The sequence below is a fragment of the Catalinimonas locisalis genome, from assembly GCF_038039535.1.
Classification (GTDB): domain Bacteria; phylum Bacteroidota; class Bacteroidia; order Cytophagales; family Cyclobacteriaceae; genus Catalinimonas.
Window position 1 is genome coordinate 173,014 of record NZ_JBBPHP010000005.1, and the last position, 57,671, is coordinate 230,684.

General features: G+C 37.6%; 51 protein-coding genes (2 of these 51 only partly in view). 14 read left to right on the forward strand and 37 right to left on the reverse strand.

All coding sequences use genetic code 11. From position 1 onward, the window contains the following. Together gmk and WJR50_RS09430 are read left to right on the forward strand one after the other, a co-directional pair. Nucleotides 1-213, forward strand: the 3' end of a protein-coding gene (gene gmk, locus WJR50_RS09425; protein WP_341293007.1) for a guanylate kinase. Its footprint begins 381 nt before the window's first position; only the last 213 of its 594 coding nucleotides appear in the window; its start codon lies off the left edge, out of view; its stop codon occupies nt 211-213. 148 nt (nt 214-361) lie between these two features. Further along, on the forward strand, nt 362-1,240 hold the full coding sequence (locus tag WJR50_RS09430; protein WP_341293008.1) for a YicC/YloC family endoribonuclease: 879 nt from the start codon (nt 362-364) through the stop codon (nt 1,238-1,240). A 7-nt stretch (nt 1,241-1,247) separates the two neighbouring features. Here the strand turns inward: WJR50_RS09430 and WJR50_RS09435 are convergent, their stop codons facing one another. Further along, nucleotides 1,248-2,027, reverse strand: a complete 780-nt coding sequence (locus tag WJR50_RS09435; RefSeq protein WP_341293009.1) for a phospholipase D-like domain-containing protein — start codon at nt 2,025-2,027, stop codon at nt 1,248-1,250. Between the two features lie 135 nt (nt 2,028-2,162). Here WJR50_RS09435 and WJR50_RS09440 point away from each other — a divergent pair, with 135 nt between their 5' ends. From WJR50_RS09440 to rodA, 6 genes are all read left to right on the forward strand, one after another. Further along, nucleotides 2,163-2,540: a DUF4296 domain-containing protein gene (locus WJR50_RS09440; protein WP_341293010.1), complete on the forward strand. Its 378-nt coding sequence runs from the start codon at nt 2,163-2,165 to the stop codon at nt 2,538-2,540. Between the two features lie 370 nt (nt 2,541-2,910). Further along, nucleotides 2,911-3,936 carry a rod shape-determining protein gene (locus WJR50_RS09445; protein ID WP_277487228.1) on the forward strand — a complete coding sequence of 342 codons (1,026 nt, stop codon included), beginning with the start codon at nt 2,911-2,913 and terminating at the stop codon, nt 3,934-3,936. Between the two features lie 8 nt (nt 3,937-3,944). Next, nucleotides 3,945-4,844 (forward strand): rod shape-determining protein MreC, encoded by a 900-nt coding sequence (mreC, locus tag WJR50_RS09450; protein WP_341293011.1) that lies wholly within the window; start codon nt 3,945-3,947, stop codon nt 4,842-4,844. After that, nucleotides 4,837-5,361 (forward strand): Rod shape-determining protein MreD, encoded by a 525-nt coding sequence (locus WJR50_RS09455; RefSeq protein ID WP_341293012.1) that lies wholly within the window; start codon nt 4,837-4,839, stop codon nt 5,359-5,361. The genes mreC and WJR50_RS09455 overlap by 8 nt, the downstream gene beginning before the upstream one ends. Then, a complete protein-coding gene (gene mrdA, locus WJR50_RS09460; RefSeq protein WP_341293013.1) occupies nt 5,358-7,166 on the forward strand; it encodes a penicillin-binding protein 2 in 1,809 nt (602 codons plus the stop codon). Before WJR50_RS09455 ends, mrdA begins: the two co-directional genes overlap by 4 nt. 1 nt (nt 7,167) lies before the next feature. After that, nucleotides 7,168-8,442, forward strand: coding sequence for a rod shape-determining protein RodA (rodA, locus tag WJR50_RS09465; RefSeq protein WP_341293014.1), 1,275 nt, complete (start codon nt 7,168-7,170; stop codon nt 8,440-8,442). Here the strand turns inward: rodA and WJR50_RS09470 are convergent. Then, on the reverse strand, nt 8,439-9,461 hold the full coding sequence (locus WJR50_RS09470; protein WP_341293015.1) for a DUF8457 domain-containing protein: 1,023 nt from the start codon (nt 9,459-9,461) through the stop codon (nt 8,439-8,441). The genes rodA and WJR50_RS09470 overlap by 4 nt on opposite strands. A gap of 118 nt (nt 9,462-9,579) precedes the next feature. Between WJR50_RS09470 and WJR50_RS09475 the strand changes: the two genes are divergently transcribed. From WJR50_RS09475 to recO, 3 genes are read left to right on the forward strand one after another with little or no spacing between them, the layout of a single operon-like run. After that, entirely contained in the window at nt 9,580-10,212 is a 633-nt protein-coding gene (locus WJR50_RS09475) for a thymidine kinase (RefSeq protein WP_341293016.1), read from the forward strand. Next, a complete protein-coding gene (porZ, locus tag WJR50_RS09480) occupies nt 10,212-12,470 on the forward strand; it encodes a type IX secretion system anionic LPS delivery protein PorZ (RefSeq protein ID WP_341293017.1) in 2,259 nt (752 codons plus the stop codon). Before WJR50_RS09475 ends, porZ begins: the two co-directional genes overlap by 1 nt. Nucleotide 12,471: 1 nt before the next feature. Then, a complete protein-coding gene (gene recO / locus WJR50_RS09485) occupies nt 12,472-13,167 on the forward strand; it encodes a DNA repair protein RecO (protein WP_341293018.1) in 696 nt (231 codons plus the stop codon). Nucleotides 13,168-13,226: 59 nt separating this feature from the next. Here recO and WJR50_RS09490 read toward each other — a convergent pair whose 3' ends face one another. Next, nucleotides 13,227-14,063: a phosphopeptide-binding protein gene (locus WJR50_RS09490; protein WP_341293019.1), complete on the reverse strand. Its 837-nt coding sequence runs from the start codon at nt 14,061-14,063 to the stop codon at nt 13,227-13,229. Nucleotides 14,064-14,155: 92 nt separating this feature from the next. Between WJR50_RS09490 and WJR50_RS09495 the strand changes: the two genes are divergently transcribed. Further along, nucleotides 14,156-15,127, forward strand: a complete 972-nt coding sequence (locus WJR50_RS09495; RefSeq protein WP_341293020.1) for an isopenicillin N synthase family dioxygenase — start codon at nt 14,156-14,158, stop codon at nt 15,125-15,127. A gap of 40 nt (nt 15,128-15,167) precedes the next feature. Next, nucleotides 15,168-16,343, forward strand: a complete 1,176-nt coding sequence (gene chrA, locus WJR50_RS09500; protein WP_341293021.1) for a chromate efflux transporter — start codon at nt 15,168-15,170, stop codon at nt 16,341-16,343. Nucleotides 16,344-16,405: 62 nt separating this feature from the next. Here the strand turns inward: chrA and WJR50_RS09505 are convergent, their stop codons facing one another. From WJR50_RS09505 to WJR50_RS09670, 34 genes are all read right to left on the reverse strand, one after another. Next, nucleotides 16,406-17,779 (reverse strand): sugar transferase, encoded by a 1,374-nt coding sequence (locus WJR50_RS09505; RefSeq protein ID WP_341293022.1) that lies wholly within the window; start codon nt 17,777-17,779, stop codon nt 16,406-16,408. Between the two features lie 384 nt (nt 17,780-18,163). Then, a complete protein-coding gene (locus WJR50_RS09510) occupies nt 18,164-19,732 on the reverse strand; it encodes a capsule assembly Wzi family protein (protein WP_341293023.1) in 1,569 nt (522 codons plus the stop codon). Further along, on the reverse strand, nt 19,713-20,861 hold the full coding sequence (locus WJR50_RS09515; protein WP_341293024.1) for a glycosyltransferase family 4 protein: 1,149 nt from the start codon (nt 20,859-20,861) through the stop codon (nt 19,713-19,715). The genes WJR50_RS09510 and WJR50_RS09515 overlap by 20 nt, the downstream gene beginning before the upstream one ends. Nucleotides 20,862-20,882: 21 nt before the next feature. Then, entirely contained in the window at nt 20,883-21,977 is a 1,095-nt protein-coding gene (locus WJR50_RS09520) for a glycosyltransferase family 4 protein (RefSeq protein WP_341293025.1), read from the reverse strand. 33 nt (nt 21,978-22,010) lie between these two features. Then, on the reverse strand, nt 22,011-22,808 hold the full coding sequence (locus WJR50_RS09525; protein ID WP_341293026.1) for a class I SAM-dependent methyltransferase: 798 nt from the start codon (nt 22,806-22,808) through the stop codon (nt 22,011-22,013). 104 nt (nt 22,809-22,912) lie between these two features. After that, nucleotides 22,913-24,112 (reverse strand): hypothetical protein, encoded by a 1,200-nt coding sequence (locus WJR50_RS09530; protein ID WP_341293027.1) that lies wholly within the window; start codon nt 24,110-24,112, stop codon nt 22,913-22,915. Between the two features lie 9 nt (nt 24,113-24,121). Further along, the gene (locus WJR50_RS09535) at nt 24,122-25,183 is read right to left on the reverse strand and encodes a glycoside hydrolase family 88/105 protein (RefSeq protein WP_341293028.1); all 1,062 of its coding nucleotides are present in this window, start codon (nt 25,181-25,183) and stop codon (nt 24,122-24,124) included. Between the two features lie 138 nt (nt 25,184-25,321). Continuing rightward, the gene (locus WJR50_RS09540) at nt 25,322-26,971 is read right to left on the reverse strand and encodes a glycosyl hydrolase family 28-related protein (RefSeq protein ID WP_341293029.1); all 1,650 of its coding nucleotides are present in this window, start codon (nt 26,969-26,971) and stop codon (nt 25,322-25,324) included. A gap of 2 nt (nt 26,972-26,973) precedes the next feature. Beyond that, nucleotides 26,974-28,152: a glycosyltransferase family 4 protein gene (locus WJR50_RS09545; RefSeq protein WP_341293030.1), complete on the reverse strand. Its 1,179-nt coding sequence runs from the start codon at nt 28,150-28,152 to the stop codon at nt 26,974-26,976. Between the two features lie 8 nt (nt 28,153-28,160). Beyond that, nucleotides 28,161-29,249, reverse strand: a complete 1,089-nt coding sequence (locus tag WJR50_RS09550) for a glycosyltransferase family 4 protein (RefSeq protein WP_341293031.1) — start codon at nt 29,247-29,249, stop codon at nt 28,161-28,163. Further along, nucleotides 29,246-30,925, reverse strand: coding sequence for a T9SS type A sorting domain-containing protein (locus WJR50_RS09555; RefSeq protein ID WP_341293032.1), 1,680 nt, complete (start codon nt 30,923-30,925; stop codon nt 29,246-29,248). The genes WJR50_RS09550 and WJR50_RS09555 overlap by 4 nt, the downstream gene beginning before the upstream one ends. Further along, the gene (locus tag WJR50_RS09560; protein WP_341293033.1) at nt 30,922-32,037 is read right to left on the reverse strand and encodes a glycosyltransferase; all 1,116 of its coding nucleotides are present in this window, start codon (nt 32,035-32,037) and stop codon (nt 30,922-30,924) included. The genes WJR50_RS09555 and WJR50_RS09560 overlap by 4 nt, the downstream gene beginning before the upstream one ends. Next, entirely contained in the window at nt 32,034-33,263 is a 1,230-nt protein-coding gene (locus WJR50_RS09565) for an asparagine synthase-related protein (protein ID WP_341293034.1), read from the reverse strand. Before WJR50_RS09565 ends, WJR50_RS09560 begins: the two co-directional genes overlap by 4 nt. A gap of 66 nt (nt 33,264-33,329) precedes the next feature. Then, the gene (locus WJR50_RS09570) at nt 33,330-34,265 is read right to left on the reverse strand and encodes a glycosyltransferase family 4 protein (protein ID WP_341293035.1); all 936 of its coding nucleotides are present in this window, start codon (nt 34,263-34,265) and stop codon (nt 33,330-33,332) included. 157 nt (nt 34,266-34,422) lie between these two features. Continuing rightward, nucleotides 34,423-35,376 (reverse strand): glycosyltransferase family 2 protein, encoded by a 954-nt coding sequence (locus tag WJR50_RS09575; protein WP_341293036.1) that lies wholly within the window; start codon nt 35,374-35,376, stop codon nt 34,423-34,425. A 17-nt stretch (nt 35,377-35,393) separates the two neighbouring features. Beyond that, on the reverse strand, nt 35,394-36,431 hold the full coding sequence (locus tag WJR50_RS09580; RefSeq protein WP_341293037.1) for a glycosyltransferase family protein: 1,038 nt from the start codon (nt 36,429-36,431) through the stop codon (nt 35,394-35,396). A 5-nt stretch (nt 36,432-36,436) separates the two neighbouring features. Further along, a complete protein-coding gene (locus WJR50_RS09585; protein WP_341293038.1) occupies nt 36,437-37,342 on the reverse strand; it encodes a glycosyltransferase family 2 protein in 906 nt (301 codons plus the stop codon). 8 nt (nt 37,343-37,350) lie between these two features. Further along, nucleotides 37,351-38,064 carry a hypothetical protein gene (locus tag WJR50_RS09590; RefSeq protein WP_341293039.1) on the reverse strand — a complete coding sequence of 238 codons (714 nt, stop codon included), beginning with the start codon at nt 38,062-38,064 and terminating at the stop codon, nt 37,351-37,353. Between the two features lie 9 nt (nt 38,065-38,073). Then, nucleotides 38,074-38,856 carry a glycosyltransferase domain-containing protein gene (locus WJR50_RS09595; protein ID WP_341293040.1) on the reverse strand — a complete coding sequence of 261 codons (783 nt, stop codon included), beginning with the start codon at nt 38,854-38,856 and terminating at the stop codon, nt 38,074-38,076. After that, nucleotides 38,840-39,964 carry a glycosyltransferase gene (locus tag WJR50_RS09600; RefSeq protein WP_341293041.1) on the reverse strand — a complete coding sequence of 375 codons (1,125 nt, stop codon included), beginning with the start codon at nt 39,962-39,964 and terminating at the stop codon, nt 38,840-38,842. The genes WJR50_RS09595 and WJR50_RS09600 overlap by 17 nt, the downstream gene beginning before the upstream one ends. A 44-nt stretch (nt 39,965-40,008) precedes the next feature. Beyond that, the gene (locus WJR50_RS09605) at nt 40,009-40,716 is read right to left on the reverse strand and encodes a class I SAM-dependent methyltransferase (RefSeq protein WP_341293042.1); all 708 of its coding nucleotides are present in this window, start codon (nt 40,714-40,716) and stop codon (nt 40,009-40,011) included. Between the two features lie 61 nt (nt 40,717-40,777). Continuing rightward, complete coding sequence (locus WJR50_RS09610) at nt 40,778-41,764, reverse strand: hypothetical protein (protein ID WP_341293043.1); 987 nt, start codon at nt 41,762-41,764, stop codon at nt 40,778-40,780. 48 nt (nt 41,765-41,812) lie between these two features. Next, nucleotides 41,813-43,027 (reverse strand): ABC transporter ATP-binding protein, encoded by a 1,215-nt coding sequence (locus WJR50_RS09615; RefSeq protein WP_341293044.1) that lies wholly within the window; start codon nt 43,025-43,027, stop codon nt 41,813-41,815. A gap of 23 nt (nt 43,028-43,050) precedes the next feature. Beyond that, the gene (locus WJR50_RS09620) at nt 43,051-43,746 is read right to left on the reverse strand and encodes an acylneuraminate cytidylyltransferase family protein (protein WP_341293045.1); all 696 of its coding nucleotides are present in this window, start codon (nt 43,744-43,746) and stop codon (nt 43,051-43,053) included. Next, on the reverse strand, nt 43,743-44,792 hold the full coding sequence (locus WJR50_RS09625; protein ID WP_341293046.1) for a nucleotidyltransferase family protein: 1,050 nt from the start codon (nt 44,790-44,792) through the stop codon (nt 43,743-43,745). Before WJR50_RS09625 ends, WJR50_RS09620 begins: the two co-directional genes overlap by 4 nt. Nucleotides 44,793-44,815: 23 nt before the next feature. Further along, nucleotides 44,816-45,979, reverse strand: coding sequence for a UDP-N-acetylglucosamine 2-epimerase (gene neuC, locus WJR50_RS09630; protein ID WP_341293047.1), 1,164 nt, complete (start codon nt 45,977-45,979; stop codon nt 44,816-44,818). A gap of 206 nt (nt 45,980-46,185) precedes the next feature. Continuing rightward, entirely contained in the window at nt 46,186-47,043 is an 858-nt protein-coding gene (locus tag WJR50_RS09635) for an ABC transporter permease (protein WP_341293048.1), read from the reverse strand. Nucleotides 47,044-47,146: 103 nt separating this feature from the next. Then, nucleotides 47,147-48,175, reverse strand: coding sequence for an N-acetylneuraminate synthase (neuB, locus tag WJR50_RS09640; protein ID WP_341293049.1), 1,029 nt, complete (start codon nt 48,173-48,175; stop codon nt 47,147-47,149). Between the two features lie 30 nt (nt 48,176-48,205). Continuing rightward, a complete protein-coding gene (locus tag WJR50_RS09645) occupies nt 48,206-49,351 on the reverse strand; it encodes a LegC family aminotransferase (RefSeq protein WP_341293050.1) in 1,146 nt (381 codons plus the stop codon). After that, nucleotides 49,344-50,330 carry an NAD-dependent 4,6-dehydratase LegB gene (locus tag WJR50_RS09650; RefSeq protein WP_341293051.1) on the reverse strand — a complete coding sequence of 329 codons (987 nt, stop codon included), beginning with the start codon at nt 50,328-50,330 and terminating at the stop codon, nt 49,344-49,346. Before WJR50_RS09650 ends, WJR50_RS09645 begins: the two co-directional genes overlap by 8 nt. Before the next feature lie 25 nt (nt 50,331-50,355). Further along, the gene (locus tag WJR50_RS09655) at nt 50,356-51,372 is read right to left on the reverse strand and encodes an NAD-dependent epimerase (RefSeq protein WP_341293052.1); all 1,017 of its coding nucleotides are present in this window, start codon (nt 51,370-51,372) and stop codon (nt 50,356-50,358) included. 7 nt (nt 51,373-51,379) lie between these two features. Further along, the gene (gene tviB / locus WJR50_RS09660) at nt 51,380-52,654 is read right to left on the reverse strand and encodes a Vi polysaccharide biosynthesis UDP-N-acetylglucosamine C-6 dehydrogenase TviB (RefSeq protein ID WP_341293053.1); all 1,275 of its coding nucleotides are present in this window, start codon (nt 52,652-52,654) and stop codon (nt 51,380-51,382) included. Next, nucleotides 52,654-53,898: a Wzz/FepE/Etk N-terminal domain-containing protein gene (locus tag WJR50_RS09665; protein ID WP_341293054.1), complete on the reverse strand. Its 1,245-nt coding sequence runs from the start codon at nt 53,896-53,898 to the stop codon at nt 52,654-52,656. Before WJR50_RS09665 ends, tviB begins: the two co-directional genes overlap by 1 nt. A gap of 41 nt (nt 53,899-53,939) precedes the next feature. Then, nucleotides 53,940-56,537, reverse strand: coding sequence for an SLBB domain-containing protein (locus WJR50_RS09670; RefSeq protein ID WP_341293055.1), 2,598 nt, complete (start codon nt 56,535-56,537; stop codon nt 53,940-53,942). A gap of 381 nt (nt 56,538-56,918) precedes the next feature. Between WJR50_RS09670 and polA the strand changes: the two genes are divergently transcribed. Next, nucleotides 56,919-57,671, forward strand: the 5' portion of a protein-coding gene (gene polA, locus WJR50_RS09675; protein ID WP_341293056.1) for a DNA polymerase I. It continues 2,028 nt past the right edge of the window; the window shows 753 of its 2,781 coding nt (coding positions 1-753); it begins with the start codon at nt 56,919-56,921; its stop codon lies off the right edge, out of view.

The window sequence follows — 57,671 nt, forward strand, 5'->3', positions numbered from 1 at the left end:
GTAGAAAAACTGAAAGAGAGACTTGCTTCCAGAAATACTGAATCTATGGAAAGCTTAGCGCAACGTATCTCCAAAGCAGAGGAAGAACTTCAGTATGAAAAATATTTTGATGTAACACTGGTCAACGATCAGTTGGAAGATACGCTGGAGCAGGCGCAGCATTACTATGAGGAATTTGTGCAGAAAGGTGAGTTGGCTTCTTCTTCTAAATAAGCTGCTGTTCATTCATCTTTGAATTTTTATATTATTTACTGCACGTATTTGGGTGGCATGGAGCTACTTCTAAACAAAATTTATTTGTGAGGCAGTTCGCCTCAAGGAGGTAGTTTCCATGATCGTTTTGTCATATTAATTTAGATTTATGATTAAGTCAATGACTGGCTACGGTAAGGCCTATCAGGAGTCTTCGCTCTTTGATATTACTGTTGAAGTAAAAACCCTCAACTCAAAATATCTGGATGTTAACCTCAAACTACCCAGGCTCTTTGGAGATCGTGAGATAGAAGTGAGGCAATTGGTCTCCGAAAAATTACAGCGGGGCAAGGTGTCCTTACTGGTAGATTTCAGAGGTAAAGGTCAGATGGGGGGCGATCCGGCGGTAAACCAGGAGTTACTTAAAGCTTACTACTACTTATACAAAGAGACTGCTAATGAGCTACAGGCCTCTGAGCATGACTTGTTTCGGCTGGCAGTGCAGTCACCGGATGTGCTGCAACCCCTGGTACAGGAAAATGCTGATGAAGAAGTGTGGAACGCGGTCAAGTCGGTGCTGAAAGAGGCTTTGATTCAATGTGACCAGTTTAGAAAGCAGGAAGGAGATGCATTGATGAAAGATTTTGCCCTTTGCTCAGCTAATATCAGAACGGCGCTGGAAGAAGTAAAAAAACAGGCTCCGGTTCGTGATCAGCGATTGAGGCAGAAATTACAAACGCAATTAGAAGAGTCTTTTGCCAAAGATATTGTAGACCAGAATCGTTTTGAACAGGAGCTCATTTATTATATAGAAAAACTGGATGTGAACGAAGAGATTGTGCGTCTGACCAACCATCTGAATTATTTTGAAGAAGTGCTCAGTAGCACTGACGTTCACGGTAAAAAGCTGGGGTTTATCTCTCAGGAGATGGGGCGGGAGATCAATACTATAGGCTCCAAAGCCAATGATTCTACCATACAGCATTCAGTAGTAGGCATGAAGGAAGAGTTGGAAAAGATTAAAGAGCAGGTATTGAATGTGCTTTAAAGAGGATTTACTTTAGCGATTCATCATAAATCATTTTTCCCCATTCTTCTACATTGACAAAATCCATATCTTCTGAAGTACTTTTGTACAGACGCATGACTTCGGAATGTAACTCCTGAATAGCTTCTCTGTCTTCTATGCGTATGATAGACTCATAATTGCTACTAAGTGACAAGCAGGTAAAATCAGCTGATCCCAGATAAGCAATTTTTTGATCTATGATGAATGCCTTGGCATGAATAAAGTGTTTGCTACTATTTTTGATGCTTCGGTTGCTAGGGTCAATAAATATCTTGAGAGGAAAGAGCGTTTTATAGGAATATCGGTAAACAGAGGTGTTGCGCAGCTCGGATGCTGCTGCAAAAAGCACAATCAAGGTAAGGATGGTTAGAAGAAGCATACAGACCTGGGCGTAAGTGTAATAGTAAAAATAGGTATATATGCAGCCCAGTACGAAAGCAATAAAAGCAATGTATAAAAAAGTAATCAGTCCTTTGAGCGACTCTTTTTTATGCTCCGCATCCGGATCTTTCCGCTTGTGTTGTTTAATAAGCTTTTCACGAAAGTCATAAGCCCGGAGGTTTCCGATCATATTGTGGCAAAGAGTAGTGATGAGTGTAATGCGTATATTTTGCTCATGAAGCTTAAGGAGCAAATGCATTTGTTCTTCATTAAGGAAAGGAGAGAGTACAGTAACTTCTTGTCGGGCAGAATGAATATCCTCCAGGAGTTGCTTACCTACAGAGGTACCCATATGGATAGTAGCATCTTTAATAGCAGCCTGCATAGCAAATTATAAGGTTTGTAGGAGGTATAACGCTGTAATCAGGCTTTCATGATACGAAAGGCTCTTTTTACATCATTTTTGTGTTAGCTTTGTGACCCCAAGGCTGGAGCCATCATATAAATAATGAACAGAAGTATGATAAAGAAATTACTGATGTGCTTAGGAGTATTGCTGATATTATCAGCTTGTCAGCAGGAAGAAATGATTCAAAAGCCAAACGGACTAGTGCCGGAAGAGAAGATGATTTCATTCCTGGTAGATATGCACATCGCAGAAGCTAAAATGGGTTACGTTCAGGTGAATGATAGAGATTCTTTGGAAATCATTTTTAGAAACTACGAGAAAGCTTTGTTTGAAAAACATCAGATAAACGATTCAGCTTATTACCGGAGCTACGAGTACTATCTGGCAGATATGGAAAAAATGCATGAAATATATAGTGCGGTAGTTGATAGCCTGAGTGTACTCAATAGCATAGAAAAGAATAAAGACCTGGGAATATCAGAAGAATAAGAGCAAGGGAACTTTGGATTTATAGTATGATTACCTACCTGCCTGAAAATCAGGATGTATTATTTTTCTAAGATCTTCTGAATGTGAGCAACTCTTACAGTACTAACAGAAACATAGGATTGCGGACAGTGTGAAACAACTTTAGCACGAAAGATGCTGCATAAAAAAAATCATTCTAATTTTGCTAAAAAGACATATAGTTTATATACCTAAGTGCTGACAAATTATGTTTGGTGCAGAATTGAAAAATATCTTACTTACTATAAGCCAATGCGAAATAAAGCTTTAAAAAAGCTTCTACTTAATACAAATTTGCATAATTTCAAATGCGTTTCATTAGTATAACTCAAACCACATTATTTACTAAGACATGGGATTGTTCGACTTTTTCTCCAGTGATATAGCTATTGACCTGGGCACAGCTAATACATTAATTATCAATAAGGAGAAGATAGTAGTAGATGAGCCTTCCATCATCGCCATTGATCGTACTACTAACAAAGTGCTGGCGATTGGAAGACAGGCAATGCAGATGCATGAAAAGACCCATGAGAACATCAAAACGATTCGTCCGCTGAAAGATGGTGTTATAGCCGACTTCCACGCTGCCGAACACATGATCCGGGGTATGATCAAAATGATTGACATGGGCAGTCGTTATATCCCCTCTTCTCATCGTATGATTATCTGCATACCTTCTGGCATCACCGAAGTAGAAAAAAGAGCCGTAAGAGACTCTGCGGAGCACGCCGGTGCCAAGGAAGTGTATATGATTCATGAGCCTATCGCTGCTGCTATTGGTATCGGAATAGACATTGACCAGCCTGTTGGCTCAATGGTAGTAGACATCGGAGGGGGTACTACCGAGATTGCTGTTATCGCCCTTTCAGGAATTGTTTGTGACCAGTCAATCAGAACTGCCGGAGATACTTTTAACAAAGATATTCTGGACTACATGCGTCGTCAGCATAACTTACTCATCGGGGAGCGCTCTGCTGAAAAAGTAAAAGTTGAGGTAGGATCGGCTTTAACGGAACTCGACGACGAGCCAGATGATTATGAAATCAGAGGGCGTGACCTGATGACAGGTATTCCTAAAGTGATAAAGGTTTCTTATTCTGAAATCGCTTTCGCATTAGACAAGTCTATCTCAAAAATTGAAGAAGCAGTGCTGAAAGCGCTGGAGATTTCTCCACCCGAACTTTCTGCCGATATCTATGACAATGGGATTCACCTGACCGGAGGCGGAGCATTGTTGAGAGGACTGGACAAGCGTCTGGCACTTAAAACCAAATTACCGGTACATGTGGCCGATGATCCGTTACGTGCGGTAGTAAGAGGTACTGGCGTTGCCCTGAAAAAATTTGATTCTTTTAAATCAGTATTGATGACCTAAAAAAGTAGATGCATAGTTTATTAACATTTCTGTACAATTACAGGTCCTCATTCTTATTTATTCTGTTAGAAGTCCTAAGCATTTTCTTTATTGTCAATAATAACGCTTACCATCAGGCGGCGGTTCTGAACTCATCTAACAGACTAGTAGCTTCGGTTATGACGACTACTAACTCTGTTTCAGAATATTTTTCGCTTAAAGAAGTTAACCAAAGACTGGCAGCAGAAAATGCTCGCCTGCATGAGTTAATGGTAAGTGGAGAACCAAGCAATGCAAACGATTTGCTGCTTAGAGATTCATTAGCCCTGGAAGCTCTGGCTGAAGATTCTGTATTTGTATTGCCCGAAGTCAGAAGTAAGAGCGATAGCGTTCGGATGAAGCAGTTTGCTTTTGTTCCCGCAAAAGTAGTGGATAATACCGTGCATCGGGCCAAAAACTATGTTACCATCAACAAAGGAAGGCTGGATGGCATAGAGCCGGATATGGGAGTGATTAGTCCTGACGGAGTAGTAGGTAAGGTAAAAGATGTATCTGACCACTTTGCAGTAATTACCTCGGTTTTACATACGGATATGTACGTGTCAGCTTTGGTAAAGCGCTCAACTACCTTAGGTTCTATTGTATGGGCGGGTACTAACCCTCGTCTGGTAAATCTGGATAATATTCCTATCCATATCAATATCATTAATGGTGATACCATTGTTACCTCAGGGTATAGCGGTATCTATCCGCCCAACACCATGATTGGAACAGTGGCAGAAGTAAGGCCTGAAGAAGATGCAGCATTTTATGATATAGACATTAACCTTTCCAATGATTTTTACAAGTTATCTTATGTATATGTGGTAAAGAACCTGCTACGCAATGAGCAGGATTCATTGGAAAATATAATAACAGCCGATGAATAGCCGCTATCTTATACCACAAGCCATTAATTTTGTAGTATATATTTTACTCCAGGTATTTATTGTCAGAAACCTTGTGCTTTTTGATGTAGCTTTTTGCTTCGTTTACATTGCTTTTTTGCTTTTGTTACCCATTGAGGCTGCTGCTGTTACCTGTATGCTGTTGGGTTTTGCCACAGGGTTGGTAGTTGACATATTTTACAACACTTTTGGAATTCATGCGGCTGCCTGTGTGTTTATCATGTATATAAGGCGCTACTGGATCAGTGCACTTACCCCTAGAGGAGGTTATGATATCGGTATGACACCCAGTCCCCGAGCGATGGGACTTAGGTGGTTTATCACTTACGCTATCCCTCTGATTTTCGTGCATCATGCCACCGTGTTTTTTGTTGAGATAGGTGGTTTCAGCTTATTTTATTATACGCTAATAAAAGCATTGGCCAGTACGGCGTTTACCTTTATTTTAGTTACGGTAATTCAGTACATTATACATACGCCCAGAAGAACTGTTCTATGAAGAATAGTAACCGAAAATACATTATCCGTGGAGCTGTAGTGCTCATAGCGGTAGTTTTCGTTATCAAGTTATTTTCAATACAGGTCCTTAGCACCGATTATCGGAATAAGGCGGAAAGTAATATTGTGGAAAAAGAGATCCGCTACCCTTTTCGCGGCTTGGTGTACGACCGAAATGGTAAACTAATTGTTTTCAATGCCCCTGTTTACGATCTTGAGGTGATTCCTAAAGAGGTTGATCTGACAGACACCTTGGCCTTTTGTGAGCTTTTTGATATTACAAAGGAAGACTTTGTGGAGAAATTGCAGAAAGCCAAGCAATATTCTTATGTAAAACCTTCTGTTTTTATTAAGCAAATCTCCAATAAAACTTTCGCAACCGTACAGGATTACCTAATCAACTATCCCGGTTTTCGTATTCAGGCCAGAACCAATCGCGCATATACACATCGTAGCCTGGCTAACGCTCTGGGTTACATTGGAGAAATTAGTAAATATCAATTAGAAAGAGACTCTGTTAATTATTACCGTCAGGGAGACTATATCGGCATCAGTGGCATTGAGTCTATGTACGAAGAGCAGTTACGAGGAAAACGGGGCGTCAAATACAAAATGGTAAACGTAAGAGGGGTTGAAAAAGGCTCATTCAAAGATGGTGCTTTAGATACCCTCTCTATTCCTGGTGAAAATCTTCAGAGTACAGTAGACATAGATTTACAGGAGTATGCTGAGACCCTTATGATGGGAAAAAGAGGCAGTGTAGTAGCGCTTGAGCCCAAAACGGGTGAAGTACTTACTTTTGTAACTGCCCCTTCATACGATCCTAATATGCTTTCCGGAAGGGAGTACAGCAAAAACTTCTCAACCCTATTAGGTGATACTGCCAAGCCCTTGTACAACCGCCCCTTGATGGGAGCTTTTATGCCAGGTTCAATCTTTAAAACTGTGCAGGCACTGGTAGGCCTACAAGAAGGTGTCATTACACCCCAAACCCGTTTCTATTGTGACAGAAGTATCATCGCGTGTCATGGCCCTCATTCTCATGAAGACCTTAAGGGCGCAATTGAAGTTTCCTGTAATCCTTACTTTTGGAATACTTATAAACGAATTCTGAATCAGGGGGTATCTGATAATACTTTTAAAGATACTGAAATTGGGCTGGAAAATTGGCGCAAACATGTGATGAGCTTTGGGATGGGCCAACCTCTTGGAATAGACTTACCTAACGAAAGAGGAGGCTATGTGCCAGCTCCTACCTTGTATGACAAGATTTATGGGGATGATCGCTGGAAGTTTTCTACAATTTACTCCAATGCCATTGGTCAGGGAGAGTTACAGATTGTGCCTCTTCAAATGGCAAATCTGGCAGCAATCATAGCAAATAGAGGTTATTACGTAACGCCTCACCTCATCAAATCTATTGGAGAAGATGGAAGACCATTAGAAAAGTACCAGGAGAAAAATTACACTACTGTAGACCCTCAGCATTTTGATGTGGTGGTAGAAGCTATGTATGATGTGGTAGAAAGAGGTACCGGATCATATCGTGCCAAGCTTAAGGATATTGAAGTGTGTGGTAAAACGGGAACTGTACAAAATAGCCAAGGAGAAGACCACTCAGTATTTATCGCCTTTGCTCCCAAAGACGATCCTCAGATAGCGATTGCAGTATATGTAGAAAACGCCGGGCAGGGAGCACGTGCTGCGGCAGGTATTTCCGGTCTGATGATTGAAAAATATCTTAAAGGCTGTACAGATAGATACCAGATGGAAGATTATATTTTGAAAGGAGACTTTATTTACTAAGGTGAGAGAAAACAACAATTTAGTAAACCGTATTGACTGGGGAGTAATTCTCCTGTATTTCTTACTGGTAGGCTTGGGATGGCTTAACATATTCGCCGTGGTATACGATGCCCAGAATCCTGACCTGAGTATATTTGATATGGACATAAACTCAGGAAGACAGCTGATATGGATAGCCACTGCAGCAGTCATCATCTTTGTGATTATGTTGACTGACTTTCGCTTCTATGATTCTTTCGCCTATTTCATTTATGGAGGGATGATCCTGATTCTAACCTTCGTATTGCTTTTTGGTACAGAAGTAGCAGGCTCTAAGTCCTGGTTTTCTATTGGAAGTTTTCGTTTACAACCTTCTGAATTTGCAAAATTCGCCACAGCATTGGCGGTAGCTAAGTTTATCAGTTCTGACAATAAAACTTTTAACAACTTAAGACCGCAACTTACCTTATTCGTTATTATTGGCTTGCCAGCTGTGTTGATTATGCTCCAGGGAGATACAGGCACAGCAATGGTATTCAGTGCATTTCTGGTGGCTTTCTACCGTGAAGGTTTTTCTCCTGTGTTATTAGGAATAGGCATCGCAGCAGCTATACTTTTTATATTGACGCTGTTTGTGCCTCAGCTATACCTGATGATTGCTGTGATTGTAACTGCCTTCTTATTGATAGGTGTCAATGCAAGAAAAACCAGGCGAATCATGGTAATTGCCGTGTCTGCAGTAGCGATTATGGGGGTAATCTTTAGTGTCGACTTTATTGTTTCAGATGTACTGAAACCTCACCAGCAGAACCGTATCAAAGCATTGATTAACCCGGAAGCTGATCCGTTAGGCTATGGCTGGAACGTGACTCAGTCCAAAATTGCAATAGGCTCCGGTGGTATGTGGGGCAAAGGTTTTCTGGAAGGTACACAAACTAAGTTTGACTTTGTACCTGAGCAGAGCACTGACTTTATCTTTTGTACCATTGGAGAGGAGCATGGTTGGTTCGGCAGCCTCCTCCTGATTGTATTGTTTTCTCTTTTACTCATCAAAGTAACAGCCATCGCTGAAAGGCAAAAGGCAACATTCGCCAGAGTCTATGGCTATAGCGTGGCAGGAATACTCTTTTTCCACTTTGCAGTAAACATTGGGATGACCATCGGTCTGTTTCCGGTGATTGGTATACCGCTGCCTTTCTTCAGTTATGGAGGTTCTTCCCTGTGGGCTTTTACCATTCTGCTATTTATTCTGGTAAAACTGGATGCTCACCGCATGCAGATCCTGACACGTTCTTAGAACCTTTTGGACAATAGTTCCATAAACTCCATTACTTCTTCAGAGTCCATTTTCCAGTGGTATTGAGAGGCTAGATCTCGTCTGACAAGTCCTACTGCTTCCGCATAGGTGTTTTGAGCATCTATTTTTTCCAATGCCTGTCGAAATGCCTCATTATCATTGTTAAAGAGCTCTCTTACAAACATGAACTTTTGGTTGACACTAAGGTGCCGTGAAAGGCTTTCAATTTTCCTTTGCTGATGCATATCAGCCAGCGTTGAGCGGTCAGGCTTATTCAGATAGTCGTTAAGGGTACGAGGGCCTTCTTCTTTTTTTTCTTCTCTGGTAGCTTCTTCCTGCGAAGGAATTGATTCATTGACCTGGGGAGAAGAATAAGAAGTAGTAGTATTAGAAAATAATGTCTCAGTTTGCAAAGGGACTTCCTGACTAAGCTGCTGAAGATAAGGCTCTGTATCTTCGGGGGGCTCCTGTAGCTGTTCAAATACCTGGTTGAATAGCTCAGAAATTCGCTCTGTACTGATCATATGGAGCGTCTCGTGACGGCATTTATCCAACAGGCTTCCTAAAAGTGAACGGTTAATTCTCACATACTTCAATATGTCTTCTAATTCTGATACTGTCCAGGATTGCTTTTGGTTATGGGTAAGTAAAAGATAGAAGTAATCGTAAGGAGCGAGAATAAGGTAAAGCGTATCTTTGGTAGCTTTTTCTAATAGTGGACGTAAATGATACTCATCAATCAGAATGTTTTGAGAAACAACATCCATAAAACCAGCCAGCGCAGATTTGACCTCCTCAGACTGATAGTTGAAATAAGGACTCTTGAGCTGCTCAATCTCACTTTTCCAGTGAAAAAAAAGCTCTTTAATAACAAATAAGTTAATTTGTTTGAGAGGGGTAAGGCCCAGAATATCCTGTCCATTAAGCTTTTCCTTATATTGAAAAGCCTGTCTTTGCATCTTGTCACTAAATGCGCTGCTATAATGGCTTACTGCTTCTTCTTTTAATTTGCTCTCCATAGGGATATTTATTTCTTTTGTACGAAAGCACTTTGAGTCTTTTGCTTGCTAAAGTAAATCATATTATTAAAGCGTAGCAAGGCAAAGCTTTCACTTCACCATTAATTCCTCAAGATTCATGTTTATAGAACCGCAGATGGGTGGTGCACACTACGATAACATACAGGCTGGATGGATAGAAGTAATCTGTGGATGCATGTTTTCTGGCAAGACAGAAGAACTGATCCGCAGGCTCAACAGAGCTATTATAGCCAAACAGCATGTTGAGATATTTAAACCTTCTTTAGATACCCGCTACCATACCGAAGAGGTGGTATCGCATAACCAAAATCGTATAGCGTCGACTGTGGTAGAAAAAGCAGAAGATATACTGGATAAAGCAGGTGAATGCAAAGTAGTAGGTATCGACGAAGCCCAGTTTTTTGATGATAGCATTATAGAAGTCTGTAACACCCTTGCCAATCAAGGAAAGCGGGTGATAGTGGCCGGGCTGGATATGGACTATGAAGGAAAGCCTTTTGGACCTATGCCTTACCTGATGGCTATTGCTGAATATGTGACCAAAGTACATGCGATCTGTGCCATATCAGGTGCTCCTGCCTCCTTTTCGTTTCGCCTTGGAGAGGAAAAAGAAACAATGATGCTGGGAGCCAAAGAACAATATGAAGCCCGAAGCCGCCTTCATTTTTATCAGGGAATGGAGGAGAAAAAGAAACAGAGCCAACAGCAGGATGCCAAGAAGGGAGGATAATGAAATGCAAATCACTCAGTAACCTCAAGGCAATAGGATGTATAATTTTCCTATTTTATTTTTCTCATTTGCTTTTTGCGCAATCAGCTATTCCAATTGGTACCTGGCGCACCCATTTTTCTTATCAGGAGGGTAGGTTAGTATGTTTGGCGGGAGAAAGAGTGTATTGTGCTACTCAGAACGGCCTTTTCTTTTACGATCAGGAAACTTCCTCCCTTAACGTACTATCTAAGTTGGATGGCTTAAGTGATGCAGGCGTTGCCGCTATGGATTATCAGGAGGCAGGAGACCTTTTGATTCTTGCCTATAAAAGTAGTCTGGTGGATGTACTCTCGTCTGAAAGAATAGTCAGCTTTAGCCTTTTACAAGAATCCGGAGATAATGAACAGATCAACGCAGTTTTGCTAAATGACAATCTAGCCTACCTGGCTACCAGCCTGGGGGTAAGAGTATTGGAAATTGCTAAGGAAGGAGAAATAGATATTAGAATTCGTGAATCTTATACTCGCCTAAGCAATGAGGGTGAGCCTCTTCCCATCTATGATGTTGCCATACTAAGGGACAGTATTTTTCTGGCAACAGAAGAGGGAATTATTGCCAATACACTGGATGCGAATGTGAACCGACAAGACTTCGCCAGTTGGAAAAGGTTTGGTTCTGAAGATAACTTACCCCAACAAGCTACTCGATATGTAGAGGAAAATGGAGAAAATGTATTGGCGGCAGTAGATCAGGAAGGTGTGTATGCATTAACAGATGAAAATTGGCAACTGACCGAACTCGTTGTAGATGGTTCTTTTTTAAGCCTGAATGCTACAGCAGAGCAATTAGTAGCGGTGGTAGATGGTCAGATCCATATTTTAGACAATGCACTTTCAAAATTAAACACCCCTAATCCTTCTGAGGCAATAATAGATAATGAAGGTGTTTTGTGGGTAGCTGATGCAACTCAGGGTTTAATCAAAATTGATCAGGCTGGGCAGGAACAACTTCTGCCTTCTGGCCCGCTGAGTGATGATATTTACAGTTTACATTATGCCAATGAAAGTATGTTTTTATTGCTGGATAGTACGGAGGCAGGCTTTGCTATTTTCAAGGAAGGAAAATGGAATAATTGTTCTCCTGAAAGACTAGCCGAGAGTTTAGCTCAACCCTCTCCTGCCCGATTAGCAGATGTGGATTATCTTCCTGCGGAGCAGGCTTACTATTTCGCTTCTCTGGGTAATGGCTTGATTCGTTGGGATGAGGACAATACCTTTTCTACAATTACTTCTTCCTCAGGAGATAATAGTCTTGCAAATAATGAAGTAAGCAGTGTACTGGCAGAAAACAGCCAGCTGTGGCTGAGCAATTATGAAGCTTTGCTTTCTCTCCATCTTTATAATGCTGAGGAAAATAACTGGCAAGCTTTTGCACCAAGTGGGCAGGCAAGTCAATTTCCGGTAGAAATAGTGCTTCCTCAAAATAATTTGGTTTGGTTTCTAAGCAATCGTGATAGTGCGCAGGCTCGTATAGGCTCGGAGCTTATAGCGTATGATGCAGGCGAAAACACTAGCTTGTCAATACGCTCGGTCATATCTACAGCTGACTTGCCCGGTGGCGAGTTTACAGATATGGTAGTAGATAGAGCAGGGCAGGTATGGCTGACCGGAAATGAAGGCGTAACTTATTTTCCTGCGCCCGGTGATATTTTTTCTTTCCCCAGCGCTATTAAGCCTGTATTTGAAAATCAGTTTTTGCTTTTTGGAGAGTACATTACGAGCATAGCCGTAGATGGAGGTAATCGCAAGTGGATAGGTACCCGAGATGGAGCCTGGCTTTTTAACGAAACAGGAGAAGAACTCATTCATCATTTTGCATCAGAAAGTAGCCCGCTCCCTTCAGACAATGTGCTGGATATTAGTGTGGATGATAAAAGTGGTGAAGTCTTCTTTTTAACAGATAAAGGCATAGTCTCCTATCGGGGAACTTCTACTCAGGGAGCAGAAACTCAGCAAACCGTAAAAATCTTCCCTAACCCTGTTCCGGCGACTTTTGATGGACAGGTAGGCATAGAAGGCCTGGTAACCGATGCAAATGTGAAGATCACCACGATTTCGGGTACGTTGGTGAGAGAACTGGAAGCGGAAGGAGGTACTGCGGTATGGGATATAAGAGACTACAACGGAAGCAGAGTAGGTACCGGAGTTTATCTGGTATTTAGTGCTTCAGCAGATGGTTCTCAAACATTTATCGCTAAAGTAGCTGTTATTAATTGAGATGCTACACAAGACGAAAGGCATAGTACTGAACTTTATCAAGTATAGGGAGACATCCATTGTAACCAGAATCTACACTGAGGCTTTTGGTTTACAATCTTATATTGTCAACAGTGTAAGAGGGGGAGGAAAAAAAAGTAAAGGAAAAATCTCCCTGTTTCAGCCGCTTACGCTGCTGGAGTTGGTCGTATACTATAAAAAATCTGCCGGGCTCAACCGCATATCTGAGCTCAAATGTTTTGAACCCTATCAGTCCATTCCTTACGACTTTAAGAAGTCAGGTATGGCACTTTTCATTACCGAAGTTTTGAACAAGTGTTTGAAAGAAGAAGAAGGAAACGAAGCTTTGTTTGAATTTTTATACAACGCACTGCTGGTATTTGATCATTTGCCGGAAGGCTATGAAAATTTCCACCTGCAATTTATGCTCAAGCTAAGCCGCTATCTGGGCTTTGCCCCTCGCTCCTCAGATGATGTGTTTGAACAGGTATATGAGCACATCGGGAAGCCACAGGTATCCGGGGAAGAAGAAATGGTGCTTAGCCAATTGATTGATGTTCCTTTTACCCAACATATAAAAAGTAGCAATACTACCAGACGTATTTTGTTAGATGACCTGATCAAGTTTTATCAACTGCATGTAGAAGGCTTCAGTGATCTGAAATCTACTGCTGTACTTAGGGAGCTTATGGAATAAAAAAAGCGGGAGATTATCCCGCTAATGTTATTTTACAATGTGGTTCTTTTTGATCAAGATTAAGAGGCAGGTTCTTCACCGGCTTCCAGGGTAAAAGTCCTTTCTTCACTATTGAAAGGGCTCTCTACCAGATTACCCTGGCTATCTACCAATTCAATTTTAACAGTATTCTCACCCATTGGTAAACCTTCAAGTACCATAGGCGCCCACTCGTCTACCATAAATTCCTGATCACCATTTACGGTAACCCTTACCTGATTTCCGTTAGTGCCAATTTCAGTATTAACTAAATAGAAGTCAAAAAGTACAGTCTCTGTATCAGCGCCCGAGTAGGTACCTTTAGGACGGCTGTAGAAAAGCATCGGAGCAGAAAGGTCCACTTCTTCGCCTTCTCCCTCACCTACGGTAAATTGAGAAACAGTAAAAGCCTCAGGTTGCTTTACACTTTCGTGATAAGATCTTGAAAGGAATGAAAGTGCTACATAATGGCCATTGTCCAACTCCATCTCATGCGTAGGCTCATAAATAGCATAATAAGGATTGTTATTTAAAATCAGGTGAATATGTTGTCCGTCGGCAGAATTAGCCAGCGGCTTTTGGTCAGCATCGGCAGTTTGTACGCCAAGCTCATAATTGGTTACATCATAGTTAAATGATACAGTATTGCCATTGATGGTTTCCCCTTCAGAAGGAGAGCTGATTTCCAAAATAGCATCAGGATAATCTACTGAAGCAGGTGCAGGAGATAATGTTACTTCTGACATACTCTCTTGCTGCATATCGCCTGAAGTATCGCTCATATCAGAGCCTTCTTCTTCCTGAGTACCGGTAGATCCGCATGAGGCAACGGCAAATAGAAAAAATAAAGAAATAAAAGATAAAAATAAGTTTTTCATAGCACAGTTTTTTTTAGTTTGATGAAGTGCAAAGTTATTACAAATTTTGCCTTATTGTCCAGTTAGAGAAGTTTTAATAAAAAAGTATAAAGATGGCAGATGCATCATTTGACAATATACCTTCCCTGAATTTAGACGACTTCAGAAGTGGTAACAAAGAAGAGAGAACAAAGTTTGTCGCTGAGCTTGGAAATGCATTTAATAATGTTGGTTTTGTAGCCATCAAAAATCATGGTCTTAGCGATGACCTGAGAAACAAGCTTTATCAGGCTATTCAGGAGTTCTTCAGCTTACCGGAAAATGTAAAGAAGCAGTATGATAAGCCGGAACTTCACGGGCAACGTGGATATACCAGCAAAGGTAAAGAACATGCAAAAGGACGTACTACGGGTGACTTGAAAGAATTTTATCAGATTGGTCAGATCGTGGAAGATGATGATCCGGTGAAAGCAATTTATCCTGATAACATATGGCCTTCCGAGCTACCAGCTATGGAAAAGTACGCTACTCAGGCTTTTAAAACCCTGGAAAACGCTGGCCAGGATATACTCAAAGCTGTGGCTTTGTATCTGGACCTGCCAGAAAACTATTTTGATGATAAAGTACACAATGGTAATAGTATTTTGAGAGCTATTCACTATTTTCCTATTGAAGATCCTGACTCCATCCCAGAAGATGCAGTGAGGGCTGCTGAACACGGTGATATCAACTTGATTACCTTGCTTATGGGGGCAAGTGCCGAGGGGCTGGAGATTCAGCGACGAGATGACAAATGGTTTCCAGTAACAGCACTGCCAGAACAGATTGTGGTAAATGTAGGAGATATGCTGGCCCGACTCACCAATGACAGACTTAAATCTACGATACACAGGGTAGTAAATCCACCTAAGGAAAAAATGAAGACTTCTCGTTATTCAATTCCTTTCTTTCTGCACCCGCGCTCAGAGATGGATCTTACCTGCCTTGAAAATTGTGTGAGTGCGGATCATCCTAAGCAGTATAAAGATATGACCGCAGGAGAGTTTTTGGATGAAAGACTGGCTGAAATAGGTCTGAAAAAGTAATGATGATAGTAATAATTTAATCTTGTAAAGGCTAATTCAAGTGGTCAGGCGTGTTCGTCATATTATTTTTCTGAAGGATGTATTCCTGCTTACGATCAGCGCCTTTGGAGGGCCGCAGGCCCACATGACTTTGCTTTTACGGATGATGGTTGAGAAGAGGCGTTATTTAAACGAAAAAGAACTGATTGAGCTTTATGCACTTTGCCAGATTCTACCAGGGCCAACTTCTACTCAAACCATTACTGCGATAGGCTATAGGATAGGAGGGGCAAAACTAGCTTTTCTTACCCTGATGGTTTGGGCTTTTCCAGCGGTAACTATTATGACCACATTGGCTATCGTAGTTTCACACTTTCAACGACAGGAGATTTCATTAGCGTTTACACGTTTTATCCAGCCTATGGCAGTTGGCTTTGTAGCATATGCTTCTTATACGATCAGCAAAAAGGTAGTAAGCACCAGAACAGGAATTATTATTATGCTTTTGGCAGCAGTAGTGTCCTTCTTTATCCGTAAGCCCTTTATTTATCCGCTGCTTTTATTCCTGGCTGGTTTTGCTACCTCCATCAAATGGAAAAAACATCCCAGGGAGCAAAAACAGAAATTATCTATTAAGTGGGGTAATCTCATACTGTGGATAAGTGTGTTAATAATTGCAGCAATTGTGGGAGGAGTTACACAGACTCTACCTATTCGTTTGTTTGAGAATTTTTATCGGAACGGAAGTCTGATCTTTGGAGGAGGGCAGGTATTGATTCCTTTGTTGTATACCGAATTTGTAGACTTTCTTGGATATCTCAGTTCAGAAGAATTTCTCTCAGGATACGCTATGGTGCAGGCAGTACCAGGACCTACCTTTTCATTCAGTGCGTATATAGGTGCATTAGCCATGAGAGAGTATGGTATGAGTGGGGAAATATTGGGTGGAATTGTGGCGTCAGCAGGGATATTTCTACCCGGGACCTTTCTTATCTTTTTTATGATCAGGTTTTGGGATGAGCTGAAAAAGTATCGTGTAATTAAAGCCTCTCTGGAAGGTGTGACTGCGGCAAGTTCGGGGATGGTAATAGCCGCTGCTTTCCTGTTAATGGAACCTATCTCCGCAGATTGGGTAAATACAGCGTTTATCTTGGGTACTTTTCTACTCTTAAAATTCACACCCATACCCGCTCCTTTAATCATCTTGGCAGGTTTAGGTGCAGGTTTCCTGCTATAAAGAATAACCCTTCTAAAGAAGGGTTATCAAAATATTATATATGTTGAAGTTTATTTACTTTTTTACTTTCCTTCAGCTTTGAAGATCACCATAATAGTCATTAATATAATCTTCAGGTCTAATGAGAAAGATACATTTTTAAGATATAAAAGGTCATATCGTAATCTTTTGACCATTTCATCAATATTCTCAGCATACCCAAACTTAATTTGACCAATTGATGTAATGCCAGGCTTTACATGTTGTAAATATTTGTATTGCGGTGCAACCTCTACAATTTGATCAATATAATATCTTCTCTCAGGCCTAGGACCTACAATAGACATATCTCCCTTCAATACATTAAAGAACTGAGGAATTTCATCCAGTCTTAACTTTCTCATCAGCCTTCCCCAAGGGGTGATTCTAGGGTCGTTGTCATAAGCTAGGCATGGACCTTTGCATTCTGCATTAGTATACATACTTCTAAACTTATAGATCAGAAAAGGCTTTCCGCCTTTACCAATTCTCTCTTGTGAAAAGAGTACAGGACCTTTTGAAGTGAACATAGTAAGCAATGCTACTAAAAGAAATACTGGCAGCCCTAACGTAATCACAGCTAAAGAAAATGTAATATCAAAGGCCCGTTTAAAAATAATAGCCTTTACATCTTCCGTAGAAGCATCGGTAATGTTAAGTACAGGAATGTTGTCATACCTTTCCAGGGTAACTCCCCTATAGGCATAAGCACGATAATCAGTAATTACTTTTGTTTTTCTTCTAAAACGTTCTCCGAAGTTGAGAATCTGCTGAACAGTTTCATGCTCCAGATAGGGAGTGCAACAGTAAATTTCATCAACTTCATTTTTAAGCACAAAGTCCCGCAATTTATCTATTCCTCCCAAAATTTGCTTTCCATCAGAAGCTTTATCATCAAAATACCCCAAAAATCTATATCCATATTCTCTATGCCGACTAAAGAAGCTTGTTAATTCTTCAGCGATTTCACCATACCCGGCTATTACAATTTTTCTGTTATTATATCCTTGTAATCTGTATTGTCTTAAAAAATAAGTAAACACCGCTTTCCAAAGCGAAACCATAAAAAACAGAAGCAGATATGATATGATTAAATGTTCTCTTGAATAGTAAAAAGCTTTGAAAGCCATGAAAAACACAGCTACTATTAGAGCATGTAATAATATTGAAGTATAATGCTTAACTAGTATGTTAGGTATGGTTGAAGAAACCCTGGAAATTCTATAGGGTTTGATTATCAGTATAGATAGTATCCAAGAAATATTAATGAAAAATAAAAGTCCTGAATAAGGAGAATTAAATAAGGTGCTAACTCCCTCAAATACAAAAAGATAAGAAGCTAAAAAGGATAAGTTGAGGAGCAATAAGTCTACTCCTACGTGTATCGTCCTTATATTTTTAGAGAAACGGTGGTTCATGTGCTATTCTCTTAACTTAATCAACTATCAAAGTTTCGTTTAAGCATATTAAACATTTATCATGCCAGGGTTACCTCCCTTGACACATAAGAAGATTAGATAGTTGTAACAGGATTATCTAAAGCTCCGCAAAGTTTAAGTTTATAAAAGGATATGCCAAGCCCTTATTATTGAATCTTTGTATGATGTAATAAACGGATTGAATCTGTTCAGATTCTTATAAATTTTTAGCGGGAGCAAAGCTAATTCATTAAAAATTCAGAAAAAAAGGTATGCCATTAAAAATATGAAATTAAAAGCAGTTTAGTTTAGATTTATACTTCAACTCTTCTTTATACAATTGCCTGATCAAAATGTCAAAAATCAAAGCTCCGTATATCTAATTTATGGCTTATCTAAGTTGATTAAGGTATCACCTGACCACTTAATACCCAACATAATGCCTATGTTTTTTGAGAGCTCTCCAGTATCCATAGCATAGATTATGCTCGCGTTGAGATTATTATTTAATTTAAAAAGGGCTTCCAAAAGCATGTAGTGTTGTCTTAATGGAGGGGCAAACTCATATGTTAGGTTTGGATTGGTTCTACTACCCCATTCCTGAATTCCACCATTCAGCCCACCGTAAGTACCGTAGTTTAAAGTAGTTGTCATGAGCAGTTTGTACTCAAGTTGTGGAATAACTCTACCTTTCAGTCCTATATGATGTGCTACAATTCTATTATTTACAATGTTGAAATCAAATTTGCCTTTGTCTGGATCTGAGAAGTTATCTATATAAGTTTGAGCCCTTTCATTAGTAAAAAATAGAGGCGTTCCTATGATATGTCCTTTATAAGTCCATCCTGTTCTATATAGATAATTATTGTAGTAATTATCTCGTCCCCCATATGAATAGCCAAAATTGTCAAAGTCATTAGAACGAGCATCTGTAAGTCCAGGCCCACTTTGATATAATGTATTTATATATTCATAATTGAGTTTAGAGATGTATATTGATTTGGTCTTATTTTTAATAGTAAGTCCCAATAGGCGATCTTTATTCTTCCAGATACGAATTCCAGACCAATCTTCATAAGGCACCTGATAGTAGACTTCTAAATCTAAAGAAGGAAGTGATAGACTTGTGCCAATGTCATAAATACCTAAATTATCTCCCAATGCATTTAGTTGTTCTCCTACAATGGTGTTATTACTAGTAGGTACACCTTCTGCACTTTTTGCAGCAATAACACGCAAGTAATCCTTAAAGCTAGCTGGAATTTTCCCTTCAGCAGGATGCTCTCCTCCCCAAACAACAAAATGAACAAGTCCTGTATAAATATTGAATTTATTTTTGCCACCAAAACGGAGATAAAAAGTTTTTTCATGAAGAAAAGGGGTGTCAATGAAGCGTTCATCGTCAAACCATCCATGTGCAAAAGTTCCTTTAAACTGTACGAATCCTTTAGTAAAGGGAACATTTGTATACTCAGGAACTTCAAGTAAAATTAATGGTAAAGGGGGAGCGTTCTGACTTATTGCCAATGAACCACTAGATAAGTCTTCTGCATGTGTACCAACTGTGCGTTCTTTTTTTCCTATTGTAAGTTTTAGGAAGTCGTATTGAAATCCTGTATAAGCCTGTTGAAGAAATACGGAGGAGGAGACAGGCTTTTGAAAACTTGTTTTTGAGAACATATCTATTCCTATAGATAAAGTCCCTTTCTGGAAAAAATGAAATTTGGAAAATGCGTTTGCTCTGAGTAGAGTAGAGAGGTTGTCTTGCAAATCAAAAACCCCAAATCTATTAGAAGCTATGTAATGCGGTAAATAGTCCTTTTGAGTCAAAGTCTGAAAAACACCAAGGCTATAAGTAACAGTATCTCTGTTCTGAGCCTGTTGAGCATAGCTTGCTGTAATCTGGAAATAAAAAGATAACAGTAAAAAACCTTTAAATAGGGTAAGCTTCATTTTGTTGATAATCTGCCAACTTGGATAAAACGAACTGTTTAACCTCTTGTTGAAATCGAAGTGCTGAAAAACTTTCAGCATGTTTTCTAATTACTAGGGGATCGTATTGTTTGTACTCTTCCTTAAACTTTTTGAGTGCTCTAATAATAGAATCTGCGCTTTGCTGGTAGAAAAATAGTCCCGTAATTCCTTCTCTTACAGTTTCCAGAGAGCCTCCTTTTCCAAAAGCAATTACGGGAGTCCCACAGGCTTGAGCTTCCACAGGAATAATACCAAAATCCTCATCAGCAGCAAAAACAAATGCTTTAGCTCTTTGCATATGAGAGATAAGTGTTTTCTGGTCCTGAAATCCCAGGAAAGATATATTTTCACAATTGAAAGCTTTCTCTCTTATTTTTTTACTATCAGGACCGTCTCCAATAACTATTAACTTTTCTTCAGGCATATTAGAAAATGCCTCTACAATAACATCTATTTTTTTGTAGGGTACAAAACGAGAAGCAGTGAGGAAAAAGTTTTCCTTTTTTGTATGAAGCTCGAAAGTCTCTACATGCACAGGTGGATAAATTACTTGAGCATCTCGTTTATATACCTTGTTAATTCTGGCAGCAATATAATTGGAGTTGGCAATAAAATGGTCTATTCTATTTATCGTACTAAGATCCCATTGTCTAAGATAATGTAAAAATAACTTTGCAAAGAAGCCTTTGACTCCTTTATGTAAACCGGATTCTCTTAAATACTGATGATATAAGTCCCATGCATATCGCATAGGTGAATGACAATAGCAGATATGGAGTTGATTACTGTTGGTAATTATTCCTTTAGATACTGCATGGCTATTAGAGATCACTATGTCATAAAAAGACACATTGAGTTGCTCAATAGCCAAAGGCATTAGGGGTAAATAGTTTCTATACTTGGTTTTCGCAAAAGGTAGTTTCTGTATAAAAGTAGTTTTGACAGGTTTGTTTTGTATAAAGTATTTTAACTCATCAGGCAAAAACTCAACTACGCTAAAAAGATCAGCATGAGGAAAGACATTTAGAATTTGTTCTAGCACCTTTTCTGAACCTGAATGGTCTACAAACCATTCGTGAACAATCGCAATTTTGGGTTTTTGCATCATAGTGTTTAACAGCGTAAAAAATTATAAGCTATCAAGGAGTTTGATATGCTTTCGGATGGATTGGTCCCAAGTGTATGAAGCAGCCTGCTGAAGGCCTTTATTTATCATTTTGTCTTTCTGGGCTTGAGGGTAGGTTAGTAGTTTGTAAATATCCATTCCCATCTGATTAATATCCATAGGGTCAGTATAATGAATGTCTGGGCCACAAATTTCTGGCATACTCGCATAGTTAGAAACCAGCACCGGACATCCACAAGCCATTGCTTCTAAGGGTGGAAGGCCAAACCCTTCATATAATGAAGGAAAAACAAACAAGCTAGCGAGATTGTAAATTGCAGGTAAGTCCTCATCAGCTATATAGCCCGTAAAATGTATACTTTGTTCTAAGCTTTTGTCATGTGATAAACGCTCAAATATATTATTATCGTTGGTAATGAAGCCCTCTTTTTTTCCCACGATGACCAATGAGTAATGAGGAAGTTGAGACTTTACTAACGCAAAAGCATTAATAAGGGAGATTAGGTTCTTATGAGGTTTGACGTTACCTACGAATAAAATAAAGTTATCCGGTAATATATATTTTTCTCTTACAGTCTGAAGTAAACTATTATCCCTAATAGAACTAAAATGATTATGATTGATACCGTTACTAATTACACTTATCTTATCGGGTGAACAATGAGTATATTTGACAATTTCCTTTTTTGAAAATTGGGATACAGTAATAATATGATGGCTTTTTTTCACGGCAGCTTGCATCATTATTTTTGCATAAAGCTTTTGCTTTAAAGATAATGATTGAAGATAAGCCAAATGATATACATCATGTATAGTAACCAACCTCTTTTTGGCCTTAATGGGTAATACAGGTACATTATAATGAGGGGACCAAAAGATATCACACTTAGGGATCAAAGAAGGAAGTTTAATAATTTCTTGTACAGAGTATATTGAAATATTACTAGCAATGCTTTTAGCTTGATAAGGAGAAACCTCTTGAGCATCACCAATTAGTATTAATGCATATTTTTTAGCCAGAGGTGGAAGTAGATTTTGCAAATAAGTCCCTATGCCAGAGGAGTAAAGCATGCGTACGTCTATACAGAGTTTCAACATACTCCTATTAATATTAAATTCAGCAAAATGATTTTAGACTTTCTTAGCAACGAACTCTATGTTAGTCGCTAAATATTTAAGGAAAGTGTAGCGACAAAGTGCTTGATCAACTTTTTCAAAAAAACGGTAATTTTCATAATGTACATTATTCTTTGGCAAGAGTTGACGATGCCAGATATCAAGTAATTGTAAGCCAGCATTATGAGTCATACGTTTAGCATCATGTTTACTATATAACCTATCATGATAATAATTACCCCTTAAATGAGCTATGCGCTGAGTCCAAGACAAATAATAAGGAAGAAAGAAGCAGAAAAAAAGTCCATTTGGCTTCAGTACTCTTTGAATCTCATTCAAAGATTCTTGATCATGAGGTACGTGTTCTAGTACTCCAAAACTTAAGATGACATCATAGGCTTGGTTCTCAAATGGCAGCTTATAGGGGTGATTAAGAGGGATTACGTTTATTTTACTTTTTTCAAGAATAGGAGTTTTCTGACGAAAACTAGAATCTACATTTGTTACTTTGTCTAAGGAAATATCACAACTATCAATCTGTGCATCTCTTTCGTAAGCTTTAAATGCTTCCTTAAGTAAAAATGTAATATGACCCTTTCCACAGCCCCAATCTAAGATTTTTATTTTTTTATCTCCAAACCAATAATGGGAAAATTGCATAACATAATCTACTAAGAAAGTATAAATCAATAAGGAAGAATGGTTGGTAAGAAAACGATGTGTTTTTTCCGTAGATGCTATACTTATTAGTTCTTGGCTAAGAGTATAAGGGTTTTGAAAACTCTCATTTCTAATCACTTTATAATCTTTCATACAAAAGCTTTATCTGCAAATATTCTGATTCAAAATAAAAGAGCAAATTTTTTCAAAAATTTGCTGCAAGTATTGAGCTTTGGTAAAGCAGTGGTAAACAAATATTATTGTTTTTTTGATGTGAACATAAACATAACGAATGTATGTATTATAGGAATTCCTATTGCAGCTATCAAAAGTGTATAAAATATTCCCTTATCAAATAAGTCAATTCTCCAGAGTTCAGCAAAGGCATAAAGAATTATCGGATAACCTGTATACAAATAATTCTCTTTATTTTTATATAACCAACCACTCATAAAGCCAAAAAACAAAGCCCAAGCGTTCACTTTCATAATTGCTCGAGTACCCTGAGAAGTTACCATTTCTGCAAAGGCAGAATTGGCAGTGAGGGTGGTGTCTACTTCCGTAAAACTTCTATAGCCCACTCCACTGAATGCATCGAGTACATTATTTCCTACTCCTAAAGAAACTTGAAAAGGAGCTGCTAGGTACGCAATCACATTAGCTAATACAGCAGATAAAGGATTGCTGTATCCCATTTCAGCATAAGAGCCATAGTTGCGCAGTAATGTAGCTACCGATAACATAATAAATCCAAAAAAAACTAGCCAATAAAAACGGTTTAATTTTACTTTTTTGAAAAGGCTATTATAACGATTTGCTAATGTCAAAAAGACCAGTATGCTACAAACCAATTGTAACCTTCTACCAAAAAAAGCGATGTAAAATATAAAAACTCCTATATTCAGGATATCAATTAATTGAATTTTTTTAAGAATTATTACCCGGTATAATGCCCATCCAAAAGCAATAATTATAACATATCTAAGTGAAAAGATACCTGCCGAGTAATCTTGATAGATAGCATAAGCTATTTTATTAGTTGTAAAAGTTATTATAGCATAAAAAAAACCGTAAAAACCAAGAACTTTAAAAGTAACATATATTGTGTAGAAAATACCTATTAGAGCAATAACAGAATACCATCTGTAAATATGCGCTTTATCCAGGCTAGCATACTGATCTGCTTCTTTAATTTTAGGGAATTTATTTCCTAATGAAAATCCTACCCAACAAATAAAAATTGCTAAGAAATACCAAGTAAAGATAAATAAAAGGCTTAGCAAATTCATACTTTCGGCTACTTTAAACCCTTTGTAGTAACCAAAAAAATCAGGAGTGAGCCAAGCCAATGCACTTACCGATACTGTAAAGAACACAATCCAATGAGGTTTGAGTAAAGTATTTAAAAAGCTTTGTGCTAAACCTTCCTGTGTCTTTTTAATGATCAAACTACTCATTATGTTCTATTACTCCCTTGAAGCTAATTTGATATATTCACTTGCTGCTAGTAAAAACGCTCCTGTGCCATATTCCTGATGACCATCCACATAAACTGGACCAGGCTGATCCCAAGGTTGCTGTACATAGCCTAAACGTCCCTCTTCATTGATTGATGCCAACAGGCCTTGCCAGGAGTTTTCAATAATGGGTAAATAAATGTTTTTATTTAGATAACCTTTATTGACTCCCCATGCAAACGCGTAAGTGAAAAAAGCAGTTCCGCTAGTTTCGGAGATAGGATACCTGGTGGAATCTAAAAGGTTACTTTTCCAGAGCCCATCATCTCCTTGTCGAAGAGCAATTGAATTAGCCAATCTTAAATATACATCAAGATACTTCTCGTAAGTTGGATGTGTTCTAGGGAGATGGTTAAGTAAGCGTACTATGCCCGCTATGACCCATCCATTCCCTCGAGACCAGAAAATTTTTTTATTATTGATATCAAGTGTATCAATGTATCTGTTATCTCGGTAAAACAATTGATCTTCTGTATCATATAACTCTTCGTAGGTATCCCACCATAGAGAATCCATATAAGTAAGATATTGGTCTTGGTGGGTAAGTTTGGCCAGATGAGAAAGCACAGGTGGAGCCATAAATAAACCATCACACCAATTCCAAACTCGGCGGCCCTTCCAACTATACGTCATCATATAGTCAAACACAGAAACTACATCCTCAATCATTGCAGGGTCCCGATATTCTTCATACAATTCCAGATATATTTGCCCTATCACATGGTCATCTCCATGGGTTCTGCGAGGGCCAAGTTTATAATTATTAGAAAGACACCAGTCAAGAACAATATTCTTGTACATTTCATCTTGAGTGGTATGATAAGTTGCCATAAGGCCGATGTAAAAAACAGCTCTCTCCCAAGTTTCAGAGGCATCATTTATTCTTTCTACAGGATTATTAAGTTGCCAGTCACTGACCTTTCGCATGATATCTACTACCTCTTGTACCTTTGCTGACTTTTCTACCTGTTCATCAGAACAGCCTACTACTAAGAAAAAAATGGAGATCAAGTAAATTGTAATATGTATTGATGGAGGGATATATTTATAAGGAGACATTTTAAGATAAAGAAATAATGCGGTTGAAAAGATATATACCGGATTTAGCTGCTAACTCTAAAATATTTTGCTTCATTTCAGACAGTTTAGCTAGGGGTTCAACATGAAGTATTTCCATTTCTGTTGCTTATTATTAGTAGTATAAGATAAATTTATAGAGATATTTTTGGGGCCTACTTCTCCTTTTTGCAGCACTACGTCATTTTGGTTACTTTCGTTTTTATAAGCTGCTGTGATGATAGAAATATCATCGCTTCTTGAAGATTGATCCCCCCCCCCAATTTCAATAGAAGTGAACTCTTTACGCTCTGATTCTATAAAAGCAGAAACAACTGACATATGCTGACAATTACTAATCAAAATTCCTCTAGACTTAGATAACTTACTGATGATAGTAGCAAACTGAGTTTGTTGTAAATTATTAAGTATTATACCATTATCTTTAGAACTCTTGTAACAATATAAATAGCCAGCGTCTACTCCTTTTGCATTTTCAATTTGGATGTTGCCGCCATAAACCGATAAACTATCAATACTAATATTACTATCAGGTACCTCAGTCAGACCTAATTTTTGTGCAAGTGCATTTAATCCATGGATAATTACACTTCCGTTGTGGCTAATAAAGTTAGTAAGTGAAAAGTTATTGAGGTTAATTATTCGGCTACGTTTGCCATAAGAAGTAATATTACTACAGCCAATCCCACTACATTTCTCAACAAGCAGGTTATCGTGTTTGCAATTTGTTACTTGTACATTATTAAGTAAGACATCAAAATTCCAGAATCTTGTTTCCTTGAAACTTACATTGAAGCTCATAAAGTGTATACCTACATGACAGGCTTCAGCAACCACATTATTAATCTTTATGTCCTTAGAAGCTTGGTATTCCCATCCAAATGTACCTCCTTTTTTACCAGCATCAATGATAATTCCCGCTTTTCGGCCTTCAGCTTTTACATTACTCACTGAAACTTTATAGGCACCTGCAATTCTGATACCATTCGCTCCACTGTTATCAGTGGAGTCTATATTGTTAATAGAACCTTCATAATTTGACCATTCTCCCAAATCAGCACGAGCATAAGGGCCATTTTTTTTTAAGTAAAGTGATGCGTTTGCTGATTTGTAGTAAGTCACTAATGCCACATTATCATCCCCTACATTTTTTCCTGTTATTCCATCAATTGTATAATACTGACAGGCATTTAAATGTACTCCGTCTGCTAGAGTATTTTGAAGAGTAATATTTTTTATCATAATATTAGAGCAGCCCATAAGAATTATACCGGTCTGAGGAGTATTTTCAAAACTGCAATTCTTAATAATGATATTCTTAAAGGTATAAATAGCGCTTGGTCCATTGCCGTTGTAAGGTCCATCAATCATGATACCATCCCCCATGCTTCGGGAATTGGGTAGGTACTTCCATTTAACATTTATTCCAGAGAGATGAAGGTTTTGACCAGGCCCTTTAAAGTAAAATGCATGTCCTGTACCTTCCCCTGCTTCGTCTAGATTATCCATGAGTAACATAGCATCTTGATCAAATATTACTTTGATATCAGAAAGCTTTTCTATTTCTACAAGAGTACCTTCCTGCTCCACTAAATATGTACCTTTCGGAAAGTAGAGAGTATTATTATTTTTTAGTGATTGGACAGCTCTTTTTATAGCCTCAGAATCATCAGTTTCAGCATTTCCTAACGCTCCAAATTCTTTGACATTGACTGTTTGCATGGTTAAGAAATTAAAGAACGATAAATACTTATATACCTTTCGTTTTCATCTTTAAAATTATCCTGGAAAAATACGGAAATGTTTTCCTGCATAATTTGCAGTTGCACCTCATTCATTTGTGAAAACTTTACTAAGCAATTAACTAATTGGTTGGGGAGTTGTGGATCAAATACTAGCCCGGTTTTATCATCAACCACCATTTCATGAGTACCTCCAGTGTTAGAAGCTATTACAGGTCTGCCAAAAGAGTATGATTCAACTAATACTCTGGGAAAAGGTTCATGCCATATTGAACTGATAATTACAACATCTACTTTTTCATAAAACTCTTTTGCATCATACTTACCCAAAAAGACAATATTCTCATGGCCTGCTGCAAGTTCCTTGCATTGTTTAACGTATTCTTCAGGACCTTCACCTGCTACAAACAACTTACTTTGTGTGGAAGAGGAGCTAATAAAAGCCTCAATAATCTGTTCTACTCCTTTAGTAGGGTGAAGCCTACCTATGTAACCAAAAGTAGTATACCCATTTTGATGTATAGGAAGATTTAGGATATCTAAGTTGGAAGAGGTATAAACAACTTCTTTTTGAGCATTTGGAAAGTATTGGTAGGAAGTATGTATATCAATCATAAATTGACTGACGCCAACTACGAAATCTACATACTTGCTCAGTTGCTTTTTAGGATAAGTAATCAGCTTACAATCTATACATTGTTGAGGGCAATTCTTTCCATTTCTGAACATGGTTGCTTTGGGGCATAACCATGTATAGCTATTCAACGTCACTACTACTGGTATGCCTAACTTTTTTGCTACTTTACAGGCATAAGGTGAAAAATCTTCAACATTGCGAATATGCAAAACATCCGGTTTTTCTTTATTTAGAATCTGAATCAAAGGAGGAGCAACGCTAGGATTATAAGCTTCAACTGCATGCCATACTAACTTTTGGTAGACAGGTTTATGCTCGGACTCAAATGACCAGTAAATATTTGGATGCTTTATTCTAAATACTTCTAATCCATTAATTTTCTCTTGCTTTTCTTGCTGAAATGCTGTTATTACAAATACGTCCAGATTATGACTCAGTAAGCCTTCAGCAAGACGTTTTATAGAGTACTCACCTCCTCCTTTGTAATAGGGGTGATATGAGGATGTGAGCAATGCAATTTTCATAATAATGCTTATGTGTTTTCAATAAGGAGTTCCCACTGATTCATAACTTTTGCTAATGCAAATCGCTCAGTGATTTTTAAAGCATGTTCTCCTAGCTTTTTTCTTAGTGTTGAGGATTCTATCAACAACTCCAGTGCATTTCGCAATGCTATCTCGTCATTTACCTTTACTAATATTCCGTTAACGTTATGCTCTATAATTTCTTCTGGGCCAAACTGGCATTGTGTAGCAACACAAGGTAAACCAATTGCCATTGCCTCACAAAGCGCATTGGGAAAGCCTTCAAAACGAGAAGAAAGCACAAAAACTGAAGCTTCCTTTAACATGTCGTATGGATTATACCTTCTTCCTACTAATTGTACTTGTTCTGATACTCCTTCTTGCCTGCATAATGATTCTAAATGATGGCGCTCATCTCCTTCTCCAATAATGACAAGAGACCATTCTTTATGTGCTTTTGCCAAAGGGGCGAAAGCTTTAATAAGAATATCATAACCTTTTTGCCATTTGAGCCTTCCCATGCTGATGATAGTATGGGTGGATTGTTCTTGACTTTTGTCCTGTAGCTTATGAGAAGGAGGGAGGACTGGGTTTGGAATAATTCGGATTTTATTTTGCAGGTGGTGCGGAAAAGTATGGGCAATTTGATTTGTTTGAAGTACAAGTTGGTCACTAAACCTGTATAAAAAATGGTTAATTTTTTTTAAAAGGGGGTTAGTCTCATTTAAATAAGGATTGTTACGCTCAGAAACAATTACTTTAGCTTGTATAAAAGGACGAACAGTCAATGCTAAAAGAATAGTGATATCTAAAAATGCGATCAATACATTCGGCTTAATTATGTTAATTTCTCTACGAATAGCATTCCATTGCTTGAAGAATAACACAGCCTTTTGAAAGCTGTTACCTTTTTCTAAAAGATTGAGTTGAATCAGATCTACGCCCTCTTCCAATGGATAAAAAGGTGTTTCTTGAGGGTGATTTAAAGTAATGATACTGACAGAATAACTCTTATTTGCCCAAAAATTAGCCATGTGACTCATTACATGCTCAGCCCCTCCTGCTACTAGACTTGGAACAAGAAAGCATATTTTCATTGATTAATGATAGCTTTAATACTTTTAGCTTCTTCTTTGGAGATAAGACTAACAATATACATTCCTGGTTCCAGACCTGTAGTATCCCAGCCAATTACATATTTACCCTCATATAAAAAACCCTCTACGAGCTCAGCTATCTCCCTTCCATCTTCATCAAAAACTTTTAGAGCTACTTTAGAGGGTTTATTAATGGTAAACTCCATAGTAGTAGTATCTGTATCCATAAGAGGGTTAGGATATAATTTGTCTATACCAAAAACTAAATTAGAGTAATAATTATTATATTCTGTAGACTCGGATAAGAGTGATATGCTTGAAATAGTATCTTCATTACTATTGGGATTGGTCTTGTTCAAGTACTCCTCAATATTTACATAGCCATCATTATCATTATCTAGAAAGCTGTCATCTTCTAGTGCGTTAAGATTAAAGCTCTCTTCCCAATGGTCGGGCATACCATCTTCGTCACTATCAATAAAGGGGATTCCTTCTCTGAGTGTAGGCCATTCTAATAAATGATTCTTAGAGTTTACTAAACTTCCCTTGCGGTTTTCCATATCATATATAACCTTCCGGTCTACTGCATCTCTGATAGGTAGTATTGCTCCTGCATTGTTTAAAACGAATGAGTAAGCTTCTATAGCTGAGTAGGTAGTGATGTTAGGATGAGGCACTTCTTCATTTAGCCTCATCTTACTATTAGGTATTCTATTATCTAAATTTCTCACGAGTACCCAATTGTTTAATGGTGGAGATTTTTGATTAATTCCAACATTTCCTTCTATGAATAATTTAGGAGTAGAAACAGTATCTCTAAGTAAGATATTTGATCTAGTATCTGTATAAGGTCCTTTGATAATATAATTATTAACAAGGTTAATATATTGTTTAGGAGTACCGCTCAGATCAATTGCTTTACCTCCAGGATTGTAAATAATGTTGTTTCTAAAGTCAACTTTTGACCTTCCGTTTATATGAGGATTACGGTCATTATTGTGTGCAAATAAATTATGATGGATTGACAAGTTTGTTGCTTTTCCTCCGATAAGCATTCCCATTCCGTGATCACCTTTGGGATGTATGCTTTTATGGAGGGCCTCACTAATGATGCAATTTTGGATAGTGATATTATGAGGTTCTCCCCACATACCAACATTTTCATCTACTGCCCAACTGATTGAACAGTGGTCGATAACCACATTATATGTTTCATCAGCGCTTCCTCCGATAGATATACCATCCACGCCACTCCATTGATTAGGTTCTCCAAAGTTTATATCACCAGGACGAAATCTTAAAAAACGTATGACAATATCATGAGACCTTATTTGCACGCTTTCTCCTCTTATACAAATTCCTTCACCTGGTGCAGATTGACCGGCAATGGTTAAAAATGGATTACTTATAATTAGCTTGGTTTCTAGATTGATAATACCAGATACTGTAAAGATGATTATTCTAGGTTCATTGAGTTCAATAGCTTCTCGTAAGCTACCGGGACCATGGTCATTTAAATTAGTTACTTTGACTACCCTTCCCTCTCGCCCACCAATGGTATTAGCTCCGAAGCCCTCAGCTCCCGGGAAGGCTGGTATTTGAGCATGTAAGCTGTGTATAGTAAAAATTAGAAGAATAAAGAATGTGAACTTGAAGTGGGGAGTAGATTCGATCATGATAAAACTTTTATTGCTCTTTGCTTCCAAGTGTAATGGGTCATAAAATCTTGCCATGCGCATTCTGCAAGTTTCGTCCTAAGTACTTCATTTTTTTCAAGAAAGTCTAAACTTTTAATCCAGGCTTGAGGCTTAGCGGGTGGGCACAGCCAAGCATTTTTTTCATGTTGTAATACTTCTCTTAGCACAGGTAAGTCTGAGGCAACGATTGTCTTTTTATGTGCCATATAATCAAACATTTTAAGTGGAGAAGTATAATGTCCGATATCTTTTTTTAATAATCCATGCGTATTTACCTTTTTCTGATTTGGCAAAAGGCAGATATCTAGTTGATGTAAATAGGCACTCAATCTATCTTGGGAAACAAAACCATGAAAATGCACATTTTGATGAGGTATTTTTGATTTCCAATAAACAATGTCTTGATCGTACCCTCCTATTATATGAAAATCCATGTTCGGTAACGCTGGAGCAATTGCATAAACAATTTCCATCCCCTTTCCTTGATAGAGATGCCCCACATACCCAACTTGTAATACTCCTTTACGCCCTGGCCAATTTTCTAAATCAGAGTGAGGAGGGGCTGGGTCAGCACCATCATGAGCTACAATTACTTTTGACTCATCTATTAAGTTTTTTTGTAAATATGCTTCTTTCAGTTTTTCTGAAATCACCACCAGGTATTTAAAGTGTTTACTTTGAATAAGCTTATTGAAATGCAAAATATCTCTTGATGCCTCATCCCATATCACATTATGAGCTTCAAAAGTACAATTGAAACCTAATTTAGAAGCAAAAAAAACACCACTTACATAACGGCTATATACAAGATCAGGCCGAATCTTAACTAATTCATATATTAGAAAGAGCCAAAATACTAGTATTTTGCCCTTTAGTTTTAAAAAGGGAAGTTTTATTACTTTAAATACAGGTTCAACTTGATAAAATTCAAAAATATCTGTTATATTTTTTTCATACTCTTCTTTATTATCAGGCACTAGTAAGTATACTTCATGGCCATTCTTGGAGAACGCTTGGCACATCTTCATTACGTGTAAGCTATTGGCAGTACGAGAAGGAATAAATGAAAAAGCAATATAAACGATCTTCATATTTTCTTTCCTGCTTTTAAATGTATCTCCAAAGAAGTAAGTACTAATAATGCATCTGCAATATCTTTTTCTTTATTTAGATGAGCATTAAGTAAGTCTTCGAGGTTGAGCCAAGGGATTAATTTTCTGTGTTGTAACTCTTTGATACATGTGATTATAAGTAACTTAAGATCAGTTTTCTCCCGAATAGCCCGATTAAAATCCAGATAGTTAATATTAAGGTTGGGAGGAGAAGCCCACAAATGGCGAATTAATGATTTTGCTTTATTACTAATTCTTTTTCTTAAAATACGGTTTTTGCTTGCTCTCAAAGGGAGCCCCAAATTATTTTTGGTTCTTAAAGAAAATAATTCAGGAAATTTATTAAGCAAAATATCAATGTACAAGCTTTGATTTTTCCTAAAATTAGAAGGTACACTCAAAAAGAAATTAACAAAATCTCTGTCTAAAAACGGAAGCTTATATTGATAACCTTTCATAAGCACGTGGGGAGCAATAAATTTGGTTTGACGGTTTAGAAAGTCTAAGGTCTCTTCTAAACTAATATCTTGTATCCCATAATAATCAATCAAGTCAAAAAAGTAACTTTCTGTATGCTCTCTTAAATCTACCGACTTTACATAAATGTTTTTTGCAATAAAACTTTCTTTCGCTTTTTCTAAACTGCTCGCAGGTAAAGTCGGCAAGTGGGAACCAGTAATAGGATCTCCCATAAACCCTGACCAGATTATATGATCTGGATACGTGCTGTCAATAATATGGATTGGAGGGTGATGAAAAAGTACAGTCTGTTTCTGAACTCTGCTAGAGATATCTAGAAGCTCATTTAAAGTATACTGATATTTTAGTAGATTAAAAGCATTATGCTTAGTACCCACATGCTCGGCTATTTCATTACCAATATCATAATCTAAAGTATTAGGAGTACCAAAAGTATAGGTATAAATGTTTTCAGCCTCTGTAAATTGCAATAAGGCTGCAAGTATTGCTCTACTATCCATTCCTCCACTTATTGGCACCAGATGTTTTTGATTATATGCGAAGTTTTTTTCAATAGCGGAGAGAATAAGGCTACTTCCTAAATGAACCAACTCATGGTGTGAAGAGGATTCATATCGGCTTTTATCCACATCAAAGTCTTGAAATAATTCATCTTTAGGCTTAAAATCTAAAAAATAACCAAGTTGTAAGAATGAATTGAGATTACTTAGAGATGAAGATTTCATAACATACTAATAATGTTGGAAAAGCTAATGAAGTGTATATGTCTATTCAGTTATATAATGGAGACATTACTTACCAGCTATTTTTAGAAAGAAAGACTCAAACTTATGAGCATTTTGTTCAAGCGTAAAGTTTTTGACTGCAAATTCTTTTGCTCGCTCCCCTATTTCATTCCGTAGTTCAGGTCTTTGTATCAGTTCTTTAGCATCTTTTACCATTTGTAAAATACTTCCAGAGTGATATCCTAGATGATAAGTTTTTATGATATCATCAGGGTCAAAGTACAAAGTAATAGTGGGTTTGGACTGAAACCAAGCCTGTATAAAATTATTGCCAAAACCTTCTGGATCACAAGTATGCACAAGAAATAAAGATGACTTAAGAATATTGTCTACTTCTGCTATAGACTTAGGGCCAAGAAATATTAAGTTCTCAGGTAAGTTATCTTTTTGCAGTACTTCTTTATAAGTCTCTTGCTGAATTTCGCCAATCATAAAGAAGTCTATGTGTTCGTCCTGTAACTGTTGTGCTAAAGAAATGTAAGCTTCAGGATTTTTTCTTGATTTAATATTTGCTACCCATACCACATAAGGTTTATTGTGTGCATAGCCCTCTCCGAAGTTAGGTACCATTGAATTGTATATGGCAATTTGTTTTTTAACAGGAGCAATTCCTGTTAACTTTTTTTGTATGCCTACGATACCATCCACAAAATAAAAACCAAGAAAATTGAAGTAACTTTTGATAGGGTCTCTAATGAACCTTAAACTATAAACTTTACGCAGTAAAGAATTACTTTTACTGAAGTTATTGCGTAAGTTCTCAAAGGGACGGGAGCCTGTCCATATAAACCTTTGAGTATCACCGAAAGAGGAAATAGAGAAAACTACTTTTGCGCCATACAATTTGCAATAGAAGGCAGATAACAATAAGTTTTTCTTGTTATACCTCCAATATACAATACTGGGGCGGACAAACTCTAAAGCATTTTTTACATCCTTCACAAAGTTTTTTCGTTGAGGAATTACCTGATAAGAGGCTGAATAATTGTTGGACTTTGCGTTAACAGCCAAATAAAATATTGAATGCCCAAAATTGTGGAGCGAGTTTGCTATAAGATCGCACTGTATTTCGCTACCTCCAATAACATCTTCTATATGTCTATTGATAATCAGTATTTTCATTGTAAGTCATAAAGGATTTATATGAATAAAACCCCTTTATTTTTCCAATAGAAACTACTACATCACTTAATGCTATAACTTTTTTTTCTCTTGAAGAGAAAATTGAAAAAAAAAGGTAGATCAAATTAACAAGTAGTTCTCTAAAAAATGCAAAAGGAATGAGTTTACTCTTACTATTAGGGTACTGACGCAGACCACGGCTTATACCTCCTTGTAATTTTCTTTTAAGTAGCCATTTTAATTTTATTCTTTCAGCAGGCACATAATGCCATATCTCAGCATGAGGTACATAGATTTCTTTTAAACCCTTATTCAACAAGCGATTCTGCATATCTGTTTCTTGGCCTGTACGCTTGGGTACTGTTCCAGGACCAAAGTTAGGATCGAATCCACCTAACTCCTTGATATCTCTGGCGTATGCTGCCCAATTAAAACCAAGGAAGAGAGATTCTTTGAATTTGGCTTTTTGGTAAGTATAGCCTCTCGCAGAAGGAGGAAGGCTGGATTTTATCCATTTCGGGGGCTCCTTTTCGTATTTTGGAAAAGTAGGACCTCCAAAAAAGTATCTATTGTTATTGTCTAGTTTATTTGCTGCTTGAATATATTCTACAAGGAGTTGCTCAGAAAAAATAACATCGTCGTCAGTAAAAAAAACCAAAGTTTGCTCAGGAATATATTGTAGGCCGAAGTTAAGTGCAGCGCTTTTATTAGGAATGGCAGAATAGAAGTATTCTGTATGTAAGGTATCTTTGTAGCTATATACCAATGTTTCTACGTTTCCCCTCGGACCGTTCTCAACAATAATAGTTTTTTTGTATTCAGAAGGCTTGACACAAGCGGACAAACTTTTAAGAGTCTCCTTAAGGTGTGTTTCTCCTCCTGCAGTTGCAATTAATACGATGAGCGAATCCACCATTTTATTTTTTAACAAACTTTATAGTATTGGCATTAGCTAAATAAAGACTCATACAACGAAAGATGTTTTTCTCCTACCAAATTCCAATTCCAGTTTTTCTGGGCAAAACAAAAGTTTTTTTCTCCTTGGTCAGTCTGAGCTAAGTTTGCTCCAACAGTAAGTGCATCTGCAGCACTTCTGAAATCACCAGTTTTGAAATATGGGTTGTGGGTTGTATGTAGAATTTCTCCCACTACGCCAAAGTCAGGTCCTACTACAACTTTATGAAAAGCAAAACCTAAGATTAGGTTACCTGAGTTTAAATTATTAAGCCTGGGAATAAACACTACATCAGCTGCATTAAAATATGTTTGTACCTGTTCAACCTCAACTCTTTCTGTCCTTAAATAGTAATGCGGGTGATACTTGTTTATAAACCTTTCAGCTTTATTTGTCCACCAGTTTGATGAAAAGTACCACTGAGTGGCAAGTAACAATTTATTTTTTATTTGAATACTTTGAAAAGTATTTAAAGCAAACTTCGCTTCTTCTCTATTTCGTACTCTTCCGAATATTAGTACTACAAAACGTTCATTACCTATGCCTAATTTAAGGCGTGCTTCGGTTTTCGTTATTTCATTAGGATAGCTAGTGTATAAGCCATGAGGTATAACTTGCTGTTTTGTGACCTGTAGCTCATCACTTTGTTTATATCTCTTTATGTAGTCATCTAAACTGCTTTGCCCCATATGAATAATGGCAGCAGCATACTTGTAGGTTACATAATACAAATCTTGATATAGCGAGCTACGATTGTTATGGGGAAGAATATTATGGCGGGTAACTACGATCTTGCTATGCTGTTTCCAATACAAAAGTTTTTGCTCAAGTGCTTGTAATGAAGCTTGAGTAGGTTCCTTCCAATCAAGAAGTGCCTCAGGCCAGTGAATATGAATTATATCATATGTTTTTTGAGTATCCCAGAAATTATGAATCCCAATTTCTACTTCTGTACTTTTGAGGCAAATACTATTTCTTAGTTCTTCAATAAAAGGATTTGAGCTTAGAGGTAATGCAAATAATACTTTCAATCTCCCTATTTTATTGTTCTAAATAAGCCATGGGTAATACCACGAAATTTTGCAAATAATATTTTACTTCTATGAAGAATCGTACCAAGTATCATTCTTCTAAAATAGGTAGTAGTTCTTTGGAGCTCGAGCTTCAAAGCAGCTCTTTTATGTTTGCCCATTAGTTTTGCTAACCATATTCTATTACGAGACATGTAATAATGATAATTAACTCCTTTCTGGCTAGGGGAGTGATAAGCTACAGCTCTAGTGTTAACTAAAATCCGCCAATTATGCTTTTTAGCTCTTAGGCACCATTCAGCTTCTTCAAAGTACAAAAAAAACTCTTCTCTCAATGTTCCGAGTGCCTTTACAGTTTTTACGTTAAGTAACATAGAACTCCCGTTAGCATAGTCTACTTCATATATCTCTTGCTCTTCACGCAAAGGAAGGCGCTGCTGGTTATGCAAATGCATCACCTGATAACCGCGTTCAGGGTATACTATTCCTCCATCGGTATAAATCAGTTGCGGATCGTTTCTAAAACAAATGCGTGAGCCCACAGCAGCTATATTATCCGAAGAAGTAATAGTAGATACCATAAAATTTAGCATGTTCTCATTTATTCTTATATCCGGATTGAGTATCCAGACAAAATTAGCGCCTCTGTCTATAGATGCATTGATTCCTACGTTGTTACCTCCTGCATAGCCAAGGTTATCATGGTTACATATCAACTCAAAAGAGTCGGGAGCAGTATTGTTGAGATGCTCGGCAGACCCATCTTTGGTCGAGTGATTATCTACTACAAGTATCCTAAGATTAGTATATGTTATACTTTTAAGCTGCTCAACCAACTCAAGTGTTTCTTTGTAACTATTCCAGTTTAAAATAACAGCGTATACCAAAGGCTCCGATGCTTGATCTTCCATAACTCAATTTAAACTTTATACCAATCTATCAAAGGAGCCAGATGCTTTAGTTCTGTATGGGTGGCTCTGGCCGGCAGGCAGCTGATTAATTTTCGCTTAGGAGAACTTACTTTGTTTTTTAAATAGCTATGGCCACAGAGTTCGGCAAATGCTTTGAAGTCCTGAGGAGTTTTTTTTGCCGTATACTTCCACCAGATATTTTGGTCTTCTTTTAAGATTTTTACGGTAGTACCAAACGTCATAGTGGTAGAGTTAGTAATTTTCCAATGCGAAGAATATGTTAACAACACCCGGCTATATTCTCCCCCATTTTTCACCAGAGGGTTTCCTCCGTGCTGGGGATTTAAATACTTATCAGGGTGATCATATAATGTAGCGTAATCGGCAATTTGTATACCTTCAAGTAATACTTTTCTGGCATCGGGGAGGTGTAAGTAATCATCTTCAACCAAATAAACCTCATCGTTTGGCCCGAAGTTATCAATGGCAAATTGTACTATATTGCGCCAGGAAGCTGCATTGCCTAAAGAAGTTTGTAAAAGTTGAACATCAAGCTGACTTAGATCTGCTAACGTTTGTTCTTTACAATTATCCGCAAAAACATAAAAACCTTCAGAGCCAAAAGCATTGATACAATTTTGGAGGCAGTAAAATTTGTAGGCATGGGGTAATTTGTCTTTAAGATTTCCCCCATCAGAAATACGATATAATACTCTAAGCATAAAGTCTGTTTAACATGCTAACTGATCAATTCTTTTTTGGTATATCCTAATCTTAAAGTTTTTATAGATTTTAAGGAAGCGACTCAAGATCTTCTGAATTATATTCTTACGTATTACGCCCTTTTTTTTTCCAGAATGCCCGCGGCTTCTGAAAAATGTACTGGTCTTAAAAGTTCCTTCAAAATATACAACTTTGGGTTGTAAGCTCCATCTGAGGTAGTCGAAGGATAGTTGGTCTCTAATGCTCATTGTATCTATCTCTTTCCACCATCTTTTTGAAAACTCAGTAGTTTTTTCATTTACTCGTTTCACATAAGCTGATGACTCCAGTAATCCATAGTTTCTGGGGAACCCTCTTTTACAGTAATTTGCTATTTGGTGGTATATGATTTTGGGAGAATCTAAATGCCGTTCCATGCAAATTTTACTCTCTTCGTAAGCACAAATTCTATCAGGATGTTTAAATATGCCAAAGTCATGCCCATCCAACATTGCCAATATTTCTTTCAGAGACTTAGCTATGATTTGTACTGCACCATCACACCAAATCACATATTCATAGTTCTGTAGAATGGCGTCCCCATATGTTTTATAAAAACGGGCATTTTTACGAGGGTTATTATGTGGAGGATGAGAAATGATGATATTAAACGTACTCGAGATTAAATCCTCATTATCAGTAAAACAGTAAAAGTCTGCTTCTTCTTTGACCTCAGGATAGAGAGGATCTTTTAAAGTATCATAGTTTCCAAATATAGCAGTATATACAGCAACTTTATTTCTTACCTTCATGACAAGCTTTCAACAAAATTTCATTTAACAAACTAATGTGTTTAGTCATGGAAAAGTTAGCCCTAATATTTTCTTTTCCCCAAGAACCCATATCTTTAGCTAATGAATGATTTTTAAGCAAGCGTATCATGTAATCAGCCATTCTTTCTATATCTCTTTCTTCTACAATATATCCCGACTTTTCATGTATAATCACATCTGGAATACCTGCATGCCGTGTAGATATTACGGGTAGGCCAGAAGCTGATGCTTCTAATATGGAAACGGGCGTTCCTTCGGTATCATTATCATAACTCACTAATGAATGTTGAACATAGCAGTATGAATCTTCAAATAAGCTGGCAATTTCATGAGGTTTTTTGACCCCAAGAAAATGGACTGATTCTTCTATCTTTAGGCTCTTTACTATGTTCTCACATAAAAATTGCAAGGGACCATCTCCCACCATGTTCAAATGAGCGTTAGGAAATTGCTCTAATACTTTTTTGAAAGCTAATAAGGTTAAATAAGGTGCTTTTTTATCCACAAATCGTCCTACTGAAATTAGGTTCAGCTTGTTCATAGATGGGCTAAGGTCATAAAACAAATCTGCCGGGCCATAAGTATTAATCACAAGTTTCTCTTCGGGAGCTCCCAAGTTTATCAATTGCCTATGCATATGTCTTGAGACTACAAATATATACTGGGCAACTTTAAACATCTTCCTATACTCACCTTTTAACTTATTGAGGTATTTATCCCAATAGGCATCTGCTCCATGGAAGTGAACAATGAGAGGAATATTAGTGATTTCGCAAGCTTTATATACAGCGGCACCTGTTGGGCCAAATTCAGCTAATACAACATCAATTTTATTTTTCTTAAGGTATCTGGCTAATTTCCTTAAGTGTAGTTCACTTTCACTTATAATTTTAGCGCGTGTTAATATCTTGTGAAACATTTTCACCGGGAATGAAGGATTATAAATGTCATTATCTAAATGATCCTTGCTAGGTAGGTATCCGTTTTTCAATACAAACTTATTGGCGTTGATATTCTGTATGTGCGCATTGATAAAAGTTTGAGAGTATGCGTTAGGAGAAGGGTTAATGATAGCTACATTGATCATTGCTAACTTAATGTAAAGGTTAAAAAAACATTAATGAACCATGCTCATTTCTTTGAGGCCGTTCCGTAGAGAGTAGTAATCATCTGAGAACTATTGAACTGCACCGGAATTTCATCTTTCTTTAATAGATAATGGATAACAGGTTTTATTATTCTGGCAAATAACTTTTTTCTTCGCTTGGAAAGAGGAGATCTGTTGACCCACAATCCTAGCATTTGTGCAAGACTGGCATTCCAGCCGCCACCGGCTTTTATTTCAATCTGTTTGAACCCACAGTTTTCCAGATGCCTTTGAAGAGAAAAAGGTGTATATCGGTATTGATCGTTGGGGACTTCATGTAGAGTCCAGAAAAAAGGAGTAGTGAAAAAGAGAATGCCTTCCTCTTTGAGTACTCTGTGTATCTCATTTAACATGATCTCCGGTTCCGGACAATGTTCCAGCACTTCAGTTGCAAAGACACAGTCAAATGAATTATTTTCAAAGGGCATGTGTACGCCATCCCATCTATAGTCAGGGCGTACCTCCTCACTATAGATGTGTGCATTGTCTAGATCAAGGCCAACATATTTTTGAGTCCCCGAGTGTTCAAGAATATATTTACGATAAGGCATCTTGCCACAACCTACGTCCAGCAATTGCCCTTGAAACTTAGGTAAGTTTTCTTTTATAGCATTTAAAATTGTTTTCCTAACGACATAGACGTCAAGGTTTTTTGTCGTAAAAGGAATACTAATAAAATTGTCAGGTTTCAATGGCTAATTTGTTGAGGTGAAAATGTGACTATAACAAAAAAGTAACTTTTAGCTATTTAATTTAGCTGTATTTATTTAATGCTTTGATATCTATATAATCCAAGGCAGGATAAAGTAATGACTTTTTATTAGTGACATAAAGTTCTATGTTTCTCTTGTCCAAAACTTCTTCTTTATAGACTTTGATAATTTCATCAATAGTCATATTTTCTTTAACCCAGTTTTTATTGGCTGTAGGGTGTATTTCCTCTAACTGATTTGCAATAGCCAAGTATCGCTCTTTCTCTTGAGCTTTACGGTATGAAATTAAATTAAGCACCTCTTTACTATGATACATCGGATGGTCATAAAAGTATTCTGTAGAGTTAAGATCGATACCTAACAATATAATGCGCTTGTAATTGAGCATTGTACCCAGAGAAATGGCTGTTATAAGCGAACCTCTATAATGGAATAAAAAATCCTTTTCTCTTTTGAATTTTTCATACCAACTAAAGATTTCTCTTAAATCATTTTCTGAGAAATAGTTAAAACGACGTGGGGAAGAGATAAAAGGATTTTTAATATAGTCCAAATAATGAAACGGAAACTCTTTAAGCTTTTCGTACAAGCTAATGATAATGGGTACTTTTTTAAAAGTACTTTCTTTTTTTAGATATAGATCTTTGAAGTAGCTAAAATGTGGGCCACCCAACTCTATCTGAAGAAAAGTAGGAGTATGTGGATGTGCCAGAAAAAAATTAAGAGCAAGACTGTCAAAATTTCTTACTGTATCCCAATCTTCAGTACTTAAGTTATTTACAGTAGCACCACTTCCAAGTACAAAAAGAGTATCCGAATTTTTGTAGTTAATCAGGTTTTGAAAATCTGCAGCAGGTAAGCCTCCTTTTTTGTAAAGATCATTTTTCTGATGAACGGTCTCTTCTAATTGTTTGATGTGGACAATATTTTCTCTACTAATTTTGAGTCCATATAAATAACGGTAAATGCGGATGAGCAAAAAATAGTAGGGATTTTTTAGTACCTCTTTGATAGGTCTAATTAGCATTACTGTAAATTTTTATCTTACAAAAAATTCAGAAAGTTCCTGTGATAATTAATGCTTTACTTCTCCTAAAAAATGGATAGGAGCATATATATTTTGCTTAAGTCCTCTTACTGCAAACTTTTTATAATTTCGATAACAGGCCAGATGTTGAGGGTTACCACTTGGATTGTCCTTTGAGGATAAAAATATGGTTAGTGCATACTCTCCATCTGATAAGTTGAAGCGCTCCAGCTTGATTTTGATATCTTGTTTAGGAGGCTTATTCTCGATAGTTCCTCCATCTCCCACAAAAGAATAATACTGCCCTACGACTTTCAAATCCCTGTCTGTAAACTGTAGGATCACTTCAAAATTTTTAAACTGTGAGGCTACTGATACAGATATGTTAATAAAAAAATCTTTACCATAGGTGATAAAATCATGATCTGTTACATCATCTTCTTGATGTGAGAAAGTGATAGCATTAATTTTTGCAAACTCATTGTACTCAATGAAAGATTTTTCTCCTGAAAACAAGCTGAAATATTCTTCAATGCCACTACTTATGTCACTACCATAATTCTGAGCTGCTCCACGGTCCATTAATGTGAGCTGATTACAAACTCTGGAGATAACTGGCATAGAATGGCTTACAAATACGACTGCAGAGGTTTGCATAAGCTCCGCAATTTTATTATAAGATTTTATTTTAAAACCAGCATCACCCACAGCCAGCACTTCATCAATCAATAAAACATCCGGCTCTAATTGTGAAGCTACTGCAAATCCCAGCCTCACTTTCATACCTGAACTGTAGTTTTGCACCGGAGTATCTATAAAATCACTTATTTCAGAGAACTCTACAATAGCATCAAATTTTTGATCAATTTCCTTTTTGCTAAACCCTAATACTGAACCATTGACATAGATATTTTCCCTACCCGTTAGTATAGGATTAAAGCCTGCTCCCAGCTCTATCAGTGCTGCAATTCTTCCTCTCATTGTTACCTTTCCTTTGTCAGGCTTTATCAGTCCATTTAGAATCTTTAATAAGGTAGATTTTCCGGCTCCGTTATGGCCTATTAAACCCATACATTCACCTCTCTTCAATTCAAAGCTTACATTATTTACTGACCAAAACTCGTCTTTTCTGAGCACTTCCTGCTTTTTCTTACCTAAAAACTCAGAAGTAATATCGCTAACGCCATAATACAATGACCTTTTTAAGTCCCTGCAAAATTTTTTAGATACGCCTTCTACGTTTATCAGTACTTCGTTTTTCATATATACTGGTCTATAAAGTATTGTTATATCAACTCATTTGATAAAATCAGTTCTGCAATCTTCCAATCTAATTCATTGTCAATGTCTACCGAATATTTAGAATCCATGACAAAGGCTTTTATTTTCTCAAACTCGCTAATGCTTTTTGTTTTTAAACTGGTTAAGTTCATTATATAAATAGACCCATTTAATTCATATACCTTTGGACAATTTTGCCTATTGGTAAAATAAGCTTTTTTTGATTTTACAATCCAATCGTTTCCAGCACTCTCAAATAAATTAAAGTAGGGATTGGCTTTTGTTTCTTTTACTGAAACCACCATATCTACTTCTTTATTATACATAGTTAGGGCCTCTTCTATATGGTTAGCTGTTCTTAAAGGACTAGTAGGCTGTAAAAGGACTACTTTGTTAAATTCTCTTTTAGAACTTTTTTCATAAAAGCCTACTGCATGTAAAATCACATCCTGTGTAGATGAAATATCCGTTGCCAAAGTTGCAGGTCTCAGAAAAGGTACTTTCAAACCAGTTTGCTCCGCTATTTTTTTTATCTGTTCATCGTCAGTACTTACACATATATACTGATCTGGGAATAGCTGTCTGGCTACTTCTATAGAATAGTGGATTAGAGGCTTACCTGCTAATTCTTTTATATTTTTACCAGGCAGACCTTTAGACCCACCTCTGGCAGGTATCACTACCAATATATCTTCTTTCAAATTCTTAGATGTTTTATGTCTTCCTGTGCCTTCTTAAAATCATCATGTTTGCCAATATCTAACCAATAATTAAGCATAGGGTAATAGCACAACATTTTATTATTTTCTATCACACCTTCCATCAAGTCAGTAGCATTAAAAAAGCTGTTTTTAGGAATAAACGATAACAGTTCTTTCTTAAACAGGTAAATTCCAGTGTTTGCATAATACGTATACTCAGGCTTTTCTTTAAAAGCCTTAATTTTATTATGGTCAGTTTCAAGAATGGCATAAGGTACTTTAATATGATAGGGCAAAGAAGCTACCATCATATCTGCACCTGATTTTATAAATTCTAGAAAGAAATCTTCATAATCAATATTGGTCAATAAGTCAGAATTTGTGAGCAGGATGTAATCATTTTGCCAATTTTCAATAAGAGATAATGCCCCTATAGTACCTAAAGGTTGAGTTTCAGTAATACAAGTAATACGATTACCAGATTTTGGTAATTTATCAACATACTCTTCAATTTGCTCTTTGAGGTAGTTAACTGTAATAGTGATATTTCTGATGCCAAATTTTTGCAGCCTCTCCAGATTGTAAGCGAGAATAGGCTTATTGCCTACCTCAAGCATAGGTTTAGGTTTTTCTTGAGTTAGGGGAAGTAAGCGGGTTCCTTTTCCCCCGGCCATAATTACTGCATCTATGGGCAATAAAGTGTGAACTTTATTAAAGTTAAGCAGGCCAACTATTTTTCTCTGCTGATTGATGATCGGTAAGATTTTTAGATCTTTTTTACGATACTCAACTACCTTATCAAGATCTATCTCATGCTCATTCAGATATTTGCAGGATGAATGCATAACTTTCGTTACGGCTTCTTCTAATTTTATGCCCTTCAGAAGCCCTCTTCGGATATCTCCATCCGTAATACTGCCCAAAAGTTTGTCCTCTTCATTCACTACAAAAAGGTTTAGGTCGGTCAACAATTGGTTAAGCCTATCAAGAGCCTCAAAAATAGACTGGTTTTCTCCGATCAAGAATTTTCTTATATCTTTTTGCATAATGCTAAAAACTACTTTTTAATTTACCCGTCATAAAATACTTTTTTCAATAAGCTATCCAACTTAAGGTATTTCAATATGTGGCATATTTTTCCAGAGGCATTTCCCTGATCATAAGGGTTAGTTACTTGTGTCAATAAGGTCTGAAAATCAGCGCTGTATAGTTTATCAAAAGCTTTTTTCAATGATTGATAATCAGGAGCACAGTTTATGACACTATCTGCTTTAACTCTACCCTCTTGCCGGTCCCCGATATTAATAGTACCAACTTTGAACGAAGGCGCCTCTAATAATCCACTTGATGAATTACCTACAACAGCATCAACATATTTTAAAGCAGAAAGATAGCGTAGTTGGCCTAAACTTTTGAATGCAACTGCTTTTTCGGGGTGTTTTTGTACATACTCCTGAATCATTGTAATAATTACTCTACCGTCTGTGTCAGCATTAGGCATCGTAAAAATCAGGCCTGTCTTCGGTAATTCATCTAACACCCGGAGCAAGTCTCTGAGTTGCTGCCCTGCAGTTGCATGCTCTAAGGTAACGGGATGAAAAGTAATTAATAAATTTCTTTCTTTAAGTTTGAAAGAAATAGATTCTTCAAATTCCCTTTTGTTTAAAAGCTTTAACCTATGAACATTCTCAATGCCGAGTCCTCCCACATTATGCACAGCAGTAGGTTGTTCGCCTAGTCGGACTACACGGGCTCTATAAACTTCGGTAGCTGTAAAATGTATATGAGACATTTTAGTAATAGCATGCCTGAAAGCATCATCCATTGCTCCCGTTGTTAACTCTCCTCCATGGCAGTGAGCTATAGGAATTCTTGACACCAGGGCAGCAGTAGCCGCTGCTAGTATTTCAAATCTATCGCCTAATAGAAGTACAATGTCGGGTTTGAGCTCAGCAAATGCATCTGCAAAAGCAATGTTTCCTAATCCAATAGCTTTGGAGATACCAGCAGGGGTGTCAGAAGACAATAGTATTTCCAGTTTTTTACTGATAGGAAATCCGTCTTTTTCTATTTCTTGATAAGTAAGCCCAAATTCAGGGCTCAAATGCATTCCAGTGACGATTAATTGTAAATCGACATCTGCATCTTCATATAGATTCTTAATTACCCAATACAATAATCCATATTCGGCCCTAGTGCCAGTGACTACACATATTTTTCTTCTGTTAATCATGTTTTGAAATCCCATTCACAAGAATAGCAAGCAGTATGTATGCCTAACTCTGACACAGACCTTCACTACAATAGAAGTATACTGGAGATGCCATCTAGTATTCTTTAGTAGAGTTGTGAGTATAAGGATAATTTAATTTTATTCTCTTATATCTGGTATAGCTTACTTGCTAAAAAGTTTACATAAAAAATATCTATAAGCACTTTTTAACTTCCTACCCTTTCAATGATAATAGGCATTGCTAAGCGGTATAAAAACAAACCAACAATAAAAAAAACAAAAGCAATGATGCTGACGGTAATAAATTCACTTATACTTGTTAGCTCCTGGCCTAAAATCATATTTCTTGTGGTAGTAAGTATAGGAGCTACGGGGTTAAACTGCATCAGTGTAGCTGCAATACCAGATTTTGGCCCTGGATAAATAACGGGTGTGAGGTATATGGCAAATTGGAGAATGACAGCAATACCTCTTTGAATATCCTGGTACAACATACCGATTGGAGTCAGTAATAATCCAATACAACTGCCTAAGACAATTAATGCTAATATTCCCAATAATGAAAGAATGCCGTGATAGTCAGGCATGTACTGGAAAAAAATAAGAAATGAAATGATCAAGACTATCTTTATCAGTGTATTAAAAAACGTTTCATACAAACCAGACAGAACGAGTGCAGTTCTGGGAAAGTTGATTTTCGTGAGCATTGACCTACTGGAGGTTACTGCTTTTAAAGGAGCCTGTACGCTTTCCGTAAAGATTTGCCATAGCATGGTTCCCAGCAATACAAATAAAGGATAAGGAACTCCAGGATCTTCTATATTGATTACCGCACTATCTCTGAGGAAAATCCAGACCAAAGAAGTAATGAGTGGAGGTGCTATTGACCAAAAATAACCTAAGAAAGATTGTCGATATAATGCTTTAATATTGCGGTTAGCCAGTCTTACACCTAATTCATGCGAAGGTTTTAATTCGCTGATCATTTCGCTCAGTAATTTACCTGGGTGCCTAATGTTGGATTCAGGTGAGTAAACTGTAACTTTAATGTTATCGTTGCTCATTATTTAAAGATGAAATTGAATGTTAAAAAAGAGCATAATGCTGATGACTCTTCCAAAGTTGTCGCCAAAAAAGTGGTGACGATATAAGCTGTTGTAAAACTTTTCAGGAGAAATTCTTCCAATCCAGTTTATGTCCGGCAGGCAGGTCCCTACCTATCTTCCTGTTGATAACATGTTCTATCTGCATAGGCGAAATACCATCCCCGGGTCTTAACATTATCAGATCAGAAAATTTAATGATTTCCCCGGCTTTTTTATCAATACTAAGGTGAATGCTTTTTCTAGCAATTTGAATATTAGGAACCTCAGAAGGTGAAGGCTTTTTTAAGGGTGAACCCAAAGCTTTTTCAATATTACGAATACTGTGAACCATATTTTTTAGCTCCTCTGGCTCTAAAGATGCTTTATGGTCAGGCCCTGGCATATTTCTATCTAATGTAAAATGTTTTTCAATTACTTTGGCTCCCATAGCTACTGCTGCAATAGGTACTTCAATTCCAAGGGTATGATCTGAGTAGCCTATTTTTACACCAAATGCCTGCTCAATCGTATTCATGGCCTTAAGATTTACATCCTCCATAGAGGTTGGATATTGGGTATTACAGTGAAGAATATGCAATAGTTCCAAAGGTAAACCAGCCTCGTTTAGTACTATTATGGCATCTTGTATATCAGCCAATGTACTCATTCCTGTAGAGAGGATTATAGGTTTTTTCTTGCTTGCCAGATGCTGTAGAAAGGGTTTGTTGGTGAGCTCACCAGAAGGAATTTTGAATAGAGCAATATCTAGCTTTTCCAGCATATCCGCACGTTCTTCATCAAAGGGTGTAGAAAGGAATTGGATACCTGCCTGCTTGCAGTAATGGATAAGTTGAAGATGCATCTCATAACTCAGTTCCAGACTTTTCAGCATGTTATACTGTCCATCATCTTTGGAGTCGGCTGTATTAGTGGCTTGGTAAGCTGCTTTCTTTGCTTGTTTAGATACTAACTTATCAGCATTGAAAGACTGAAATTTAACAAAGTCAGCACCTGCATCAGCGGCAACATCTATCAACTTTTTAGCAAGTTCAATGTCACCGTTATGGTTGACGCCAGCTTCCGCGATGATAGTTACTCCATTATCTTTCATATTCATCAGGTATTTTTAGGCTAAAAGGAATCATATGACACTACTTGGAATATTCACCAATCGGCTAGCCAATGATTCTGCAATAGTAAGATCTCCTCTGATACAATTTAAAAACATGGGGAGTTGGTGCATAAGCTTCCATGCTGGGCGAGTCATCACTCCATGGCTATTGGTATATTGAAGAAAAGCATCTCTTTCTTCCAAGTTCTTCATCAAAACAGTATTTAACCAAAAGTTAGATTCAGAGTTTACAGGTTCTGCTATAAAAGTTTGCTCATAACTTTCAAAGAAATGAGCGTAGTCTTTTGCTATCTTCCTCTTGCTTTGCAAAAAAACAGGTAGCTGTTCAAGCTGAGCACAAGCGAGAGCAGCATTAAGGTTGGGCATTCGGTAATTGTAGCCTATTTCATCGTGTACATACTCCCATGCATGAGGTTGTTTAGCCTGCGTGGTTAGATGTTTGGCTTTGTGAGCAAAATCAGCGTCATTGGTTAGAATAGCTCCTCCGCCGCCGCTGGTTACTGTCTTATTTCCATTAAAACTAATAACCCCAGCTCTACCAAAAGTACCTGTATGTTTATCTTTATAATAGCTTCCCAAAGATTCGGCGGCATCTTCTATCACTGGTATGTGATATTTTTGGCATACCGTTACTATTTCCTCTATCTTAGCTGAATGTCCAAAAGTATGCATAGGCACACAGGCAGCAATTCTTTGCCCACTGGTCTTATGGATACTTTCCCCCTTCTCATTGACATAAGCTTCATGCTCAAGAAATTCTTGTAATTTTACAGGAGAGAGTCCTAATGTTTCACTATCTACATCCACAAAAAGTGGCTCAGCTCCCTGGTATCGAATAGCATTGCAGGTAGCAATAAAACTCAGAGGTTGGCTAATGACTAGATCGTTCTGTTTTACCCCTGCAATGCGCAAAGCCACATGTAGCGCATTGGTGCCGTTTACTACTGCTATGGCATACTTGGTACCGGTAATTTCAGCCATTAGCTGTTCAAAACGATTTACGTATTCTCCTACTGAAGATACAAAAGTAGAATCTATACAATCCAGTAGATATTTTTTTTCGTTACCTCTAAAACGCGGAACATGCAGAGGAACAAATTCCCCGGGAGTGGCAGCATAAAGTTGCTGCACAAAGGAAACAAACTGCTCAAACATTGTAAATATCCGCTTTGTAACGTTTTAAATTTGCATCTTCCCTGAACCACCTGATCGTTTCGGCTAAGCCTTCCTTTACCGTAAACCGGGGCTTCCAGGAGGTATGTTTCATGATTTTTCCATTAGCGCCTAATAACCTCTCCACTTCACTCTTCTGAGGTCTTAGTCGCTGCTCATCTGTTCTTATTTGAGCCTTTGGATTAATCAGGTCAATAATGTTCTGTGCGAGATCTCCTATACTAATTTCATCCTGGGTGGCAAGGTTAACTTCTTCTCCAATGAGTGAGTTGCATTTAGCAATTTCAGCAAAGCCGAGGGTAGTATCTTTCACAAATAGCAAATCCCGGGTAGGAGAAAGTGCCCCCAACTTAATTTCGGTAAACCCGCTTAATAGTTGCGTGATAATAGTAGGAATTACTGCTCTGGCAGATTGGCGTGGGCCGTAAGTATTAAAAGGCCTCACAATAGTAACAGGCAGATCAAAACTCCTGTAAAAGGACTCAGCCATGTGGTCTGCTCCTATTTTAGTAGCGGAGTAGGGAGATTGACCCTGTCGCGGATGTTTTTCATCAATAGGTACATACAAAGCAGTGCCATACACTTCTGAAGTAGAGGTTACCAGCACTCTTTCAACATTCATAGAGCGGGCTGCTTGTAATATGTTCAATGTGCCTTTGACATTTGTATCCACATAGCTATCGGGGGAGTGATAGCTATAGGGTATAGCAATAAGCGCAGCGAGATGAAAAACGATATCTACCCCCTCCATGGCTGTTCTTACGCCATTAGGATCTCTCACGTCTCCGCTGAAAACCTCAATCTGATCTAGTTTTTTTTTGGGCAAAGTATCCAGCCATCCCCAGGAGTTAAAAGAGTTGTAATACACAAATGCCTTGACATGATACCCTTCATCTATAAGATGTTCCACCAGGTGGCTTCCTATAAATCCATCGGCTCCAGTTACTAGAACTTTTTTCATTAGAATAAAAAATTAATGCTCTTTATCACTTATAATATCCTCTGTACCAATCTACAAAATCCTGTATGCCTTTATGCAATGGGGTAGCTGGTTTAAAGCCTACATCCTTAATGAGATCATCTACATCAGCAAAGGTAGCGGGTACATCCCCGTCCTGTATAGGCATCATATTTTTCTGAGCCTCTTTGCCCAAAGCTTGTTCCAAAGTGTGGATAAAGTCTAATAATTTAACCGGATTGTTATTACCAATGTTATAAATGGCATAAGGAGCAAAGCTGCTGGCTGAGTCAGGATGATTTCCATCCCAAGCTGGATTAGGTGATGCTACATGGGGCAACAGTTTGATGACTCCTTCTACAATATCGTCCACATAAGTGAAATCTCGCTTCATTTCGCCATTGTTGTAAACATCAATAGGCTTATTTTCCAAAATGGCCTTTGTAAAAAGAAAAAGTGCCATATCCGGACGTCCGTATGGGCCGTAAACTGTAAAGAAGCGCAGACCAGTTGTGGGTATGTTGTATAAGTTGGAATAAGTATGCGCCATCAATTCATTGGATTTCTTAGTAGCTGCATACAAAGATACCGGGTGATCTACATTATGATGTACAGAAAAAGGCATCTTCGTATTGGCTCCATACACCGAACTTGAGGAGGCGTAAATCAAATGTTCTACCGGATAATGACGACAGGCTTCCAGTATATTCAGAAAGCCGGTAATATTGGCTTCTATATAAGCATAAGGATTAACTAATGAGTAACGAACACCAGCCTGGGCTGCTAGATTTACTACATATTGAAACTTTTCTGCTTCAAAAAGCTGATCTATACGCTCTTTTTCTAAAAGGTCTATTTTATAAAAAGAAAAGGTGCTCAACCTCTTTAATATATCAAGACGACTATTTTTAAGATTGGGATCATAATAATCGTTAAGATTATCTATTCCCACTACCTCAAAACCTTGCTGGCAAAGTTTTTGAGAAAGGTGAAAACCAATAAAACCAGCAGCGCCGGTGACTAACACTTTTTTTGTTTGGTTCATAAAAAAATTACAGCTTACCGTCTACCAATTTTTTATCAAGTATACTTTTAACGTCATAAATAACCCCATTTTCTTTTCTTACTTTTTTTAAGTCAAGTTGGAGAAAATGTTTGTGACCTACGGCCATTACTATGCCATCATAAGTTTGAGTAAGTTCAGGGAGTAAAGATATACCATATTCTTCATATACTTCTTCAGCATCGGCCAAAGGATCAAAGACCTCTACCTCTACTCCAAAATCCTGAAGCTCTCTGATAATATCAATGACTCTACTGTTTCTAATATCAGGGCAATTTTCTTTAAAAGTAATACCCAACATAAGTACTTTAGCTCCTTTGATGGCATGTCCCTTCTGGCTGAGTAATTTGACCACCTTACTGGCTATAAAACTACCCATGTTATCATTAATTCTCCTTCCAGCAAGAATTACCTGTGGATGATAACCAATGCTTTCAGCCTTGTGTGTAAGATAATAAGGGTCTACACCAATGCAATGTCCACCTACCAGTCCAGGCCTAAAGGGAAGGAAATTCCATTTGGTACCGGCAGCTTCCAATACTTCCTGAGTATCAATCTGCATACGGTCAAAGATCAGGGCCAACTCATTTACGAAGGCAATATTGATATCACGCTGAGCATTTTCAATGACTTTAGCGGCTTCAGCTACTCTGATAGAAGAAGCTTTATGGGTACCGGCAGTAATGATACTCTGATAAAGCTGATCTACTTTTTCAGCGATCTCAGGTGTACTACCACTGGTTACTTTTTTGATAGAATAAACCCTATGTTCTTTATCCCCGGGATTGATTCGCTCGGGAGAGTAACCACAGTAAAAATCGTTATTATAAACTAAACCACTTTGCTGCTCGAGAATGGGAACACAATCCTCCTCAGTACAGCCGGGATATACTGTAGATTCGTAGATTACGATATCACCTTGCTTTAGTATTTTTCCTACCGTCTCACTTGCTCTGCGAAGAGGAGTGAGATCAGGTTTTTTGTATTGGTCAATAGGCGTAGGTACCGTGACTATGTAAATATTACAATTCTTGATGTCTTCAAGTTGATCAGTAAAAGTAAGTCCAGTAGCTTGTTTAAACTCTTCTGGCTCTACCTCACCTGTACCATCTTTCTCCTCCTGTAGTTCCAGAATTCTTTTATGATTGATATCAAAACCTATCACTTTATATTTCTTCCCAAACTCAATAGCAAGTGGTAAGCCTACATACCCTAGGCCAATGATGGATATTCGAGTATTATTGGGATAAGCATCCAGATCCACTAAAACTTGCTTTTAATATTTGAAAAAATTACCTGTATGACAATGATACCTAGTCCTACCGCAATACCAGCAAATAATGATAATGTGATAATCAGTTCTCGGTTAGGCTCACTTTTCTTCAATGGAATTTGTATAGGTTCCAAAACCTTAAACACAGGGGTTTCTTCCTGAACTTTTATTCTGGCTTGTTCAAGTTGCTGAGACACCCCCTGGTACAAGCTATAAGATAAATTATAGTCTGTTTGGGCCTGCTCTAATGCTATTCTGGCACTCTCTGTTGCAATATTTAAATTGCGATCTCGTAAATGTGCTAGTTTTTGCTGAGCTTTATTATACCTGGCTTCTTTCTCTTTATACTGCTTTTCAATAAAGTCTAAATCTTCTTGTACTTTTTCAGTCCTGTATTCAGTTATATATCTAGTTAAGTAAGCTACTGCTAACTCAGTAGTTTTTGCAGCCACTAAAGGGTCAGGCATGATAGCAGATACCGTGACGGTACCGTTTGTCTCTATTGTGGTAGAGATTCTATTTTTTAATTGTGACATTACTCTTATTTGCTTGTTGCTTAAGGCAATAGGGTTGTACTCTTTTTCAAGTTTAGTTTCATCCTTAGCTTCAAGAGTATCTACTGAATTAGCTGGATTATTGAGCTTCTTCTGAATGTTGTCAGTAGAGGAACCTTCATCTTTCTCAAACAGGCTTACTATTGCCATAGGCAAATTAAGTAACATACGAGGTAAACCTATAGTGTAATTTTTTAAATAGTCAGTTAATGGAGGGGTACTTACTTCTGTAAAATAATGATATAAGCTCATGGTAGTATCTAATGAAGGAAAGTACTGCTCCTCCTCCATGACTGAGATATTGAAGGGAGTACTTTTAGTAATATCAGGATAAAGGTTTTTATTGAGGCCAGCACTGCTTCCCCCCATATTTACTCCAGCAAAACCTCCAATTTGTCGCAGAACACCAGATGGACTCCCTGCGTTACTCTCTGACTGAGGCATTAATACAATGCTAGTAGTGTATTCTTCAGGACTAACGATAGCAACAAATATTCCTATTACTAGCGCTGCTAATACAGTATAAAGAAGGAGCTTTTTTCGTCTCCAGATCTCCTTAAAAAGAAGCGCTAAATCTATTTCATCATCCGCTACTTTATACTCATGATGAGCTGTAGCTCCATTAGTAGACTCCTCTTTTTTTGCATCCTTTTCCTGATAATATTTTTCTTGCGTTTCCAACACTTAAGTGTTTAATATTTTAATAATATCGCTTGAGTGCATTAATTACGGTTAGCTACATTGATTACTGTAACGATCGTAAGGGCAATACTAGCGAGCGTTGAACCAATCCCTACCCAGGCTTGTGTTGATAACCCTCCCTGCTTTTGCGGTACAATAATTTCAGCCCCTGGTTTTACCTCAGGATAGTCTTTAAAAAATAAGAAGCTTCCCGTTTTATCCACAGATCCATTAGCATAAATAACATATGCTCTTTTTTTATCCGCTTGTTTGGTAAAGCCACCTGCCTCAGATATATAGTGCTTGAAGCCTTTCGAACGATCATACCTGGTGGAAGAGGGGTATAGCAACTGCCCATTCATTTGCACTGTTTGTAATTCTTTAGGTACCTCAAGCGTGTCTCCCTGTAAAAGAATCAAATCGTATTTTGACTTCGGATCTTCTAATATTTTCTGTAACTCAATCCCAATAGCATTAGTCTCAGATACTTCTACTTTAGCTGCTGCTAACGAATTGAGTAGATCAGGGTCTATCGTCTGTAAATTAACTATTTCTCTAGGCTTTTGATTAGTTGAATTACGATTTGATGAAGTAGTATTAATCTCTGCGTTGATTTGTGCTCGCTGCAAAGAATCAATAACTTCCTCTCTCTTTTGATTGAGTTCTTTATAATATTCAGGATTTTGTCTAATTAGACGAGCACCGTCGAGATAAGCGAAGCTGGTCAGTCCTCCTGCCCTATTGATCAAGTTTGAAATTCTTTCATTCTTATTTGTAATCACATACTGACCAGGGTACATAACCTCTCCTTTTAAAACTACGCTCTCTTGTATCTCATAATCAGGTGATTTCCTGACAAACACCTGATCAAAGGGCATTAGTTCAAAACTTGCGTTTTCAGGAGATAGGCTTAAATCTTTATCCACATAAAACTGAAAAATATTCGCCATCTGCACATTTTCAGATACTATAGGATTTTTTTCGTCCAGTACTTCTTTTGATGTGATTCGGCGAGCTACTTCTACTCTGGCCTGAGAAGCGGACTCTTTTAACCCACCTGCCATTGCGATGAGGTCTTCTAATGTCATATCACGCATATAGCTGAATTCACCGGGAGCCTGTACTTCACCATTAATATTGACATTAAATTCTTCCTCTAAGTCAAAAATAGAGAATACCCTAACCAGATCTTCTCTCTGAAGTGTAACATCAGGAGATCGGTCAGTAAGTACATCTCTCAGGCTTACGGAAATTACTTCTGAGGTGAGGTCTTCTCCCTTACGGTAAATGAGGGAACGGCTGGTGAAAGCATCTTCTCTTAGTCCTTCTGCTTTTTGGATGAGCTCTTTTAAAGTCATACCTTCTTCAAGAGCGTAAGTACCAGTGCGGAAAACTGCACCTACGATTTCTACCCGGTTTTCAAACCGATCCAGAATAGAGTCTACCTCTACCAGGTCACCATTTTTGGGAATAAAGTTGCTTATCTTATCTCCATTAATATCTTCAATTCTTTTAGCGCGGTCTGTTTTACGCACTACTTTAAGGCGATGAGTATAGGCTTTATCAGTAAAGCCTCCGCTAAAGCGAATAGCCTCTGCTAAGGACTCATCATTTTTCATTTCGTAATAACCGCTTCGCTTCACTTCACCTTGTAGCTCTATGCGAGTATCGTAAGGAACTACCCGGATAATATCCTGATCCTGTAAAAGAATGGTATTGGCATCCTCTCCTTTTACGAGGTAATCATATACATCCAGTATAGCCACTATTTTATTATTTCTAACAACCTCAATGTCTCTGAAAGATCCAATAAAAGAAGGGCCTCCAGAAAGATAAAGTGCATTAAAAGCTGAAGCTAAAGAAGGTAGGGTATAAGTTCCTGGTTTGCGTACTTCTCCTACAATGGTTACTTTGATACTTCTCACTCTTCCTAAAGAAACTTCGGCAAAAGTATTTGGCCCTCTTTCTCCAAAAGAGCGTAAACCTGAATATATTTCTGTAAGTCGGTTGATAATTCTCTCAGAGGCTTCTTCAACCGTAAGGCCATTGACATAGATAGGGCCAAGGTTATCGATGGTTACTGTGCCTTCTCGGCTCACTTCTAGCACATAATTTTGGCGAGAGGCTCCCCATATGTTAACCATCAACTCATCACCAGTACCTAACTGATAATTTTTTGGGGTAGCAATGTTAATATTAGGCTCAAACGTGATGTTTTGATTGTTGAAGAGTTCCATACCAAATACCTTTCGCTCTTCTTTCGTGAGCATTGAACTTACTGGCCTATTCTGGCTGGTATCCATATTGGTGCTGTCCTGTACATTGCTTCCAGCAGTAATTCCTCTATTATTCTGTCTGCTCTGCGATTCTGTACTTAATCGTACAGAGCGGAGCCTACTCATGAGCTTACTCACCTCAGCCCGAGGCATCCCCCGAATGACAGCAGTAGTTTCAATCTGCTGGTCTGATAAATTCCGCTCTTCAGCGGCATTAATAAGTTGTTTGATTTGTGCATCAGACAGCTGGTCCACCTTTACCTTGCTAAGGTCCTGCTCCAGTAGGTTACTTTGTGCTAATGCTGGTTGAATGGTGTAGAGTAAACAGATGATAACACCTGAAAGAATTATTTTTAATGACATACCCTGTGTAATAAATGCAATGATAGCTCTCCCCAATACGGCGCAAAGCTATGAATATTGCCTATATCTAACAAACCTCAATTTCTTTTACTTGCTGAACACTAACGCTTATCTGAGCAGCTTATATTGTGCTGACAGTCAAATAATAAGCCAAACCTGCTAAGATTGGTAAATACTTACATTTTTCTTACTCAGCAGTAGCTTAACTATTAGCATAGAGTATTGAAATATGCCCGGTTATCTTATAAAATTACAGCAGTTGGGTTGTACTTTCTTAAGCTCATTTTAACTCATCTAAGTTGTTCAAGGTACGATTCATCTTTAAAATTATCTTATGTGCCAAAGTGGTAATAGTTGAGCATTCTTTGTTACTTTGACGCTATGAATTCAAGCAAAAAGAAACTTTTTTTACTGGACGCTATGGCACTTATTTATCGTGCCCACTTTGCCTTCAGTAAAAATCCGCGCATCAATTCAAAAGGTCTTAATACCAGCGCTGCTTTTGGTTTTACCAATACGCTACTTGAGGTGCTTACCAAAGAAAAGCCAACGCATATTGCAGTAGCTTTTGATACCAGCGCTCCTACTTTCAGGCATAAGCAGTTTGAAGCATATAAGGCTAATCGTCAGGAACAGCCGGAAGATATACGGGTAGCCATTCCTATTGTTAAAGATATCGTAAGAGCATTTGATATTCCGGTATTAGAATTGGATGGCTATGAGGCTGACGACATTATTGGTACCATTGCCAAAAGAGCCTCCTGCGAAGAATTTACGGTCTACATGATGACGCCCGATAAGGACTATGCCCAATTGGTGGAAGACTGTATCTTTCTTTACAAACCTGCTTTTATGGGCAATGGCGTAGAGATTCTGGGCGTACCCGAAGTATTGAAAAAATTTGATATTGAACGGGTAGAGCAGGTTACTGATGTCTTAGGTTTGCAAGGTGATTCGGTGGATAATATTCCCGGAATCCCAGGGGTTGGAGCCAAAACGGCTGTTAAATTATTAAAAGAATTTGGCTCGGTAGAAGGAGTGGTGGAAAATGCAGATCAGCTCAAAGGTAAGCAAAAAGAGAAGGTAATTGAGTTTGGGCAGCAAGGTATACTTTCAAAAGAGCTGGCTACTATT

Coding starts and splice junctions, on each gene's coding strand:
- WJR50_RS09430 (WP_341293008.1), top strand. CDS start 362: ATGATTAAGTCAATGACTGGCTACGGTAAGGCCTATCAGGAGTCTTCG.
- WJR50_RS09435 (WP_341293009.1), bottom strand. CDS start 2,027: ATGCAGGCTGCTATTAAAGATGCTACTATCCATATGGGTACCTCTGTA.
- WJR50_RS09440 (WP_341293010.1), top strand. CDS start 2,163: ATGATAAAGAAATTACTGATGTGCTTAGGAGTATTGCTGATATTATCA.
- WJR50_RS09445 (WP_277487228.1), top strand. CDS start 2,911: ATGGGATTGTTCGACTTTTTCTCCAGTGATATAGCTATTGACCTGGGC.
- mreC (WP_341293011.1), top strand. CDS start 3,945: ATGCATAGTTTATTAACATTTCTGTACAATTACAGGTCCTCATTCTTA.
- WJR50_RS09455 (WP_341293012.1), top strand. CDS start 4,837: ATGAATAGCCGCTATCTTATACCACAAGCCATTAATTTTGTAGTATAT.
- mrdA (WP_341293013.1), top strand. CDS start 5,358: ATGAAGAATAGTAACCGAAAATACATTATCCGTGGAGCTGTAGTGCTC.
- WJR50_RS09470 (WP_341293015.1), bottom strand. CDS start 9,461: ATGGAGAGCAAATTAAAAGAAGAAGCAGTAAGCCATTATAGCAGCGCA.
- WJR50_RS09475 (WP_341293016.1), top strand. CDS start 9,580: ATGTTTATAGAACCGCAGATGGGTGGTGCACACTACGATAACATACAG.
- porZ (WP_341293017.1), top strand. CDS start 10,212: ATGAAATGCAAATCACTCAGTAACCTCAAGGCAATAGGATGTATAATT.
- recO (WP_341293018.1), top strand. CDS start 12,472: ATGCTACACAAGACGAAAGGCATAGTACTGAACTTTATCAAGTATAGG.
- WJR50_RS09490 (WP_341293019.1), bottom strand. CDS start 14,063: ATGAAAAACTTATTTTTATCTTTTATTTCTTTATTTTTTCTATTTGCC.
- WJR50_RS09495 (WP_341293020.1), top strand. CDS start 14,156: ATGGCAGATGCATCATTTGACAATATACCTTCCCTGAATTTAGACGAC.
- WJR50_RS09505 (WP_341293022.1), bottom strand. CDS start 17,779: ATGAACCACCGTTTCTCTAAAAATATAAGGACGATACACGTAGGAGTA.
- WJR50_RS09510 (WP_341293023.1), bottom strand. CDS start 19,732: ATGAAGCTTACCCTATTTAAAGGTTTTTTACTGTTATCTTTTTATTTC.
- WJR50_RS09515 (WP_341293024.1), bottom strand. CDS start 20,861: ATGATGCAAAAACCCAAAATTGCGATTGTTCACGAATGGTTTGTAGAC.
- WJR50_RS09520 (WP_341293025.1), bottom strand. CDS start 21,977: ATGTTGAAACTCTGTATAGACGTACGCATGCTTTACTCCTCTGGCATA.
- WJR50_RS09525 (WP_341293026.1), bottom strand. CDS start 22,808: ATGAAAGATTATAAAGTGATTAGAAATGAGAGTTTTCAAAACCCTTAT.
- WJR50_RS09530 (WP_341293027.1), bottom strand. CDS start 24,112: ATGAGTAGTTTGATCATTAAAAAGACACAGGAAGGTTTAGCACAAAGC.
- WJR50_RS09540 (WP_341293029.1), bottom strand. CDS start 26,971: ATGCAAACAGTCAATGTCAAAGAATTTGGAGCGTTAGGAAATGCTGAA.
- WJR50_RS09545 (WP_341293030.1), bottom strand. CDS start 28,152: ATGAAAATTGCATTGCTCACATCCTCATATCACCCCTATTACAAAGGA.
- WJR50_RS09550 (WP_341293031.1), bottom strand. CDS start 29,249: ATGAAAATATGCTTTCTTGTTCCAAGTCTAGTAGCAGGAGGGGCTGAG.
- WJR50_RS09555 (WP_341293032.1), bottom strand. CDS start 30,925: ATGATCGAATCTACTCCCCACTTCAAGTTCACATTCTTTATTCTTCTA.
- WJR50_RS09560 (WP_341293033.1), bottom strand. CDS start 32,037: ATGAAGATCGTTTATATTGCTTTTTCATTTATTCCTTCTCGTACTGCC.
- WJR50_RS09565 (WP_341293034.1), bottom strand. CDS start 33,263: ATGAAATCTTCATCTCTAAGTAATCTCAATTCATTCTTACAACTTGGT.
- WJR50_RS09585 (WP_341293038.1), bottom strand. CDS start 37,342: ATGGAAGATCAAGCATCGGAGCCTTTGGTATACGCTGTTATTTTAAAC.
- WJR50_RS09590 (WP_341293039.1), bottom strand. CDS start 38,064: ATGCTTAGAGTATTATATCGTATTTCTGATGGGGGAAATCTTAAAGAC.
- WJR50_RS09595 (WP_341293040.1), bottom strand. CDS start 38,856: ATGAAGGTAAGAAATAAAGTTGCTGTATATACTGCTATATTTGGAAAC.
- WJR50_RS09600 (WP_341293041.1), bottom strand. CDS start 39,964: ATGATCAATGTAGCTATCATTAACCCTTCTCCTAACGCATACTCTCAA.
- WJR50_RS09610 (WP_341293043.1), bottom strand. CDS start 41,764: ATGCTAATTAGACCTATCAAAGAGGTACTAAAAAATCCCTACTATTTT.
- WJR50_RS09615 (WP_341293044.1), bottom strand. CDS start 43,027: ATGAAAAACGAAGTACTGATAAACGTAGAAGGCGTATCTAAAAAATTT.
- WJR50_RS09625 (WP_341293046.1), bottom strand. CDS start 44,792: ATGCAAAAAGATATAAGAAAATTCTTGATCGGAGAAAACCAGTCTATT.
- neuC (WP_341293047.1), bottom strand. CDS start 45,979: ATGATTAACAGAAGAAAAATATGTGTAGTCACTGGCACTAGGGCCGAA.
- WJR50_RS09635 (WP_341293048.1), bottom strand. CDS start 47,043: ATGAGCAACGATAACATTAAAGTTACAGTTTACTCACCTGAATCCAAC.
- neuB (WP_341293049.1), bottom strand. CDS start 48,175: ATGAAAGATAATGGAGTAACTATCATCGCGGAAGCTGGCGTCAACCAT.
- WJR50_RS09645 (WP_341293050.1), bottom strand. CDS start 49,351: ATGTTTGAGCAGTTTGTTTCCTTTGTGCAGCAACTTTATGCTGCCACT.
- WJR50_RS09650 (WP_341293051.1), bottom strand. CDS start 50,330: ATGAAAAAAGTTCTAGTAACTGGAGCCGATGGATTTATAGGAAGCCAC.
- WJR50_RS09655 (WP_341293052.1), bottom strand. CDS start 51,372: ATGAACCAAACAAAAAAAGTGTTAGTCACCGGCGCTGCTGGTTTTATT.
- WJR50_RS09670 (WP_341293055.1), bottom strand. CDS start 56,537: ATGTCATTAAAAATAATTCTTTCAGGTGTTATCATCTGTTTACTCTAC.